The sequence below is a fragment of the Hymenobacter sp. BT188 genome (assembly GCF_014333585.1).
GTDB lineage: Bacteria > Bacteroidota > Bacteroidia > Cytophagales > Hymenobacteraceae > Hymenobacter.
On record NZ_JACSCW010000007.1, the window covers coordinates 1 to 57,671 of the forward strand.

37 protein-coding genes (1 of these 37 running past the window's edge) are annotated in these 57,671 nt (G+C 57.1%); 28 read left to right on the top strand and 9 right to left on the bottom strand.

From position 1 onward, the window contains the following. The 3 genes from H8B13_RS21610 to H8B13_RS18145 form a co-directional block, all read right to left on the bottom strand. A partial coding sequence (locus H8B13_RS21610) for a malectin domain-containing carbohydrate-binding protein (RefSeq protein WP_222841472.1) occupies positions 1 to 5,381 on the bottom strand: 5,381 nt, incomplete at its 3' end. A gap of 432 nt (positions 5,382 to 5,813) precedes the next feature. Next, positions 5,814 to 6,488 (bottom strand): sugar transferase, encoded by a 675-nt coding sequence (locus H8B13_RS18140; protein ID WP_187312246.1) that lies wholly within the window; start codon positions 6,486 to 6,488, stop codon positions 5,814 to 5,816. Positions 6,489 to 7,028: 540 nt separating this feature from the next. Beyond that, complete coding sequence (locus H8B13_RS18145; RefSeq protein WP_187312247.1) at positions 7,029 to 7,439, bottom strand: replication initiation protein; 411 nt, start codon at positions 7,437 to 7,439, stop codon at positions 7,029 to 7,031. 776 nt (positions 7,440 to 8,215) lie between these two features. On the opposite strand from H8B13_RS18145, the gene H8B13_RS18150 reads away from it, so the two are divergent. The 7 genes from H8B13_RS18150 to H8B13_RS18180 all read left to right on the top strand — a co-directional run bounded on the left by H8B13_RS18150 (position 8,216) and on the right by H8B13_RS18180 (position 15,428). After that, positions 8,216 to 9,211: a glycosyltransferase family 2 protein gene (locus H8B13_RS18150; RefSeq protein WP_187312248.1), complete on the top strand. Its 996-nt coding sequence runs from the start codon at positions 8,216 to 8,218 to the stop codon at positions 9,209 to 9,211. Between the two features lie 169 nt (positions 9,212 to 9,380). After that, entirely contained in the window at positions 9,381 to 10,280 is a 900-nt protein-coding gene (locus tag H8B13_RS18155) for a glycosyltransferase family 8 protein (RefSeq protein ID WP_187312249.1), read from the top strand. Positions 10,281 to 10,693: 413 nt separating this feature from the next. Beyond that, positions 10,694 to 11,158: a DapH/DapD/GlmU-related protein gene (locus H8B13_RS21615; protein WP_315985161.1), complete on the top strand. Its 465-nt coding sequence runs from the start codon at positions 10,694 to 10,696 to the stop codon at positions 11,156 to 11,158. A gap of 113 nt (positions 11,159 to 11,271) precedes the next feature. Then, complete coding sequence (locus tag H8B13_RS18165; protein WP_187312251.1) at positions 11,272 to 12,111, top strand: glycosyltransferase family 2 protein; 840 nt, start codon at positions 11,272 to 11,274, stop codon at positions 12,109 to 12,111. A 216-nt stretch (positions 12,112 to 12,327) separates the two neighbouring features. Further along, positions 12,328 to 13,335: a phytanoyl-CoA dioxygenase family protein gene (locus H8B13_RS18170; protein WP_187312252.1), complete on the top strand. Its 1,008-nt coding sequence runs from the start codon at positions 12,328 to 12,330 to the stop codon at positions 13,333 to 13,335. A 360-nt stretch (positions 13,336 to 13,695) separates the two neighbouring features. Continuing rightward, the gene (locus tag H8B13_RS18175; RefSeq protein ID WP_187312253.1) at positions 13,696 to 14,136 is read left to right on the top strand and encodes a VanZ family protein; all 441 of its coding nucleotides are present in this window, start codon (positions 13,696 to 13,698) and stop codon (positions 14,134 to 14,136) included. 50 nt (positions 14,137 to 14,186) lie between these two features. Then, entirely contained in the window at positions 14,187 to 15,428 is a 1,242-nt protein-coding gene (locus H8B13_RS18180) for a WcaI family glycosyltransferase (protein ID WP_187312254.1), read from the top strand. Positions 15,429 to 15,785: 357 nt separating this feature from the next. On the opposite strand, the gene H8B13_RS18185 is transcribed toward H8B13_RS18180, so the two are convergent. From H8B13_RS18185 to mobV, 3 genes are all read right to left on the bottom strand, one after another. Then, positions 15,786 to 16,874 (bottom strand): acyltransferase family protein, encoded by a 1,089-nt coding sequence (locus H8B13_RS18185; protein ID WP_187312255.1) that lies wholly within the window; start codon positions 16,872 to 16,874, stop codon positions 15,786 to 15,788. Positions 16,875 to 17,321: 447 nt separating this feature from the next. Continuing rightward, a complete protein-coding gene (locus H8B13_RS18190; protein WP_187312256.1) occupies positions 17,322 to 18,065 on the bottom strand; it encodes a hypothetical protein in 744 nt (247 codons plus the stop codon). A gap of 3 nt (positions 18,066 to 18,068) precedes the next feature. Further along, positions 18,069 to 18,626: a MobV family relaxase gene (gene mobV, locus H8B13_RS18195; protein ID WP_187312257.1), complete on the bottom strand. Its 558-nt coding sequence runs from the start codon at positions 18,624 to 18,626 to the stop codon at positions 18,069 to 18,071. An 820-nt stretch (positions 18,627 to 19,446) separates the two neighbouring features. On the opposite strand from mobV, the gene H8B13_RS18200 reads away from it, so the two are divergent. Further along, positions 19,447 to 20,082 (top strand): sugar transferase, encoded by a 636-nt coding sequence (locus tag H8B13_RS18200; protein WP_187312258.1) that lies wholly within the window; start codon positions 19,447 to 19,449, stop codon positions 20,080 to 20,082. A 28-nt stretch (positions 20,083 to 20,110) separates the two neighbouring features. On the opposite strand, the gene H8B13_RS18205 is transcribed toward H8B13_RS18200, so the two are convergent. Beyond that, positions 20,111 to 20,302 carry a hypothetical protein gene (locus tag H8B13_RS18205; protein WP_187312259.1) on the bottom strand — a complete coding sequence of 64 codons (192 nt, stop codon included), beginning with the start codon at positions 20,300 to 20,302 and terminating at the stop codon, positions 20,111 to 20,113. 284 nt (positions 20,303 to 20,586) lie between these two features. On the opposite strand from H8B13_RS18205, the gene H8B13_RS18210 reads away from it, so the two are divergent. Next, positions 20,587 to 21,981 carry an undecaprenyl-phosphate glucose phosphotransferase gene (locus H8B13_RS18210; RefSeq protein ID WP_187312260.1) on the top strand — a complete coding sequence of 465 codons (1,395 nt, stop codon included), beginning with the start codon at positions 20,587 to 20,589 and terminating at the stop codon, positions 21,979 to 21,981. Between the two features lie 24 nt (positions 21,982 to 22,005). After that, the gene (locus tag H8B13_RS18215; RefSeq protein WP_187312261.1) at positions 22,006 to 22,653 is read left to right on the top strand and encodes a GAF domain-containing protein; all 648 of its coding nucleotides are present in this window, start codon (positions 22,006 to 22,008) and stop codon (positions 22,651 to 22,653) included. Between the two features lie 577 nt (positions 22,654 to 23,230). Here the strand turns inward: H8B13_RS18215 and H8B13_RS18220 are convergent. Both H8B13_RS18220 and H8B13_RS18225 read right to left on the bottom strand, forming a co-directional pair. Beyond that, positions 23,231 to 26,455, bottom strand: a complete 3,225-nt coding sequence (locus tag H8B13_RS18220; RefSeq protein WP_187312262.1) for a WD40/YVTN/BNR-like repeat-containing protein — start codon at positions 26,453 to 26,455, stop codon at positions 23,231 to 23,233. A 149-nt stretch (positions 26,456 to 26,604) separates the two neighbouring features. After that, positions 26,605 to 28,815: a TonB-dependent receptor plug domain-containing protein gene (locus tag H8B13_RS18225; protein WP_187312263.1), complete on the bottom strand. Its 2,211-nt coding sequence runs from the start codon at positions 28,813 to 28,815 to the stop codon at positions 26,605 to 26,607. A gap of 602 nt (positions 28,816 to 29,417) precedes the next feature. Between H8B13_RS18225 and H8B13_RS18230 the strand changes: the two genes are divergently transcribed. From H8B13_RS18230 to H8B13_RS18315, 18 genes are all read left to right on the top strand, one after another. Beyond that, positions 29,418 to 30,050: a DUF4255 domain-containing protein gene (locus H8B13_RS18230; RefSeq protein WP_187312264.1), complete on the top strand. Its 633-nt coding sequence runs from the start codon at positions 29,418 to 29,420 to the stop codon at positions 30,048 to 30,050. A gap of 1 nt (position 30,051) precedes the next feature. Then, positions 30,052 to 31,065 carry a hypothetical protein gene (locus H8B13_RS18235; RefSeq protein ID WP_187312265.1) on the top strand — a complete coding sequence of 338 codons (1,014 nt, stop codon included), beginning with the start codon at positions 30,052 to 30,054 and terminating at the stop codon, positions 31,063 to 31,065. Between the two features lie 36 nt (positions 31,066 to 31,101). After that, positions 31,102 to 32,535 carry a phage tail sheath family protein gene (locus H8B13_RS18240; RefSeq protein ID WP_187312266.1) on the top strand — a complete coding sequence of 478 codons (1,434 nt, stop codon included), beginning with the start codon at positions 31,102 to 31,104 and terminating at the stop codon, positions 32,533 to 32,535. 49 nt (positions 32,536 to 32,584) lie between these two features. Continuing rightward, a complete protein-coding gene (locus H8B13_RS18245) occupies positions 32,585 to 33,022 on the top strand; it encodes a phage tail protein (protein WP_187312267.1) in 438 nt (145 codons plus the stop codon). Between the two features lie 12 nt (positions 33,023 to 33,034). After that, the gene (locus tag H8B13_RS18250) at positions 33,035 to 33,472 is read left to right on the top strand and encodes a phage tail protein (RefSeq protein ID WP_187312268.1); all 438 of its coding nucleotides are present in this window, start codon (positions 33,035 to 33,037) and stop codon (positions 33,470 to 33,472) included. 48 nt (positions 33,473 to 33,520) lie between these two features. Further along, positions 33,521 to 33,709 carry a DUF5908 family protein gene (locus H8B13_RS18255; protein WP_187312269.1) on the top strand — a complete coding sequence of 63 codons (189 nt, stop codon included), beginning with the start codon at positions 33,521 to 33,523 and terminating at the stop codon, positions 33,707 to 33,709. Next, positions 33,709 to 34,428, top strand: coding sequence for a CIS tube protein (locus H8B13_RS18260; protein WP_187312270.1), 720 nt, complete (start codon positions 33,709 to 33,711; stop codon positions 34,426 to 34,428). Before H8B13_RS18255 ends, H8B13_RS18260 begins: the two co-directional genes overlap by 1 nt. A gap of 55 nt (positions 34,429 to 34,483) precedes the next feature. Then, positions 34,484 to 36,256: a type VI secretion system tip protein VgrG gene (gene vgrG, locus H8B13_RS18265; RefSeq protein ID WP_187312271.1), complete on the top strand. Its 1,773-nt coding sequence runs from the start codon at positions 34,484 to 34,486 to the stop codon at positions 36,254 to 36,256. Between the two features lie 44 nt (positions 36,257 to 36,300). Further along, complete coding sequence (locus H8B13_RS18270; protein ID WP_187312272.1) at positions 36,301 to 36,570, top strand: PAAR domain-containing protein; 270 nt, start codon at positions 36,301 to 36,303, stop codon at positions 36,568 to 36,570. 66 nt (positions 36,571 to 36,636) lie between these two features. Next, positions 36,637 to 37,077: a GPW/gp25 family protein gene (locus tag H8B13_RS18275; RefSeq protein ID WP_187312273.1), complete on the top strand. Its 441-nt coding sequence runs from the start codon at positions 36,637 to 36,639 to the stop codon at positions 37,075 to 37,077. A 15-nt stretch (positions 37,078 to 37,092) separates the two neighbouring features. Further along, the gene (locus tag H8B13_RS18280; RefSeq protein ID WP_187312274.1) at positions 37,093 to 40,713 is read left to right on the top strand and encodes a baseplate J/gp47 family protein; all 3,621 of its coding nucleotides are present in this window, start codon (positions 37,093 to 37,095) and stop codon (positions 40,711 to 40,713) included. Beyond that, entirely contained in the window at positions 40,710 to 44,420 is a 3,711-nt protein-coding gene (locus H8B13_RS18285; RefSeq protein WP_187312275.1) for a hypothetical protein, read from the top strand. Before H8B13_RS18280 ends, H8B13_RS18285 begins: the two co-directional genes overlap by 4 nt. Before the next feature lie 169 nt (positions 44,421 to 44,589). After that, entirely contained in the window at positions 44,590 to 48,981 is a 4,392-nt protein-coding gene (locus tag H8B13_RS18290) for a SprB repeat-containing protein (protein WP_187312276.1), read from the top strand. 2 nt (positions 48,982 to 48,983) lie between these two features. Continuing rightward, positions 48,984 to 50,135: a contractile injection system tape measure protein gene (locus H8B13_RS18295; protein WP_187312277.1), complete on the top strand. Its 1,152-nt coding sequence runs from the start codon at positions 48,984 to 48,986 to the stop codon at positions 50,133 to 50,135. Between the two features lie 72 nt (positions 50,136 to 50,207). Further along, positions 50,208 to 54,197 (top strand): DUF4157 domain-containing protein, encoded by a 3,990-nt coding sequence (locus tag H8B13_RS18300; protein ID WP_187312278.1) that lies wholly within the window; start codon positions 50,208 to 50,210, stop codon positions 54,195 to 54,197. A gap of 35 nt (positions 54,198 to 54,232) precedes the next feature. Continuing rightward, a complete protein-coding gene (locus H8B13_RS18305) occupies positions 54,233 to 55,552 on the top strand; it encodes an ATP-binding protein (protein ID WP_222841473.1) in 1,320 nt (439 codons plus the stop codon). Positions 55,553 to 56,077: 525 nt separating this feature from the next. Next, on the top strand, positions 56,078 to 56,437 hold the full coding sequence (locus tag H8B13_RS18310; protein ID WP_187312279.1) for a protease pro-enzyme activation domain-containing protein: 360 nt from the start codon (positions 56,078 to 56,080) through the stop codon (positions 56,435 to 56,437). A 12-nt stretch (positions 56,438 to 56,449) separates the two neighbouring features. After that, positions 56,450 to 57,671, top strand: the 5' portion of a protein-coding gene (locus H8B13_RS18315) for a S8 family serine peptidase (protein ID WP_187312280.1). Its footprint extends 350 nt past the window's final position; only the first 1,222 of its 1,572 coding nucleotides appear in the window; its start codon is at positions 56,450 to 56,452; its stop codon lies beyond the right edge, outside the window.

The window sequence follows — 57,671 nt, forward strand, 5'->3', positions numbered from 1 at the left end:
AAGACCACACTGTTGGTGGGCAGGGTGATAGCCTTATCCGCGCCCGCATTGGCCACCGGGGCCTGGTTGCCGGGGCTGGTACTGAGGCTGTAGACCTCGATGGCGCAGACCTGAGGATTATCTTTTCCGCCGTCACTGCCCAGGGCACTGAAGCTCAGGTTCAGGGTGCCGTCGGCTGCGGTCAGCGTGAAGCTCTCGCTGATGGCCGTGAACTTGCCCCCCGTTTTCTGGAAGATGTCGTAGTTGTCGAGCACCTTCGTGCCTTCCAGGCTCACGTCGAACAGGCGCTGGCCCGCACTCGTAAAGTAGAGTTCGGCGAAATGGAGCACCACGCGGTACTGCTGGCCGCTAGTTACCGGTAAGGCATAACTCATCACCGCGTTGGTGCCGTAGCGCTCATTTTGATACATGGCATCATCGCTGGTGCCGGCAATGGCGTTCACTACCCCATACGTGTTACCCGGGGTCGGCGAGAAGGCGTTGTCAGCGGCGAAGGTGCCGATCGAGTTGGTTACCTGGCCCCCGCCCGCGTTGATACGATGCAGCGCCGTGGCCCCGTCCGGGGGCGGAGTGGCGGAAATTATCACCTTAAAAGTATCTTCCACATACAAGCCGTCCGCGTCAGTAGCCCGAATCGTCAGGTCAGCAGCGCTCACAGCATCAGCAGCGTAAGTCAGAGTTAAAGTCAGACCACTGATTGCAGTAGAAATGACATTGGGGTCAGCGTTTCCTGTAACGGATAGGGTTAGATTATCTACTCCAGCATTATCGGTGAAAACAGTAGCCAGATTTAGCTGAGTTGGGGGGCTATTTTTGGGCACCGTGATATCGGCGATGGGCGTACTGATGGTAGGCGGAGAGGCCGTAGCACCATCGTTCACTCCTGACGCCCACTGCACTAGTCGCTGGGCAAACAGCTTATTATCAACCTGGCTTAACTGGGTGCCCGCGCCGGCGTTCCAAAAGGCGTTGCGGTCAAAATAGCCAAGCACCCGGCCCTGGCCAACTTTTGCTGATGCAATAGCTGCGTCGGCGGGCGTCACCGCCCCATCCAAGCTATTGAGTTTGGAGCAGCAGGATGGCATATAAGCCAGAATCGTAGCCGGCGCACTAGTACGAATGGGGCTGGCTCCTTCGGCTTTAATCGTCAGACCCGTATCTTTATTAAAGTTATTGATGTAATGATCGATAGCCCACTGGGTTAAGCTAAAGGTACTGACCCCGTTATCCCGCAAGAACTGCATGCCAAATTGTTGGGTGAGGTCGTTGTCGCTCAAAGAGCCGGCGGTGCTATTAATACCTCCGCTCTGCCACCCAAATGCAGCATCGGACCAGGCCACCAAGCCCCCACCCGCTTCTACCCAGGTAGCCACAGCGGCTTTTTCGGCGGCCGTAAACCGGCGATTATTGGAACCGAGAATCACTACTTTGTATTGGTTAAGCGTAGTAGCATCAAGGGTAATACTAGCATCCAGCGCTTCCGAAGTTATCATGCCAACTTCTTTCAGTGCCTGGTCGAACTGTGACATCCCCGTAGAGCCAGTGTCGGCCAATTTCATGTCTACCTCGCCGGGCGGGATGCTGCCGTAGAGATACAGGACCTTGGCTCCGGGCCCAGTAACCGTCAGGGACACGGATAAGCTAGCATTGGGGTAGCCCGCTGCTTGGGCCGTAACAGTTGCCGTATAGGTGCCGGCTGCCAGACCCGTTGTGTTGGCCGTGAGCTTCACTTCGCTGCCTCCCAGCAAATCTATGCTGCCCGTCGCGGGGCTGACTGTGAGCCAAGTTGGTAGGGTGTTCGTAGCAATGGTATAAGAAGCGGAGCCGCTGAGTGCCCACAGTAAAACTTCCTTACTGGTGGTAGTACCCTGGTCCGCAGATAACTGGAGCTGCGTCGGCGCAAACCCTATTTTGTAGTTTGGCGTGCGGGGGAAAAAGCGCTTGCGTGCCGTGGTTTGGGGGTCTGTGCGCTGGTTGAGCGAGCCGTTTGAGACAAATATCTCTTCCCCGATTAATTCCGCACTTGGACCAAATAGATTAACTGGCAAGGGTGTTTGCTCAGCCCAACTATCAGAGGCGGGGTCGTACGTGGTTATGGTGTTAAGAATCTGATCGGTGGGCATTACGCCGCCCACCAACGTTACTTTGCCATCGGCTACAAAGGTAGCCGCTTCGCTGTGGGAGCGGGCGTATGGCAGATCTTTCAGATTGGTCCAGGTATCGGTGGCCGGGTCATAGACGTTTGCAAATTTTACGTCCTGATTGGGTCCGTCGTGGCCCACCTGCCCACCCAAGGCATATATTTTTCCGGCTACGGTGGCGCTGGCAAAGTGGCACCGCGGCTGCGGCATGGGCGCCGCGTTGCTCCACCCAGCTGCCAGGTTGTCCAGGTTCAGAACGTAGTGGGCAGTAGAGCCCGTTTGGCGGTCGGGCATCATGCCTCCGAACGAGTGCAGCTTACGCCCGACGCGCACCAAGGCGTTGCCGCCACTTATGGCTGGTAGCTTAGGCCCACTACTCCAGGTGTTGGTGCCGACATCGTATATCTGCAGGGCGTCCGTATTCGGCTTTCCAGCTTCCAGACCAGTAAATCCACCGGCCACATACACCTTGTTGCCATCAACCGCAATGCCCGCGTGCGTTACCGGAATGGGCATATCGGCTAAATAGGTCCACGTATTGCTAGCCGGGTTATACGACTCGCACTTGGCGGTAGTCGTGGCCGATGACGTATTGAAGCCCGAAAAAACCTGCATTTTGTTTCCGACCGAAACGCTGAACCCCACCCATTTTGGCGTGCCTGACGGCGCTAGGGTTACCCAATCCTGATTTTGCGTATCGGCCGTAACGTAAATAAAATCCCAGGTGGCGGTGAAGGGGGAAGCCCCGCGGGATGTAGCCATGATACCAACGGCATAAGCTTTGCCGTTTTGCAGGGCGTTGAAAAGAGGTCCGCTAACTTGAATAGGTGCCCCAAGGTTGGTGATTGCTCCCCCGTTAGCGGCGTACTTGGGTTGCACCACTCCCGTGGTGGGATTGACGGCGAAATAGAAGTCCAGGGTAGAACTGGGTAGACCGCCTGGCAGCGCGAACTGGGTAACGGTAGGTACGCCGTCGTTTTCGTACACTACTTCCAGCCCGCCTACGCCCCCATTGGCAGTCAGCGCTATTTTCAAGTAATTATCCTGGTCGCCATTGCTGAGGTAGACCCCTTGCGACTGGAAGTTCTGAGGCGTTTGGTTGTTGAAGAAGGGTCCGAGCATGCGGCCCTGCACCGTGAATTGGGCTGCCGACGCTTTTACGCCAAACTGAAAAGCGTTTTCCTGAGTGTTAAGGCTGCCTAAAGCATCGCCGGGTGTGACGTTCACGACAGAAAAGGCCCCCACGGCGCCCCCTGCAATGAGGTTGTCTTCAAAAAACAAATCACTGTAAACGCTATCCTTATTACTCATCAGACCCGTGAAGCCAACCCCAAACAGGCCCGTACCGGGCGAGTTGTTGAATAAGTCGTATTTGATAGGCAAATTTGTTGTTAAACCATTCGTAGCGTCTAAAGGAAAGAAGTCAATGTTATCAGCAATTGCGTCGTTATCGTCGTCGATATCATTCAAATCCGACACAAAGTCACCGTCCGCATCAGGGGGAACACTAGCCGCTGAGCAAGGCTGGGAAGCGTTATCAATCTCGTCAGCGTTAGTATACCGATCTTGGTCATCATCATTGCTGTCGTATTTGCCAGTGCAAACCAGAAAGTCCTGCGGCTCAAATACCGTGATGGCATTGGCCCCATACGTGACCGCCCACACTGAGCCCGGAAAGACGTCATTATCGCCCTGCGCAATGATATCCAACGGGGTGGAGCCGAAGCCGGAGGCAAACGGTAAGTCCTGATTTAGCTTGTTTTCGGGATTGAGTGGGTTAGTTACACCAGCACCATCGGCAGTGAGCGATATTTTAAATATGTTGCCATCAAAGCTGCAGGCAAGCAGAGTGCCTTGCAGTGCCCCGCCAAAGTTGGTAGCCGTATACTCCGCGGTGCCGTTAGTTGAGGCAATAAACGTTAATAAGGCCTTGCTCTTCGCGCTCCCCGGCATTTGGTAGTCACCCTCAATAGGATTAGCCGTTGCGACGGGCGGCCAATCGGTTGGTAAGGGCTGCGGGCTGGTTTTGCTGGTACGCCATACGCCCGCGGTGCCAGTATGCGTGTAAAGCCCGGCGCCGGCAGGGTTGGCTCTGGTAGGAGTAGGATGGCCCCCATAGTAGCTGCCGGACGTATAGGTGCTGAGGTTACCGATGTAGTGGAGGTGATCCAGATTATTTACTGTTCCTTCGGTAGCGGAAGGGCTGGTGGAGCCCGGCTCACCGGTCACATAGTTATTGGTGACATTGGCCGTTCCCTCGTTCGCGGGGTAGCCGCCCCAACCTTGGTTGGCCCCGTTATCGATGGTATACATCCGCCGGTTCTTAGTAAGAACCAAGTCGTAGGGGTTACGGTAGCCGGGTGAGAATATTTGCACTGGGCCGCCGGGCACCAGTTTAGCTTGATTCAAGCCATCATTGCCGCCGAAAGGGTCGAAGGGATCCGAACCATCGGCGTTGTTTACCCGGTCCGGATCGTCTAAAGTCGGCAGATCGTATTTATAGGCCGTATTACCACTGCCCTTCGTGGGTAAGGCGTTGATGGCGCTAAGGTTAATAGACAAAATGGCGGCCGACAGCGCGTATTCAGGCGTGTAAGCAAAGTTGGTGGAGGGGCTGCCGGCATTGGTATGACCGCCCTGCGCCAGGTACAATATGCCAGTTTGGTCATCTAGCTGCATTCCGTTGGAGGCATGGTTCTCTTCCGAGCGCGGTAGCCCGCGCACCAGATCCAGCTTGGTCCAGGTGCTGCCGCTGCGCGTGAGCTGGGAAATAATCCCCGAATTCGTGTCCAGGTTTAAATCCCCATCGGGGCCGCCAATACGACTGTCGCTGGAGGTGACATAGACAATAGGAGTAGACGCAGTGCCCTTAACCAGAATGCCGGTTACTTGCCGGATATTGACGCCACTGTTTAGGCTCCCATTGTCATTGTGATTAGGAATTTGATTAATCAGACTGATTGTTTCCGTGGCCGTAACGGAATAGTCATTCGCGGCGTTTCTATTTATCGTCAGGACCTTAATTAGCCCGTTCTGCTGAGAAACGTACAGACGCCCATCTGGCCCAAACTGTAAGGAGGTTGGGTTAGTAAGAGAAATGCCTTTCAAACCGCTAGGAGAAAAGTTGTATTGGGCATTTGCCAGCATAGCGCCACTTATATCTATGGGCGGCAGTTTCGCTTTCTTTTTTCTCTTACGCTCAATAGGCTCATCATTCTTGGTTTGAGCTATAGAGGGCACAGAATCAACACTAAATATTAGTATGAGAAACGGAATCCAAATAAGGTATCTCATTGCGAGAAACCCTTTGATGTAGTAGCGTTGCCAATTCATGATAAGGAATTTGTCTATAGTGAGTGACTGAAGTAATTAAATACCTTCTACTGGGGGAATAGAAGGGGAACTAGCTGATTATAGTACCAACTAGAGAGGTCAGAGTGCGGTATTGTACATGGCACACCGATAGCAAAAAGATCATGTAGCGTATAGTTAGGGGCTTGTGTGAACGCTTTTCAGGCAGTGATACGGGCCTGTAATATATATAATATAATATATTGTATATATTACAGGCTATTTTACTCCTTTTCAAATATGCTTTAGCGCGATTAGGCGAGGCCCAGTGGTCAACGGTCAGCTAGTGAGTATTTAGCACGCTATAAGCTTAAAGCAGAATCAGTAAGCGTTGGGCTGCCGGGTCAGCCATAGGCCTAACGTGCGGCATATAATGCGTATATCCAGGGCTAAGGACCAATTTTGCAGGTACCATAAGTCAGCGTGCACTCGTCTTTGCATAGCTACTAATTCCCTAGTTGCCCCTCTGTAACCGTTAACTTGAGCCCAGCCAGTAATGCCAGGGCTCACGCAATGACGAAGCATAAAATTGTCAATGGCTTGGGCGTACACTTCCGTGTGAAGCAGCATATGGGGCCGAGGACCCACCACCGACATCTCCCCCCACAAGACGTTGATAAACTGGGGCAACTCGTCTAAGTTGTTTCGGCGCATAAACGCTCCAACCCTGGTCACACGTGAGTCATCCTGACAAGCTTGCTTGAGATCAGCCTCACTATTCGGACGCATGCTGCGGAACTTAAGGCAATAAAAAGGCTGACCATTGTAGCCTGTGCGCAATTGCCTGAACAGGATGGGCCCGCGCGACTCCAAGCGAATCAGTAGCGCTAAAAGCGGACCTAGCCAGCTCAACACTAGCACAATGGCTACCAAGGCAACTACTACATCAAAGGGCCGCTTTAAGCGGGAAGAAACGTTTACTAATACATAAGGCTTAGGATCGCTTGAGTGAACCTTGGCTGCTCGGGGGGGGGATGAAGTAAAGAGGTGTAACATAGCCTATACCTAGTTGAAAAAGTTATCTGCTTCTTAATACATCTGTTATTCAGGACTTCATATGGATTTTGCTTGGGCAATCTTTCGGTACTTCTCAAATATTATTTATAAATATACTTGTTTTAAAAATTTATCATAGCCATTTAGTTAAAAAATTTATACACATATTTATACACCAAGGCTTTATAGTAGAGCTTTATAGTAGAGCTTTTTGGCTGAAATTCACCGATTGCATTCTAGATTCTAACACCTCATATGAGATATAATAATATTAACAATAAATGGTTTTTAATCAGTAAAGTGTTGAGAGGAGATGCAGTTATACATTCAGAAATATCTATACAAAACGAGAATGCAGGATGCTGATCAGGGCACTCAGGGCCTAGAAAGCTTACTATTGTCGGGGTTTTAGTAGTAAGAGGCCTATCAATCTTCTTACCCCTACTGTACTGCAAGCGCGAGAACCACTATGCACTTTGCTACGCGATTTAAATCGCACACGGAATAAGCGAACTTGTCTGTATGAATCGTGATATGGCACTAGTGCTGCTTATTGCCGGCCTCAAAATCGCGCAGCAGCGGGTGGCTGACTTTCATGAGCTTGGCAATGCGGGCCTCGTCGTCGCCCATAAAGTCGAGCACGTGCTGAATCTGGGCCGCCGTCATTTTCAGCTTCTGCAGGCGGGTGACAATGCGCTGCTGCAGGGTGGGCAGCTCGGCCGCTAGGGCCAGACTCATCTGCTTTTCCCCGGGCCGGGCTTTGCTGCTGGTTCGCGCGGCCGGCCCGGGCCAGCCCTCCTCCCCGAGCTGAGCCAGGGGCTTGGGGATGGTAAAGCGCACGCCCTTGACCTTTTTACCTTCCTTCAGGGGCTGGTAGACCACCACCCAGCCCAGGGAGTGCAGCTCCCGCAGCGCGGGCTCGAGCACGTAGCGCTTAAAGTTTGATTTCAAACCATGCTAATAGTTGACGAGAGATCAATATATTGAATGCCAGTATGTAAGCCGCTGACCACCTTACACAGAGTCCAGCAACTCCAATGAAATGGTGTCAATTACCTCCTGAGGGAAATATACTATGGGTAGACGTGCCCACGCAGCCTACTTTCTGCGTTTTGCCATAAAATCAGCTGCCGTCAAAATGCTAGCAGCCTTAGAACAGAATACGGAATAATTGAGGCAATCTGCTGAGGCTATAGGGTAGCCTTAGCAGATTGCCTCGCTCTGCTAGTTTTCACCTTGGATCAAACAGGTAATTAGTCATTCCTTTGATTGCCTTATACACTAATGGAGGCAGAAAAATCATGACAATAACCGGCATGGCCAGGTATAGTAGCCCATACGCGCTCAGTGGTTGAAGCCTGTCGTACCCCACAGGTAGTACCATCAACCAGTAAACACGAGAAGTGAGTCCTGTAACTGATAATTGGATTTAATTTATATAGACTATTGCTTATTACCTATCTTATTATATTTTTTGATAATAAAGTTATTTATATTGCAATTAACTCTTACATTAGACCAACGTGTTTTGCCTATAAGTGTATGCGCTGAAAGATCAAATCCTCTATATGGAGTTGGTGCTAGCATCGGTGAATAGAATAGCGAAGTAGTGGTTACCTCTATTCTACTTCACTCTATTTACTTATCCACTATTAAGATTCTTCAGCTAAAAATTGTCGAATAAGACAATTCTTAAAGGTCGGACCAACATATTGTTTCTTATACTTATGCCTGCACCGTTGATATCCGTAATTCTGCCAGTTTATAATCAAGAGCCTTACTTGGCTCAAACTATTGAAAGTATTCTAGCCCAATCGTACCCAAATTTCGAGTTACTACTTCATGACGACGGATCCACAGATGGTTCAGCTCATCTAATTCGCCACTATGCCGCTTTGGACCCGCGGATCCACGCCAGCTTCGCCCCCAATGCTGGCAAGTGCGCTACTACTAATCTTTTAGTTAGTCAGGCACGCGGCTATTGGTGCGCCTTCCTAGACGCCGATGATGTGATGCTACCTGAGCGTTTAGCTCGTCAGGTAGTTTATCATCAAACTCAGCTCAATGTAGATGCAACCAGTTGCCATTGTCATTACATCGATGAACTAGGGCAATACCTAGGCACCCAGCGTTACCCAGGCTTGCGCACAGTACAGGAAGGTCGTCAAGCAATGGCTAATGGCCAACTCGTTCATTGTGCCTTTACAGGACTAATGGTTAGCAGGCACGCCTTTATGGAAAGCGGCGGCTTACGCAACCAATTTTGGCCCTGTGAAGATTTGGAGTTTTGCAACCGGTTGCTTGAGCAAGGTTTCTCGTTAGTGATCATACAAGAGGTGCTAGTACTCTATCGTATCCACGCTGCTTCTGTTACCATGCGCAAGCCCTTGCACGTGTTCGATATGGCTGAGTATAGCACCCGTTGCTTAGCGCTACGACGAGCGGGAGAGGCAGAGCTAACGGTCGATGAGTTTATGGCTGAGCGCCAACGCAGTCCATGGTGGGTGAAGGTCAACCGACAGCGCTACGGTTATTCGGTTATATTTTACCGGCAAGCTAACTTCTACTTGCATAAAAAGGACTATTTGCACTTTGGCTGGCTTTTAACAAAAGCGCTTTTACTCTCGCCAGCCTATGGGTTGGCTACTGTTCGTAAAAGGTTAGCCCAGCACTTTTCCTCTTCTACACCCCTTTCTCCTTCAAGTGGCATTCCAACAAATTAATCTACCAGGCTAGAAAGTGACCCATATAAATTAAGTGTTGAAGTTTGATCAATATTAGGAAGTTAATTATTGCTTGGCTGAAAAATGAGGTTATAATTTTCCTTTCGCCTATTCATTAGTCTGTTCAGAAAGTTAATCTAATACGAGCCAACGCAAATAATAAATAGCAATGGACATTGTATTTAATGTAAATCCGGGAGGCCTAGAAGGATTAGGTGCTACACTCACTTCTCTCATTAGGAATTGCTCAAATTCACAAGAGTTGAAAATCTGGTTTTTATGTTCTGATTTTCAGAAAAAAGATAAATTTAATATCAGTAAGTTATTAGAATCGGAGGGTTTCAGTGGAAGTACAGAGTATATTGATTTTAACGCCCGGCAATTGTTTGGGCACCTTACATCACTGCATGGTGATTGGACAACTTACGGCCGGCTGCTGATCGCAAACTATGTAAAAAGTGATGTAGCTCTGTACTTGGATGCAGACTTAATAGTTTTGCTTGACGTATTGCAATTGCGAAATTTTGATTTGCAGGATGCCATCGTAGCCGGGGTCTATGGATCAACGCTTGAGTGGACTCTGGATAGAGATTTTTTTATCAATCAGCTTAAAGCTTCTCCAGAACAAAGTTATTTTAACTGTGGAATAATTCTGTTTAATTTAAAAAAATGGAGGGAAGATAACATAGAGGAGCAATGGAAGGAGTTAGCAAACCAATATTGTGATAAGCTTATTTCACATGATCAAACAATTATAAATGCTATATGTGGAGGAGAGTTTACGCATCTTCCTTCTAGCTTTAATAATGCGTGGTATCCCGGACAAAATAGACCACAGGATGCCGATCATTCCATTCTTCACTTTGTTGGGTCTCCTAAGCCATGGGACCTTTTTGGCAGCGTTCTTCACAAAGGGCATAAAACTTGGAACACCTATACTCCTAATGCTTGGAAGAAAGCGTATGGTAACATGTCGCGGGAAAAAATAAGACGATTTTGGAAGATACGAAGATCTATAGTCAGGCACTTAAGAACTTTAGCACTCAACATGTTGACCAACCAAGAGTAACTAGTTAAAGGCTTGCCTAAAGATTTTATGCTGCTGTGAGTCTGAACACCTGTACTTAACGCGACGCTACGATCATCTATTTACTGGTCGATCAGTATGTTAGTGCGATGATACCGTGCTTGCCTAACCACCTAAGGCTCCTAGTTCATGTAGGTCAAGTAAAGTTGAGTTATTCATTCGTTTCGGCTTTGTGTTTCTTCTTTTCATTCGCTATGATTAGAATCAAGCCTTAGGTACCTTTCACCGTTAAATACCATGAGCCTCACCATTGCTGAAAATATTTCCATTAGGTTAGTATTATGTCAATAAATACGGATACCTATAACGGACCCTCCTTCTCGCTTCAAAATCGCTTTGGGCGAGTTTTGTGGGGTATAGTTTCTACGGTCTTCTTTCAGTTTTCTCCTAAGCCTATGCATGGATGGCGCGCCTTCCTGCTCCGGTGCTTCGGGGCTAAAGTAGGCCGCCGTGTCCATGTGTATCCCGGAGTAAAGATTTGGGCACCTTGGCAACTTACCCTAGGGGAGGAATGCGGTATTGCCAATGGCGCAATTCTCTACTGCCAGGGAAGAATTACGGTAGGACGTCGAGCCATCATTTCCCAGGGGGCCCACCTCGTGGCCGGTACGCACGACTACTCTGACCCTGGCTTTCCCCTGATCACGAAGCCCATCCACATTGGCGACCACGTGTGGATTGCGGCGGAAGCCTTTATCCATCCAGGCGTTACTATTGGTGAAGGCTGCGTTATTGGGGCCCGCGCCGTGGTAGCGAAAGACATGCCCGCGTGGATGGTCTGTGCGGGCCACCCCTGTCTGCCAATCAAAACAAGAAACTTCATTGCAAACCCTCAGCATTTGGAGCAAAGCGCTAAATAGCAGGTTGCGGCGTACTTTTTCCCACGGGTCCGGTTTGCTAAGGGCCACTACCTTATTCAAGGTTTCTGAGCTTTCTAAGCGGACACCTTGATGCGAAATGCATATTACCTTATATGGCCTCCGCGCTTGATTTAACAATTGCTATCCCGGTTCGAAATGAAGAAAAGAATCTCCCTGGTTGCTTAGCCGCCATTGGTAAGGATTTTGCCTTCAATGTAGTATTAATTGATTCGGGGAGTATAGATGCTACTCCGGCCATTGCCAAGGAACATGGTGTCGAACTCGTGCATTTTGAGTGGAATGGGGAATTTCCTAAAAAGCGAAATTGGTTTCTCCGAAATTACCCCATCAAGACTAAGTGGATATTGTTCTTGGATGCGGATGAGTATTTAACTCCCGCGTTCAAAAATGAGCTTCGAACAACACTAGGGCGCGACCACGACCAGAAAGCAGGGTATTGGTTGAACTACACCATTTACTTTTTAGGTAAAGAGCTAAAAGGAGGCTACCCCCTCCGTAAGCTGGCTCTTTTTCAAGTAGGCGCGGGTGAATATGAACGGATTGACGAAAAGCAATGGAGCCATTTTGATATGGAGGTGCATGAACATCCTATCCTCGCAGGAGAGGTTGGCTTTCTAAACAGTAAGATCGATCATCAGGATTTTCGAGGAGTATCCCATTACGTAAGTAAGCACAATGAATACGCTAGTTGGGAAGCTGCTCGCTATCTGAATTTATCGAGCATTGAACCCAATAGCGCAAGCTGGACCTGGAAGCAGCGCCTTAAATACAAGCTTATGAATACCATCCTTATTGGGCCAGCCTTCTTCTGTGGGAGTTATTTTTTCCACGGAGGCTTTCGAGACGGTGGCCGAGGGTTAGCATTTGCTATCTTTAAAATGGCATACTTCACCCAGATCTACTGTAAGATACGGGAGAGTAAGCCTTCCTAAGCTAGAAAATAGTTTCCCCATTCGTTAAGAAACACTTACGCCGGGCGCAGCCGCAAGCAGCACTATCGCTGGAGTCTACCCACCAAGTCGGTTTATTATACCGGCTGGCTGAAGGAGAAGGCTGCTTAATATAAATAACTGTGCATATACTATTTTTTAATACCTAGTTATTGTCTACTTTGGTGATAATGTTGCACTATAATTATGAATAATAGTATGGTCATCCTTAAAAATTTCTATCAAACGGGAATGGAGTGGATAGCGAAGTATACCGGCTTTTTGCGTAGGATACGTCTTACGTATTGGTTGTTCAACTTATCAAAGTTGACTAAGCTCAGTAAAAACAAGGAATTATATCGACAGTTTGGTATTAATAAAGCTATATGGAAAGAAGTTGCTCACGCCGACATTAAGCACAACTCGACAGATATTCCATGGATGGATAGAGAGGACATCACCAGCGATGCCATCCGGCAGCATCCGCAGTTCGCTACCTTCTCACCCCAAATTCAAGAACAGCTCCTGCAATGGCCAGAAAAAGGATTTATAATTATTCCCGGTTTAATGACCAATAAAGTTGATGAACTTAATAGCGAAATCGATGATTTAAAAAAAGAGGGCAAAATATATTTCAACTTTACAGGTAAGAAGATATTTAATGCTTGGCAGCATAGCACTGCTGCTAACCAGGCATTTAACCACCCTGTGGTTACAGCCGTAGCAAAGTTCATTTTTCAGAAAGAGGTCATTCCCTTTCAAACTGTAAATTTCATTTATGGAAGCGGAGAGAAGCCCCACAGTGACAGCATCCATTTTACTACCGAGCCCCTAGGTTACTTGACCGCTATGTGGCTAGCGCTCCAAGATATTGTCCCCGGTAGTGGGGAACTGCTTTTCTATCCCGGTAGCCATAAACTAGCTTACGTAATGAGCGAAAACTTCGATGCGGGGCATACCTCGCTGCAATTAGGTCTTAACACCCGCCAGCGTTATGAAGCAAAGATCGAGGAAATCATTCAGCAACACCATTTAACTCCTTGCGCCTTTACGGCTCAAAAGGGTGATGTGCTCATGTGGCACGCTAATCTTCTACACGCTGGTTCCCCAATTACGAATGCCCAGCTTACACGCAAAAGTTTTGTGGCACATTACTTTGCCAAGGGGGTACTACAGTACCATGAGATAACACAACGGCCGGCTATTATTTCACGCCCCGCACTATAGCTATAAGGTTGGCATATGCACGAAGCCATTACCCCTGATAACAATCGGGTTGATTTTCTGCTTGCACCTAGGTTTTTACAATGTGATAGGGATTAACTGCACGAAGGATTCGCGATAACAGCACCCGGTTGCAGCCCAGTCCTCGCATTAATCATTAAGCTTAATTTCTAGGCTTTCCCCATGCCATCCCGGCAGGGAGCAACACTCCTCAGTTCAGAGCGTAGCATGGTCTTATCAGCAATTCAACCACTCAACTTATTCCTAGGGGGTAAACTGGGCAAAGGTCTTATCTAGCCTTGCGCTAACCATCGACAAAGACGGACCGCTGCTGGCTGGCGACTCATTGATCTTTTCTCACCTATGAGGTTATTACAAATCGTTCTCTCTTTAGGTTACTCGCTTCTGCTTGGTTACATCGTATTCTTTGCTCGTCGCAGGAGATTCATTACAGACAGAACAGTCAATTTTACGCCCCTCCGCAACTCATACGATGAGTATACTAACTTCAACGTAAGTTTTACCATAGCATCTTATCACTTTTATGCCAATTTAGTGGGGAATGTACTCCTGTTTGTCCCCGTACCCTTTGTGTTATGCTGGCTATTTAAGATAAAAAGAAGTGCTACTCTTATTTACTGCTGTCTTGGGTTAAGCGTTTTTATTGAAGCTATCCAATACGCTGGCAAGTTGGGAGTAGCTGATATTGATGATGTCATTCTTAACACTAGCGGGGCTGCAATCGCCATCCTCTATTTAAGAAAAGCAGGAAAGCGCTCAGCCATTCAAGTAACAAGAAAATAGCCTTTACATTCGATGATGCCTTCCTATTTACTCGTGGATAGTACACATTAATGAAAAAAAGAATATTACTGATCGGGTATAATTTTTATCCTGAACCGACGGGAATTGGCAAGTACAGCGGAGAAATGATATATTGGCTAGCGCGCCAAGGCTATGATTGTACCGTTATTACGACGTATCCCTACTATCCTTACTGGCAAGTACAGGAACCTTATGCCCGAAATAGGTTCTGGTATACAACCGAAAATGAGCAGTTTGCTTCCGGAGGTCAGCTAAGAATTTGTCGCTGCCCCATGTACGTTCCCACTCAACCTTCCGGGCTGAAGCGCATCCTGTTGGACTTTTCGTTTCTCGTTTCCGCGGGGGGCAAACTACTTCACCTGTTGCTCGGTTCCAAGTATGACGCCGTTGTCGTGGTAGCTCCGTCGTTTCAGTTTGGCTTACTCGGTGTATTATACCAAAAGTTACGTAATGGCAGATTTTTCTATCATATCCAGGATCTGCAAATTGAGGCCGCCCGGGACTTGCAAATGATTAAATCCAAGAAGGTCATTGAGCTTCTCCTAAAAACAGAGGGTTACATATTAAAGCAGGCGGACGTTATTAGCAGTATTTCTGAGGGCATGGTTGGCCGCATCCAAGCCAAAGCACAGAAGCCGGTGGTGTTATTTCCTAACTGGACAGATTTAACCTTATTTTATCCCATTGCCGACAAAGCCCCCCTTAAGATGGAGTTCGGTTTTTCCTCCACCGACAGAATTGTTTTGTATTCCGGAGCAATGGGCGAAAAGCAGGGGCTAGACGCTATTCTATATGCCGCGCAGGAGTACCGGCAGCAGCCCCACCTGAAATTTATTATTTGTGGCTCCGGGCCTTACAAAGCCACGCTGGAAGCGCTGGCTCATAGCTTGGCGCTGACCAATGTAGTTTTTCTTCCTCTGCAAGCCCCGGAGAAGCTTAATCACTTTTTGAATATGGCCGATGTGCACCTCGTAATCCAGAAAGCGACAGCGAGCGACCTAGTTATGCCCTCGAAGCTAACGACCATACTCGCCGTAGGGGGTCTGGCCCTAATCACGGCGAATGAAGGCTCTGGTTTGCATAATTTGGTGCAACAACATGGCATTGGCTTGCTAGTTGAGGCAGAAAGTCAGTCTGCCCTAAGTCAAGGCTTACAACGTGCCCTGGCGCAGGATAATCGGGCGGTAACAACTAAGGCTAGAAAGTACGCCGATCAGTATTTATCGCTTGAATGTATCATGGCCACTTTTGAAGAAGCCCTCCTGCATTAAGGGCTGATAGCCCAGTTCGGCGCCTCGATCCAGCTAAAGGATATAAGAGGGCTAGATGTGGCAAGCGGTTTAAACCTTAATACATCGTTGCCTGTATCTTACGTAAATATAGCCCCCCCCTATACCCTTACCTTTTGCCACCTTCTATCACTGCAGCTCTTGAAGACTACCTGAGCAGAGTCTTTTAGCGTAGGTCGTAAGGACGCCGTTGACTCGCCCTGGGCAGAAAGGCAGTAAGCGTGTGGAGTGCCTTTGGACGGCGCCACTCTGCTTTTTAGCCGTAGGGAATGGATGGCGGCAGGGAACGTGCTTTACGCCCGCCCTACTCCTAACCAGCAGTTTACCAGAGCAAAAGTGCTAGGGGGCAGGAAGACACTTGTTTACCCAGACTCTAAAAACCCTACTAAATCGTTTTTCGGCTAGCACGTGAATTAGATGTGCTATAACAAGCATTACCAGTAAGGTGCTGCCTACCAGTACATATTTGTTGATCGCGCCTGCTAGGCGGTGAAAGGTGACAAATCCTATATCACTGTGAATTAAATACAAAGGATAGGTTAACGCTCCTAGCCCAGCTAGCCACGAATAGTGGCTGAGGTTGATATGTCGCGTCGTGATAAAGAAGAAGACCGCAAAGAATAGGGTGATGATGGCTACGATGACCCAAGCCACAAATTCATCGTGGTAGTGTTGCCCCATCTCAGTGGCTTTGCGCAGACTGGAGTGGATCGCCGCTAGGTAAGCAAAAGCGAGTAGGGTGTAATGTGTTAAGGCCCGGTCCGGCACTTGCTGCCGTCGGTAGAAAATAATGCCAGCGGCAAAGTATGGTGCATAGCTGGGAAAGAAAAGAGCCGCAAAGGGAGTATTCGCGTGCGGGAGCACCAGCAAAATAGCGTACAGCAGCCACCCGGCTACGAACCATTCTACGTACCGCATCAGCCGGTAGCTAAGAAGCAGGGAAACAAGAAAGTAAAACGCGATTTCTACCGTTAATGACCAATACGCACCGTCCAGAGGGGCAATGCCGAGAAACTCTTCCAGCATGGTCATATTGCACAGATATTGACCAAAGCCAGCGTGAAGCACGGCGGGCATATAGGCATCTCCAGGGGTGGTACCCCATAGCCGTTTAACTAAAAAAGTTAGGGTGCAGGCAACCCAGAACGCCGGATACAAGCGCACCAGACGTGAGACAAAGAACTGACGGACTGTTTTTCCCTTCGCGCTAAGCAGCACTACATAGACGCTAATGATGAAAAACAGCTCCACTCCCAAGTACCCATAGCGCGTATAGCGCCCTAGTTCAAGGAAAGGAAGCGAGCTATAGTGGTCCGCCGCATAACCGCGGTAAGTATAGTGAAAGACGACGACGCTAAGAGCAGCCAAGAAGCGCAGTAAATCAATCTCGTAAAGACGAAGCGGTTTGGTGAGTAATGATAACTTCATAGGGTTGCCGTTACGCCGTGAGGATTTAAACTTGTAAAACAGCCAGTCAAGCTAAGAGTCATCTTAGGGTGACGCATAATGTACTTTGCCATAACTCGCTGGTTAATATATAGCCTGCCTATTGCTAGGAACTTCGTCAGGGGCTGGCTTACACCTACTCGCGGCCCTCTTTCTAAGTTAATTCTAGTAAGCGACAATCCCCAGCAATCAATGAGGTGGTCAAGGCAAGACGGACAGCAGAAGGCCCTATATCTTTTCTCTTAGGGCAAGCAAAGCCAGCGGGGCGTCGCCTGCTAAACGATGCCAGTACGACGCAGCCTTCAAGGCGGAGGCGTTGCGCCTGGCCATTGAGAGCCGGAGCAACCAAGCCACGGCCCGGGCGTTGGGCATCAGCCCGACGTCAACATTAAAAATAAGCTGCTATCGATCAGATGTATAGGTCACCTATCACTTGCCAACTCCTCTACTATGAGTTTGCTGCTGGCTTTGGTGGTACTCCTGCGTCTGGGTGCGGGTAATGGCTGCTTCCATTTGATCCTGCATATCCTGCCCATTAGGCCGCACTTGGTCACGTGGCACCCGGGTTCCTGTTGCTTGACAAGTAATTTCCGTCCCTTTCGGGGGATCAAAGCACATCAGATAGCCCTTCGCTTGCAGCGCAGTCTTCAACTCGTCACTGCTATGCAGCGGGCCCTCCAATACCTCGGCCGCTGCTTGCTCCATGCGGCGGCGGGCCTGCTCGCGCACTTGCTCGGCCAGGGCCACTACGGGTTCTCCTGGCTTCTCGCCTTGCACCCAGTGCACCGCCAGCTGCTGAGCCACGTGGTTGAGTTTCGTATGGCTGGCTTGCGCTTCCCTTAGCCTCATCTGCGTTGCCTGAAACTGCTGCTCTGTCGCTTGCAGGGTTTGCTCGGCCGTAATTACCCGCTTTTCCAGTACCCGCGCCCGCTCCTGGGCTAATGCGTTAGCGGTGGCCACCTGCGCCACTTCCTGCAGCTTGGCATTGACCAAGGCCAATTGCTGGGTTAGGTGTTCGTTCAGGCGCGCCAGTTCCCGCTCAATGTAGGCTTGGGGATGCAGGTGCTCGTGCCACTTCATCTCCCCGAGCTTGAAGGGCGCGGGCTCCAGGGGCATAGCCACCTGAGCCAGTTGCTCTTTACTGGTTTGCTGGGCCCCGTAGTTGCGGCGCACGTCTTAGTGAATAGCCGTGCTGTAGTGGACGCCCCGCCTCACACCGTAGGCGGCCATAGCTTGTGCGTAGTCGGTCTGCAGTTGGCGTAGGCTTTTGGGGCTGAAGACATCCCGCGCGCTCAGGCGGCCATCTTCCGTAATCGGGATGACAACCGCGTGCACGTGCGGAGTCACCTCGTCCTGGTGCAGGGTGAAGCTCACCACGTTGCGCTCGCCAAGGTGCTGCTGTAAAAAGCGCAAGTTGTCGCGCGTCCACGGGGCGTCGCGCATATCCGCGGCCCGCCCCTGGGCGTCGCGCCGGAAGGCCTCGGGGCTGGCGGTGAGCAGTACTTCGACGGCCCGCACAGCATCGCTGCGCAAGCGTTTAAGGCCCAGTTCTTGGATGCGCTCCTGCGCCAGGTCCCAGTAGTTGCGCAGGACGTGATTCAGGTACTCCTGGTTGCAATGCTGCTGGTCGGGGTCAGCATTGGGCGTGAGCTGCAGGCGATAGTTGTGCTGAGCCTTGCTGGTCGCGGAACTGTGCGACTTGATTTTGCCTATGCGGAGAATCGCGTATGCCATAACCGTTCGAAAGGAAAGGCGAAGGGATAGCAGGTATGGAGCGCGTCCGGGCTTGGGTAGTGTTCAGGGCCAATGCGTAGTGAGTTACACATTAACCCAGAATCTTGCGCTCACAAAAGATACGCAGATGGTTCGGCTTTGAGAAATTCTTCCACACTCTTTTTTAGTGGCCACTCCCCGTTACTTCCATGTACCTTTGCCGCCCTACATAGCTACATAGCTACATAGCTACATAGCTACATAGCTACATAGCTACATAGCTACATGGCCGCGGGCCGTTTAATGGCGGTTCACCCCTAGGCCGAAACAGGAACGCAGCGTGATCCGCCGCGCCGTTAGCAAGAAGATCGCTTATCCCATGGGGAAGTTGGTCACGACTACCCAGGCCACCAATGCAGAGTGGTGGGGTGGGCCGATGTAGGGCTTGCTGCCGCGCCGAGAAAATCATGCGGACGGCACCGATAGCGCCTGGGCTGATGCAGTCATACTCACCTTCATCTAGCTACTTTCCAGCCAGGGATACAAACGTGAAAATGTCCAGGGTTTAATAAAGTAAGTGAAATATAGTTCCAAAACACTATATAAATTTGTAACTATTTCAATTCTAATTGTATTTTATAACAATTCTATAAATTGATTGCACTATTATTTGCAGGGTTGAAACCAGCGGGTTAAGTTTGACAAGAAACTAATAAGATTTCAGTGAATAATTATCCTAGTGCTCTGCTGCTAACTCTTAAGCATTGTTGTTAGTCCTTCTTGCTCTGCTTTCCCCGACCCGTTTGTCTGCCTGCGTTCTCCTATTGTTATCCCTTAGTTTATGCCTCGTATCTTTCCCCCCCGGCCCCTGAGCCCCGAGCAGCGCTACGCCCTGCTCAAGCGCGGGTTTGACTTTTCCTTCTCCCTGCTCGTCGTCGTGCTGATATTGAGCTGGCTGGCCCCGCTGCTGGGCCTGTTGCTCAAGCTCGAGAGTCGGGGCCCGGTCTTCTTCAAGCAGCTGCGCACGGGCAAGCACTGCCAGCCCTTCTACTGTCTGAAGTTTCGCTCTATGCGCCTGAACTCGGAGGCTGACGCCCGCCAGGCCAGTCGGGGCGACAGCCGCATTACCCGCCTCGGGGCCTTTATCCGCCAGACCAGCCTGGATGAGCTGCCCCAGTTCATCAACGTCTTGCGCGGGGACATGTCCGTGGTCGGCCCCCGGCCCCACATGCTGCTGCACACCCAAGACTATGCTCAGCGCATCGCGGGCTTCATGGAGCGTCATGCCGTCACGCCCGGCATCACGGGCTGGGCCCAGGTCAAAGGCTACCACGGCGAGACCCGGAAGCTACAGGCCATGGAAAACCGCGTGCAGGCCGACCTGTGGTACATTAAAAGAGGATCATTAGCGCTGGATGTGCGCATTGTGGGCCTGACCGTGGTGCAAGCCCTGCGTGGCCACCAAAACGCCTGCTAAGTCGTCACGAAGCGAAGGCAAGGGCAACTTAGCGCGCCTTGTACGCTCGTTGGAGTTCCTTCATAGCCGCCGAAAGGCCGTCCAGCTGCTCTACTAATGCGGCGGCTTGTTGTCCGTAGGGGGCCTGCCGGTCCGTCCACACCAAAAATTGCTTAAGTTCCTCCTTCGCGTACCGTAGCAGCGTGGCTGCGTTTTCTAAAAATTCTTCTTCGGGGTTCATATGCGGGGCACAGCGGACAGGGTTACCCGTGTAGCCGGCGGCGGAAAAAAGGCGGGTCCAGTGCTACACGTAGGGAAGATACAGGCTTTTCCGGTAATAAAATGAACCCCACGGGACGGGGCCCGTTCCTAAGGGCAGCAGCGCCCGGCCGCGATGGCTGCTCCGGGCTCCTTACCGCCCCTCTTGTTTTCCGGCCCCATAGCTACCTAGTTACCTATACTTCAAGCCGATGGACACGTGCAAGTGCTACCCTAACAATCAGTGGCCCGGCCGGGGGAAGTGGCATGGATAAAGTCTTCTTACGCTCGCTGCAGATTCCGTTGCTGATGCTGGATTTGTTCCTGCTCAATGGGCTCTTTTTGGTTACCCAGCACGCCATTCCGGATCCGGTGCAGGCACAGTGGCTTTCCCCTCGGAGCCAGTATTGGCTGCTGCTCAACGTAAGCTGGGCTTTCGCTTCCTGGCTCGGACAACTCTACTCCTACCAACATCTGCTGGTCTTTCGCCGCTTTCTGCAGGTTACCTGCCGCCTCTACCTCGCCTGGGCCTTCTTCGTGCTGGTCACCGCGTTTCTGCTCCGCACGACGCTGCCGCTCGCCCGGGAATTTATGTACTTCACCATTTTAAGCTTTGCTTTGGCCTTGCTGGGGGCCCGCGGGTTTTATCTGCTGCTTCGCGTGTGGGTGCGTACCACAGGGACCATGAAACGGCGGGTCTTAATCCTGGGCTATAACAAGGTGGCCGAAAAGTTGGCCGCGTACCTGGAAGCGGAAGAATTCAACGTCCGCGTGGAGTGCATTGTGGATGACGTTCGCCCCGCGGCCGCGCCCGCCAACCACGTCGTGGTGCCCGGTCTGGGGGAGGCGCTGAGCCTGGCGCGGGAGCTGCGGGTCACGGAGATCTACTCCACCATCATGCCCGAGAACAATGCGCTGGTGTATGACATGATGCAGCAGGCAGATCAGGACTTGATTCGCTTCCGGTTTGTGCCTGATTTCGCCACCTTCATCAACCGCCCCGTACACGTGGACTATCTCTACGAGCTGCCCATTCTCTCCATCCGCAAAGAGCCCTTGCAGCAGGTGGCCAACAAGTTCGCGAAGCGCCTGTTCGATGTAGTCATCAGCTTAGGGGCTACCCTGTTTATTCTCAGCTGGCTGGTGCCCCTGCTCGGGGTGCTTATCAAGCTGGAGTCGCCCGGACCCATCCTTTTTCGGCAACTGCGCAGTGGCCTTCATAACCAACCCTTCTATTGCCTGAAGTTTCGCAGCATGGCAGTCAACCACGAGTCGAATACCAGGCAGGCCACCCGCCAGGATGCCCGCGTCACCCGGCTCGGGCGCTTTCTGCGCAAGACCAGCCTGGATGAGTTTCCGCAGTTTCTAAACGTGCTGCTGGGGCAGATGAGTATCGTGGGTCCGCGGCCTCATATGCTCCGGCATACGCTGGAGTACTCCTCCGTAGAAGACCAGTACATGATTCGGCAGTTTCTGAAGCCCGGCATCACGGGCTGGGCGCAGGTAAACGGCTACCGGGGCGAAATCAGCACCCTGCGCCACATTCAGAAGCGGGTGGAATACGACTTGTGGTACCTCGAAAACTGGCGCTTAAGCCTGGATGTGAAAATCATGTTTAGGACGGCCTACAATGTCTTCCGGGGCGAAGAGAATGCCTATTAACCGTTATTGCTATTATTGCGCAGCATGATTCCCCCCGCCCTGCCTCCGAATGAAGCGGCCCGCCTGCACTCGCTAGCGGAACACCAGTTGCTGGATACCCTCCCCGAAGCGGTATACCAGCAGATCACCCGCCTGGCGGCTGAATTGTGCGGGACCCCCCGGGCCGCCCTGAACTTGGTGGCGGCCGACCGGCAGTGGGCCAAAGCCACGGCAGGCATGGCGGCGGGCAGCCAGCCCCGTGACCATTCCTTTTGCGCGCACACCATTTTACAGCCTACCCAGCCCCTGCTCGTGGCGGATGCGCGCTACGACGAGCGTTTTTACGATAACCCCAATACCCGGCAGGACCCCCGCCTCATCTTTTATGCCGGGGTGCCGGTCCGGGACGCGGAGGGTCGGGCCTTAGGGGCGCTGTGTGTCCTTGATAGCCGCCCCCGGGTGTTATCGGAGGCCAAGCTGGACGCGCTCACGCTCTTGGCCAACTTAGTGAGTACGCATTTTCAGGTACGCCGCACCCACCTAGCCCTCGCCGATTGCCAAGGAAAACTAGCGGCGGCCCTCCCTATCGTAGAAGACTTGGTGAGCGCGGTGGGCTCTTTACCCGCCGCCGAGGGGGCCGGCCTGCTCTCCCCGCTACGGCAGGTCCAACACCTGCTGCAGCCACTCTCCTAACAATAAGAACCCAGAGGTACTCGTGAGGTGGTCCACTAAAGTGCGACAGAAAAGGCATCCTTCTTCTTCGGTCAGGATGCAAAAAATAAACCCGGGCGCGCCACGCAAGCGCGCCCCTATACGGAACCCTTTCGCGCCGAGGCGTTGCGCCTGGCGAGTGAAAGCGGTAGCCCGCACGCCGCGGCTAATGCTACGTTCACGAGCAGGCTAAGAGTTTTTGGCGCGCGTGCAAACCCAGGTGCGGCTGAATCGCGCTGCTTTCGCTTCGGTGGCCGAGTTACCAGCGGAACTAGCGACGTATTTTAATTACTACAATCACCAGCAACGGCACGCGGCGAGCAGGGCTACAAGTGCCTGCATAGTGTTGCACAACAAGCTCTTCTAACGAAGACCCAGCGCTCGCTTACTTCACCCCACCACCTCCTACCTAGTCCTGTCTACCCGAAGTTAACGTCGCCGGAGGGCTCAACCGAATCTTGCTGCGGACGGCAAAGGGGGGCTCCTGGTGCCCATAAGCGACGGGCGCAAAAAGCCCAGACCTAGGGATAGATCTGGGCTTTAAACCAACACTATGTGTCTACAGGCTACTGGGAGCGGTGGGGGCGGCCGGCGGGAGGGTAATGGCATCCACGTTCTTGTCCCGGATAAGCTTGTTCAGGGCCGGCAGGTCTTGCTCCTTGATCATTTTGAACTGACTCAGCTGCTGATTGATCTGCTCGGTTACTTCCTTCTGGAACCCTACGGCCTGCTCCGTGGGCCGGTAGTCGCCGGTGCTGGCCTGCCCGACCAGGTTCGCGAGCTTATTGTTCAGGCGGATGGGGAAGTTCAGCGGGTCCTGCCCGCTTTTGTTTTTGGTTTGGTACAGGGCCTCTTCAATCTGGGTGATTTTCTTGTCAATAGCCGCGGCCGACTCGACGATATCCTTGGCCTGCGCCTGGTCTTTCAACGGAGCCGTGATCGTGTTGAGCTGGCCGCGTAGGGTGCGGATATCGCGGATGGCCTCGTGGGTTTCGGTGAGCTTGCGCTGCACTTCCTGCAGAAAGTCAAACTGGGCCTGCAGGTCCTGGGCGGTGGCTTTGCTGCGTGGGTCGGGCAGGACGGTAAAGTTCGTTTCCTGGGTTTCCTGGTTGAGCGTGAGGCGCGCCTTGTAGGTGCCCGGCACGGCCCGGGGGCCCTGGGTGCCGCCGCCCCACAGAATCAGGCCTTCGAACTGGCGGGCATCGGGGTAGCTCAAATCCCAGACGAAGCGGTTCAGACCGCGCCGGGTGGGCAGCAGCTCGCGCTTGATCTTGGCTTTTTCCGCTTTCGTCAGATTTTTGCCCCCCAGGTCCTTATCCGTGTTGGCGAAGGTGCGAATAACCTGGCCTCGCGCATCCAAGATGTCGAGCTTCACGGTGCTGGTCGAATCGTGCTTTTGGGTGAAGGAGTAGTAGAGCAGCACTCCGCCCGGATGATTCTGGCCCGCTGTAGGGGAAATCGTGGCAGAGCCGCGGCCCTCCATCCGGTAGCTCGGGGCGGGCGTGTACAAGTGAAACGGGCGGGCGGCCACAGCCGCGCTCAGCTGGTGCAGGGGCGTCAGGTCGTCGAGCAGCCAGAACCCCCGCCCTTGGGTAGCGGCAATGAGGTTGTCGTTTTTGATCGTGAGGTCCGTAATGGGTGTCGGTGGCAGGTTGAGCTGCAACGGCTGCCACTGCTGCCCATCGTTGAAGGAAACGTACAGGCCATATTCAGTGCCGGCGTAGAGCAGCCCGGCGCGCTTGGGGTCGGCGCGGACCACCCGGGTAAAGTGCGTGTCGGGAATGCCCGTGGTGATTTTTGCCCACGTCTTGCCGTAGTCCGTCGTCTTGTACAGGTAGGGCCGAAAGTCCCCGGACTTATACATGGTGGCCGCCACGTAGGCGGCCCCCTTCGCCGTGGGGTGGGCGTCAAGGCTGTTGATTTGAATCCAGTCGGGCAGGCCCTTGGGCTGCACCTTGGTCCAGGTCTTGCCCTGGTCGCGGGTGAGGTGCAGCAGGCCGTCGTCGGAGCCCGTCCAGATCACGCCGGCCTCTACCGGCGACTCGGCGATGGCGAAGATGGTGCCATAGTACTCCACGGCCGTGTTGTCCTTGGTGATGGGGCCGCCGGAGGGGCCCAGGGTTTTCGGGTCATTGCGGGTCAGGTCGGGGCTGATCACCTGCCAGGACTGGCCTTCGTTGGTCGTGACGTGCAGGTGGTTGGAGCCCGCGTACAGCCGTTTGGGGTCGTGGGGGGAAAACAGCAGGGGGAAGTTCCACTGGAACCGGTACTTCATGCCCTCGGCGCCGTGCCCCATCGGGTTGTCGGGCCACACGTCGATGGCGCGCTCCTGCTGGGTGCTATGATCGATGCGGGAGAGATAGCCATCGTAGCTGCCCCCGTACACAATGTCGGGGTTGAGCGGATCCACGGCGATATGGGCACTTTCGCCACCGGCCGTCGGCTCCCAGTCGCGCTCCTCAATGCTGCGGCCCGCCGTGCGGTGCGGAATGCGTACGGTCGAGTTGTCCTGCTGGGCTCCGTAGATGCGGTAGGGGAAATGATTGTCGGTGACCACCCGGTAAAACTGCCCGGTGGGCTGGTTGTGGTAGGTGGTCCAGTTCAGGCCCCCATCGGTGCTGACCTGGGCGCCGCCGTCGTCGGCCATGACCATACGGGTGGGGTTCTCGGGCGCAATCCACAGATCGTGGTGGTCGCCGTGGGGGGCATCGTAGGCTTGGAAGGTGCGGCCCCCATCCTTGCTTTTGTGGTAGGACACGTTGAGCACGTACAGCACGTCCGCGTCCTTGGGGTCGGCATAGATGCGGGTGTAGTACCAGGCCCGCTGGCGCAGGTTGCGGTCATCCGACAGCTTCTGCCAGTGCTTGCCGCCGTCGTCGGAGCGGAATAAGCCCCCCTTTTCGGCTTCCACCAGGGCCCACACCCGGCTGGAGTTTACCGGCGACACGGCCACCCCGATGATGCCCAGGGTGCCCGTGGGCAAGCCCTCGCTGCGGGAGATATCCTGCCAGGTGTCGCCGCCATCGGTGCTTTTCCACAGGCCCGAGCCCGGGCCGCCCGAGGAGAAGCTGTAGGGCGTACGGCGTACGTTCCAGGTGCTGGCGTAGAGAATGCGCGGGTTGCCGGGGTCCAGAATCAGGTCCACCGCGCCGGCGTCTTTATTGGCAAACAGCACGCGCTCCCACTTCTTGCCCCCATCTTTGGAACGGTACACGCCGCGCATCTCGCTGGGCGCGTACAGGTTGCCCATGGCCGCGACGTACACCAGATCCGGATTCTGGGGGTGGATGCGGATGCGGCCAATGTGGCGCGAATCCTTCAGGCCCACGTTGGTCCAGGTCTGGCCCGCATCCAGCGACTTCCACACCCCAAAGCCGGAGGACACGTTACCCCGCACGGTTTGCTCGCCCTCGCCGGCGTACAACACGTTGGGGTCCGACTCGCTGACGGCCACGGCCCCGATGGACCCGCCGAAGTAGCGGTCGGAGATGTTGCCCCAGGTGCCGCCCCCATCGGTGGTGCGCCACACGCCGCCCCCGGCCGTGCCCATGTAGTATAAGTTGGGGTTGCCGGGCACGCCCGTCACCGTGCCGGCCCGCCCACCCCGGTAAGGACCGATGGAGCGCCACCGCAGCCCATTGTACAAGGTCGTATCATAGACCGCGGCGGTGCTTTGGGGGGCTTTTTTTCGCTTGGCGCGCTGCTGGGCCTCGGCCGAAGTAGTGAGAAGCAGCAGCAACAGCGCGCTGAGGAAAGCCGCCTTATAGGGTAAGAAAGGTTTCATACGCAGGGGTTTGATGGGAGGGGAACGATCTTCGGCGCTCGATTGACGGTAAGGTAAGAATGATCGCCGGGTAAAGTAGCAAGAAACCGGCTAGCAACGGTCACCCGGGCGGTGAGAACCTGAAAAAGCCCCCCGAAACCGGGCGTGCGCTAGTGGGTGAAGCGCAGGGCCAGCACCACGTTGCGGCCGGGCGCACTGATGCCCGACGCGAACTGCCGGTAGCTCTGGTTTAGCAGGTTCTCGACGGCGGCCTGCGCCGTCCAGCGCGGCGTAAGACGGTACTCGGCCCGAACGTTGCCGGTATACCAGCCCAGCGCGCCCGCCGGCGTGGCCTGCTCGAGGTTGTCCTCACCCGAGGGACTAAACTCACTGGGGCGCTTGCGGCCATTAAATAACACAGATGCCTCCGCCGTGAGGGCGCGGCGGCGGTAGCCGATGCCCGCGCGCCCGTACAACGGCGGAATATGGTCGAGCGGGACGCGCCGCGTCCGGTCGCGGCCCTGGGTATAGGTTAGACTACCTTGTGCCGACCACCCTCCGCCTACCTCGGCCTGCGCGCGGGCACTCAGGCCGTAAATTCGTGCCCGGCCCGTATTAGTGCTGGCGACGGTGGCGTAAGTCGCGCCATTAAATTCCACGGTAGTAGCTCCGCTAGGGGTGGTATAGGGTTGCACCGTGAGGGCATCGCGTAGCTGGGTGTAGAAACTCGTCAGGGCGACGTGCAGTTTGTTCTCTATCCTTTGCGACAATTCCAGCTCGGCCGTCCGCACGCGCTCCGGCCGCAGGTCGGGATTGGGGAGCAGCAGGGTGCCATTGTTCTGCTCGAAGGTCTTGCCCGCATCGTCCACGTTGGGATTGCGAAAAGCGGTGCCCAGCAGCCCGGAGGCGCGAAACCCACCCGGCAGCTGTGCCACCAGCCCCAGGCTGCCATCCAGCGAGGCCGAGGATTGCCGGATCTGGCGGACGTCCGTCTGGAAGAAGCGCGGGTCAAACTCGCCGCGCAGGCACACCGTGCTCACGCGCAGCCCCGTGGAAAGGCTGAAAACGGGCGACAGGGACCAGCGGTGGGTGGCATAGAGGCCCGTGGTAGCGTAGGTGGCGCCGTTGGGGTAGCGCGTGACAATCGCCTGCCGTTGCCCGGTGCGCACGTTCCGGGCGGTGCCCGTACTGTGCACCCGGTTGTGGGTTCCCTCCGCGCCGTAGCGCAGCTCGTGGCGACCCAGCGTTTTCTGCAGGTCCAGGTTAGCCGACCAGACCCGCACCTGCTCCCGATTCTCCTGCCGCCGCTCCTGGCCAAAGTCGCGTACCAGGCGGCTTTCGGCCAGGAGTTGCAGGGCCGGGGTGAAGTGCAGCGCATCAAAAAAGCGCGTCGGGTGGTGGTACTGATATTGATAGCTGGCCAGCAGCCGGCGCTGCGGGCCGTAGTTCCACTCGGCATAGCGCGGCAAGCCGTTGGTTTGCACCACGAGGAGGCGGTCGTAGCGCGGCACAGCGGTGGTGGTGGAGTACTGTAGATTTAGCAGATGCTGCTGCTGGGGAGTAGGGCGGAACAGCAGCTTCTGCAGCACGTCGAGTTGCCCGTACCCTGAGTCGCGCTGCCGGTTAGGATCCGGGTTCACCAGGACGCTGTCGCGCTGGCCCAGGCGCCGCACGTAGAATCGTTTCTCCCCGAAGCCCGGGAAGGAGGCATAATCGCGGCGGCCCTTGCGCAAATCGTCGAAATCGGTGGCGGTAACGCTGGTCAGCCACGCCACGCGCCGCCACCCCAGGCTCAGGTCCGCGTGCAGGGTTTTCTCCCGCGCGGCCGTGGCGTAGCGCAGCAGGCCGGCGGCGCCCACCCGCGGGGCGCGGGCACTGCTGTCCGCGAGCTGGGGCTGCTTGGTATACAGGCTGATAACCCCACCCAGGGCATCGGAGCCGTAGGGCACGGCGCCCGCGCCGCTGAGTATTTCCACCCGCTCGAGCACGTTCGCGTCGATGCCCAGCACGTTTTGCAGGTGCCCCCCCCGAAAAATCGCATTATTCAGCCGCACCCCGTCAACGACCAGCAGCACCTTATTGGCTTCGAAGCCGCGCAACACGGGGCTGCCCCCGCCTAATTGCGACTTCTGCACGTATACCCACCCGCTCTGCTGCAGGGCGTCGGCCGTCGTGGGCGGGTTCAACTGCCGAATCGTGGGCGCCGACAAGACGTCTACCTGCTGGGGCACCGTCACCCGGGATTCCGCTCCCCGCCGGGCCGATATGATCACGTCCTGCAAGCGGATAGCGCGAGCAGAGTCGGGTACGGCTTGCTGGGCGCTGGCCGTCAGGCAGGCCGTTACCAATAGGCCCGTCAACGGCCTGCGTAGATTGAACACGACGCTAGTAGGGAGAGGTGGCGTTTAGACGGGTAAGGTAAATAAAAAGGCTAAATAGGCTAGACGCCCAATGCGCTGGCGCTCGTATTCCGGCGGGGAAGGGGGCGTTCAGCCTCGACCCAGCGAGGGCCAGGCAAACAGGCACCTTTGTCAACCGCTGCTTCCCCGGTAGGTCGAGGTCGAAAGGGCCAGGCTCAGAAAAGCCCCCCGGCTGGCGCTCCTGCTGCTCACCCCGGGCCGCCTCGTGGCGCGCGCTCAGACCTCACTGAGCGGGGGTGGAGTGGGAAGGCTTCGGCGGAACCTTGCTAGGCAGCAGAACAAGAAATTGCCGCTCGAACGTCACCTTGCCTGATCATCGTACCCAGCCGCGCCAGTTTCAGTGCTGGCACTGATGTAAACCCTGCGTTCCGAGCTTAGCTTGAAGCCCTACTAACCGGGCAAAGGCCACCCTACTCATCGGCTCCTGGGCTCGCGTACCCACTCGGCCGCGGCGCGCCAGTTTAGCTACCGGCTGCTTCCGGCAACGGGCCCGCCGGAAGTGGGCTGCCCGCCTACGGTCCCCCGCCCTGCTTCCTTGCAGGCGTATTTATTTCCCCAAGAGAATGATCTCGCATGCGCTCTCCATCGTGGTTAATGAGTTAAACAAGCACCTGGCGGCTTACGGCCTGGTTACGCCGCCTAACGAAGCGAAGCTGGGAAATCTGGCGGAAGGCTTGGGGGGCCAAAACGGGGGCGTGCCGCGCGACCGGCTGATCCTGTCGGTGGTCAATATTACGGAGGAAGCCACGCTGAAAAACCTCCCCCACTACGTGCGCAACGACGTCAAGCTCACGGCCACGTACGAGAACCCGCCCGTGTTTCTCAACTTCCAGATTCTGGTGGCGGCCACGCACAGCGACTACATCAATGCCTTGCTGATTCTCTCGCGCGGAATCCGGTTTTTTCAGGCCCAGCATGTTTTCACGCCGGAAAGCGTCGCGCCCGAGTCGATCAGCCAGAATGCTCCTACCAATGCGCTGGATCACCTGGACCGCTTCAAGCTCATTTTCGATTTGTACTCGCCTTCCCTGGAGGAAGTGAACCACCTCTGGGGCACGCTGGGGGGCAAACAGTACCCGTTTGTGCTGTACCGCCTGCGCATGCTCGATCTCAAGTTCAAGGCGGCCCGCAGCGAGAGCGGCCTGATTACGGACATCGCCACTGACTTTTACCATCACCAGCCAACCGAACCATAACATGGCGGAGCGCATCGTCAGTGGCTACCAGCGCCTGTTTGAGGTGAGGCTACTCCACCATTATTGGCTGGATGAGGGCCCAACCGTGTTCGACGCGTTGCCGGAAGCCGAGCGGCTCGCGCGCCTGCTCACGTATGACGTACGCTCTTTTCTTTCCTTGGAGCCGACGCCCGCCACCGCCCAAACCTTGCAGGGACTGGGCGCCGTATTTAAAAGCACGGCGCTGGGGGGCCTTGTGGCTACCCGGAAAGGCACCGTCATTCCCCACGATACCGTGCTGAAGTTTACCGTTCGGATCCAAAGTAGCCAGTTTTTCGACTACACGGCCCTGACGCTGCCTGCCCGCAAGATCTATGATTTCTACGATGAGCCGACCAAGCGGGTGGTTCGCTACAAGGAAAACGTGCCCGTTTTCTCCAACCTAACCGGCGTAGCCCGCGGCGCGGGGGCCAGCCGAGCCCTGTTTCTCTCCCAGGAAATCCCGGCCCTCACGCCTACCGACCGGGTAGAATCGCTCGTCTTGTCGGGGGCGGCGCTCGAGCAGCTTACCAGTGACCAGCCCGGCGCGGCCACCCAGCAGATAAGCGCCCAGGCCACCGACAGGCCGGTGTACGTGCACCAGGGCGACGTGCCGGCTATTGTGCCCCCGCCCGGCCTGACGGGGGTGCCCGCCCGCGGCATCCAGCTGACCGAAGGCATTCCCGACGACGTGTTTGCCCTCGTCCGGATAAGGGCGGTCAGGCCGGGCAGTGCCGAGTATAGCTGCACCAGCGGCGGACTGGCCAAATCCGCGTATCCGGTGTTTCAGGTGCGCTTCCGCAACCGCGCCACTTTCCGGCACTACTTCAACCAGTACAGCGGCGCTCCGGTCTCGGCCGAGCCCACCGCCTTACCCCTCACGCGGCGCGGCAACGCGGGCACCAAGCGCAAGCCCCTGACCGGCCTCAGCAAAGCCTCCTTCGACAGCGCCGTACCCGGCCGAACTACGGGTCTCATCTCGGAGATATTTGAATAAGTAATTGTCTTACAAAACCTTACTCAGCCTTATGCCATGCCAGCTCTCTACAAAACGCCGGGAGTTTACATAGAAGAGATTCCCAAGTTCCCCCCCTCCATTGCCCCCGTAGAAACCGCTATTCCCGCCTTCATTGGCTACACCCAAAAGGCGGAGGATCTGGTGGCCGACGACTTGGTACTCAAGCCAGTTCGCATCGCTTCCATGGTAGGCTACGAAAAGTATTTTGGCGGCCCGCAGCCCGAGGAAAAGATTAAGGTAGCGGTGGCGGAAACGCAGGTCGACAGCCAAACCCAGGAGATAAAAGCGGTGGGGAAAGTTGCGGAAGCGGACCGCTCCAAACACATCCTGTACTATGCGATGCAGCTGTTTTTTGCCAACGGCGGCGGCCCCTGCTACATCGTTTCGGCGGGCACTTATAAAGCGTTGGGAGGGGCTTTGGTAGAAGACGACCTCCATAAGGGCCTGGATGCCTTAGTCAACGTGGACGAACCCACGCTGCTGGTCATTCCGGAAGCGCAACAGCTCAGCATCGGGGACTTCAAATTGTTGCAGGATGCCGCCCTGGCGCAGTGCGAGCTGTTGAAGGACCGCTTCGTGATTATGGATGTGCACGGCGACGGGGAATCGCTGTCGGACCCGACGGCTGATCTGCTGGCGGCGGTTGGCAACTTTCGCAACCAAGGCATTGGCACCAAGAACCTGAAATACGGGGCGGCCTACGGTCCCAACCTGGATACCGTCCTCGATTTGGCCATTAATGAGACTAAGATCGACGTGGACCACAGTATCAACGGGGGCGCCGCGACTACGGCTAAGCTCGACACGTTGAAGGTTGGCAGCAACCGCCTGTATGAGCTGGCCAAAGCGGCTATCCGCGACATGATCTGCAAAATGCCCCCCAGCGCGGCCGTGGCGGGCATTTACGCCGCCGTCGATACCAGCCGGGGCGTGTGGAAGGCGCCGGCCAACCTGAGCGTGAGCGCCGTGATTCAGCCATCTATCCAGTTTTCAACCCTCGAGCAGGACCAGATGAACGTGGATGTGGCGGGGGGCAAATCCGTGAACGCCATTCGCGCTTTTACCGGCAAAGGCACGCTGGTGTGGGGCGCCCGCACCCTGGCGGGCAACGACAACGAGTGGCGCTACGTGAACGTGCGGCGCTTTTTCATTTTCGTGGAAGAATCGGTCAAGAAAGCCATCGAATCGTTCGTCTTCGAGCCCAACGACGCCAATACCTGGGTGCGCGTGCAGGCCATGATTGAAAACTTCCTGACCACGCTCTGGCGGCAGGGCGCCCTGCAAGGCATCAAGCCCGAACACGCGTTTTACGTGGCCGTAGGCCTGGGCAAAACCATGACCGCGCTCGATATTCTGGAAGGCCGTCTGAACGTGGAAGTGGGCATGGCGGTAGTGCGCCCCGCCGAGTTCATCATCCTCAAGTTCTCGCACAAGTTAGCCGAGTCCTGATCTGAATGTGTGGTACCGAAGCCTCTTCACTTTTTTTTCACAAAGCCCTATGGCACAAGAATATCCATTGCCCCGATTTCACTTTCAGGTGGACTGGGGAGGCGCTAAGATGAGCTTCACCGAAGTTACCGGCCTCTCCATGCAGGTGCAGGTCATTGAGTACCGGCACAGCGACAGCCGGGACTTCAGCACCCTCAAAATGCCGGGCCTGAGCAAGAACGAGAACGTGACCATGAAGCGCGGCAAGTTTGAGGGCGACTTCGATTTCAACCAGTGGCTCAGTGACATCACCAACGAGCGCGTAAACGGACGCCGCGACGTGGTCATTCGCCTGCTCAATGAGAAACACGAGCCCGTGGCGGCCTGGTCGGCGACGCGCTGCTTTCCCGTGAAAGTCACGGCCCCCGACCTGAAATCGGATGCCAACGAAGTGGCCGTGGAAAGCATCGAAATCGCGCACGAAGGCCTGAAGCTGATGAACATCTAACGCTCCGCAACCGTGGCCGGCTACTATCCGCCCTGGGGATTCTATTACCGCGTAGAATTCGGCATCAGCAAGAACAAGCACGACACGGGCTTTCAGTCGGTGTCGGGGCTGGCAGTGGAGTACGAGATGGAGGAATATCGCGAAGGCGGCGAAAACCGCTTTACCCACAAGCTGCCAGTGCGCACCAAGTACTCCGAGCTGGTGCTTAAGCGGGGCATGCTCACCGACTCGGACGTCATCCGGTGGTGCCTGGCCGCTTTCCGGGACCGTGACTTTCAACCTACGGACTTGAACATCATTCTCCTGAATGAAAAAAGTGAGACCCTGCGCGCCTGGATTATCGCCCAGGCCATTCCGAAAAAATGGCTGGTATCGGACCTCAATTCCACGGACAATGCCATCGTGGTTGAAACGCTCGAACTCATGTACCGCTACTTCACGGTGCGGTAACGAAGAAGTCCGGCTCTTTCGTTACCGCCCCCCTTGTCCCTCCTTCCCATGCCAATTGAAATCAAGGAACTGCACATTCGCTTCACGGTGAACACAGTGGAAAACGGCCACCACGCGGCGCCGCTGCCGGGGCTGGTGCCCGCGCGCAACGGCAGCACGGAGGCCGAGAAGCAAGCCATGGTGGCCGAGTGCGTGGAGCAGGTGTTGCAAATTCTGCAAGCGAAAAAAGAACGCTAATGGCAACCGGCGGCAAACTGGAAAAGCTGCTCATTCTGGGCTTTAAAGACTCGAAGGAAGCAGAGCGAGGTGGCATCCGGGAGGCCATCGGCAACGACGCGTACTTCGAAGCCCTCATCAACCCGGAAAGCTACACGCTGGACTACAAGCTCAAGTTCTCGGAGTTTGACCAAGGCCAGGGCACCAGTGGCAAGCAACTCAAGTACGAGTACACCGAGCCGGAGGAAATCACCTTTGAGTTTTTGTTCGACAACACCGGCATCATCGACGGCAAGCCCCGCGCGGATATTGCCGATGATTTGAAGCGGCTCAAGCAGGTACTGATCGAGTACAAAGGCGACGCCCACGAACCGCGGCACTTCAAGCTGGTGTGGGGCCGCCACTCCATTTTTAAGGGCCGCGTAACCGAGCTGAGCGTCACCTATAAGCTGTTCAATCCGGACGGCAGCCCGATTCGGGCGGTGGCGCGCGTGAAGTTTAAAAGCAGCATCGAAGAGCAGATTCGGGCGGCGAAAGAAGACAAGAAGTCCCCGGACCTGACCCACGTGCAGCAGGTGAAAGGGGGCGATACGCTACCCCTGCTCTGCTACCGCATTTACGGCGACGCCCGCTATTACCTGCACGTGGCCGCGGCCAACGGCCTCAGCAACTTCCGCCGCCTCGAGCCGGGCCAGTCCCTGGTATTTCCGCCCCTCGATAAAACGGCGGCTCCCGGCTGAGTCAAGCAGCTTTTGCACAAGGTTATGACTGATTTCATTCTCTACCGCTAGAAAAATGCCCCCCAGCGCCGCCACTATTCCTACGCCCGCCACGCCTGATGTCTGCACGGCTACTATTCTGGTGGACGGCACCGAGATTCCCGGCACCATTCACGTGCAGTCGATTGCGGTGATGCGGGAAGTAAACCGGATACCGTCCGCCACGCTGCATATCCAGGACGGCGAGGCGTCGCGCGGCACGTTCGCGGTGGGCAACACCGACTATTTCATTCCCGGCAAAAAGCTTGAAATCAAGCTGGGCTACCGCTCGCAGGAGGCCTCGGTGTTTACGGGCATCGTCATCAAGCACAGCGTCAAGATTCGCCAGAACGGCAGCTTCCTGATGGTGGAATGCCGCGATGAGGCCGTAAAAATGACGAGCGGACTGCAAAGCCACTACTACGCCGACCAAAAGGACAGCGACATCCTGGACGACATCATTGGCCGCTACCAGCTCGGCCGGGACATCGCAGCCACGCAGCCCACCTTGCGGGAAGTAGTCCAGTACGAGGCCACCGACTGGGACTTCGTGCTGTGTCGGGCCGAAGCGAATGGGCTGCTGGTGATGGTGGAGAATGGCAAGATCCGCATTGCCAAGCCCGACCTGCAGCAGGAGCCCGCCGTGACGGCCACCTTTGGCGCCACCATCCTGGAGCTCGACGCCGAGATGGACGCCCGGTTGCAGAGCCCCGGCATCAAGGCCACCAGCTGGAACGCGAGCGAGCAGCAAGTAACCCAAGCGGAAGCCACCGAGCCGACCACTACCACCAGCAACGGCAACCTCTCGCCCCAGGTGCTGTCCCAGGTACTCGGGGGCGCGGCGCACGTGCTGCGGCACGGGGGCAAGCTCTCCGCGCCCGAGCTCCAGGCCTGGGCCGATGGCAGCTTGCTGCGCGCACGCCTGGGCAAAGTGCGGGGCCGCGCTCAGTTTCAGGGCTTTGCCGGCGTGCTGCCGGGCAAGCTCATCGACGTGCAGGGCATCGGGGAGCGCCTGCAGGGCAAGATGCTCATTGTGGGGGTGCGACACCAGGTAGCCCGGGGCAACTGGCAAACCGACGTGCAGTTTGGCCTTAGTCCGGAGCCTTTTGCCGCTACCTACAACCTGCGCCCCTTGCCGGCCGCAGGCCTGCTGCCGGCCGTGAGCGGCCTGCATACGGGCGTCGTGACCAGACTAACCGGCGACCCCGACGGCGAAGACCGCATCAAGGTGCGGCTGCCGCTGATCAGTGAGCAGCAGGAAGGCACCTGGGCCCGCCTGGCCACCCTGGACGCGGGCCCGCAGCGCGGCACCTATTTCCGCCCCGAAATCGGGGATGAGGTGATTGTGGGCTTTCTGCACGACGACCCCCGCTTCCCCGTGGTGCTGGGCATGTGCCACAGCAGCAGTAAACCGGCCCCGGTCCCGCCCGCCGACCCAAACCATGAAAAGGGATACGTGTCGCGGGCAAAGCTAAAAATGACCTTCGACGACCAGAAAAAAGAGCTGGTGTTCGCCACGCCCGGGGGCAATAGCATCCGGCTTTCGGAAGCCGATAAAACGATAGAAATCAAAGACCAAAACGGCAATAAACTCATCCTCAACGAGGCCGGCATCACCATCGAAAGCAGCAAGGATATCATCCTGAAAGCCCGCAAAGACCTGAAAGCCGAAGGGCTAAATCTGAACCTCAAGGCCCAGGCGGCTTTCACGGCCCAGGGCACCAGCAGTGCCGAGCTTTCCTCGGCCAGCACCGCCGTGAAAGGCAGTGCCACCACCACCGTTCAGGGCGGCCTGGTCCGTATCAACTGAAGACCACACCCGCAAACCCATGCTACCCAAAATCATCTAAAAAAATGCTCCCTGCGGCCCGCGTTTCTGATTTGATTACCAGCCCCGCGACCAGCGGGGCACCTACCCCTATCCTCCCGCCAGGGGCGGCCACGGTGCTGATCGGCGGGTTGCCCGCGGCTCGCCTGGGCGACACGTGCGGGGCCGATGCCATCGTGAAAGGGTCGCTCACGGTGCTGATCGGGGGGCGGCCCGCGGCCCGTTTCGGCGACGTAACCGCGTCGGGCGGGGCCATCATTGGGCCGGGCATGCCCACGGTGCTCATTGGCGGCTGAATAAGTCGCTTCTGAGAAGCAGTATCCGCAGTTAAAGCAGCTTATCCAGTCAAAATACCTCATGCCATGAATCTCGTTTTCCTTGGTCGCGGCTGGTCCTTTCCCCCCACCTTCACTCCCCAGGAGCGGGGGGTAAAAATGCTGGAACAGGAAGCTGATATTGCTTCCAGCCTGGAGATTTTGCTGTCGACCACGCTGGGGGAGCGGGTGATGCTGCCGGAGTTTGGCTGCAACCTGGAGGAGCTGGTGTTTGAAAGCCTCGATACGACCACCAAAACCCTGATGACCGACAAGATTGAGTCGGCCATTCTGTACTACGAGCCGCGCATAAAGCTGGAAGAAGTACGCCTGGACAGCAGCCGCGAACTGGAAGGCGTGGTGTTCATCGAGGTTATCTACCGGGTGCGCACCACCAACTCCCGCTTCAACTTCGTCTTCCCCTTCTACAAAAAAGAAGGCACCGATATCAACCTGACTACCAGCCTGAACCAACTACCCGAACGATAACCACCCGCTACGGACATGGCCTGCACGCCGAACACGGACCCGCTCAAACTCAGCCGCGAAGGCACGAGTCAGGCGCAGCGCGCGAGCAGTGCGCTGGCGCCCGCCTCCGCCCCAGTCGACGAGCGCACGCCCGCGCACAGCATGGTGTTCGCCCAGGCTTATGCCCGCTATCTGAAGTACTACAACGAGAAGAATGTAGCCGTCGGCAATTGGCAGCAGTTCTTTGCTCAGGATGTATCACTGCAGCTGGCCACGGCAGCGGTGCAGGACGTGGAGCAGTACAAAGCCCAGGTTAGCGCCTTCTTTACATTTCTGAATACGCTGGATAACCAGGCTGATGAGCCGGGCCTGAAAAACCACCTGGGATATCTGTTCAGCAGTGCGGCCACGCTGGCCCGGCAGCTGGACATGATGGCGGCCACGCTCCCGCCCGAAATAGGGCTGAAAAGCGTGCTGCAAAACCTTATTTCAGCCCAGCTGGCCCCTAGCTTCGGACGCCTGATTGCCTACTACAAGGCGGGCATCTCGCTCGGAGTCCTCACGGATGCCGTGCCCACGCCGCCGATCAACATGTTGGGCAGCCCCATGAGCACCTTCGCCTCGGTTGTTTCCGCGGGGCTGACAACGCAGTGGATACCCAACGGCGCGCCCGATTGGGCCACGTACGAGGCGGGAATTGCGGCTGATGCTACGGGCTACGGCAGCGGTGGCAGCGTCTTTACCCAGGTCAATCACCTGGCCACGCATACGCTGTTTACCACCGTTTTTGAACAGTTCCTGAAAGTGTATGCGCGCGTAGTAGCCGAGGCGAAACTAGCACTGGAGCGCACGTTCACCGACTGGGATGATCACGCGCCGCACTACACTCTTTTTCTCGCGTTTTTGCGCCTGCGCGAATACGCTCGTCACGATGCCAACACCCTTACCCAGCGCCACCTCGACTTTTACTACCGTGATATTCTGCGGCTGCGAGAAAAGCCACCCAAGCCCGCCCACGCGCATATTTTGTTGGAACTGGCCAAGAATGTGGAGTCCCACTTGCTGTTGGGGGGCGAATTATTCAAAGCCGGCAAAGACGGCCAAGGCAAAGAGGTGTTCTTTGCCAATGACCGTGACTTTGTAGCCAACCAGGCTGCCGTAACGGCGCTAAAAACCGTCTACCGCCACGGCGCGGAAGCCGTGGGCACCGCGGCCAATGCGGCCAAGCAAACAGGGCGATTGTACGCCGCGCCGGTGGCTAATTCCGACGACGGTTTGGGGGCTGCCTTAACGTCCCCGGACGCGTCGTGGCACCCATTTTACCACAAGCAGTACGTAGATGGCAATCTGGTGCACATACCCATGCCAACGGCGGAAATAGGCTTTGCACTTGCTTCGCATTATCTGTGGCTGGCCGAGGGCACGCGCACCATTACCGTCGATTTCACGGTGACCGGCAGCTACGCGGATTTGGCCGGCCAGGTTAAGTGTTTGCTTACCACCGAGAAGGGCTGGCTGGAAAAAACGGCCACCAAATTTACCAGCGAGTCGGGCGTGTTGCGATTAGTCATACAATTGACTGGCGCAGACCCGGCCGTAACGGCTTATTCCGCCGCGGTGCACGGCTACACGTTCGCCACGCCGCTCCCCCTGTTGCTGCTTAAGCTGCGGCAGCAGGAGTCGGAGCAGTATCTCTACCCGTTGTTGCAGGACACCGTCGTGCAAAGTGTCGCCCTTAAGGTGAAAGTCACGGGGCTTAAAACGCTGGCCGTTTCCAACGACTTCGGGCCGGTAGACACGTCCAAGCCCTTTCAACCTTTCGGGCCCGCCCCCGTCGCGGGCAGCGCGCTGGTTATCGGCTCGAAAGAGGCCTTTCAAAAAACGCTAACGGCGGCCTCCGTGGAGGCCGCGTGGCTGACGCCGCCCGACGCGTACGGCAGCGCCGCGCCTACCGTCACAATCGACTTTCTGCAGGCCGGCCAGTGGCAAGCCTCGGGCAGTGCAGCCGTAGCGGTAACCGCAACCTCTTTTCCCTTCGCGCAACAGCTGAACGCCCCCGTGGTAGACGCTCCGGATGTGGCGGGCGAGGAGATTTATAATACAGCCGCCCGCCACGGCTTTGCCCGCCTTAAGCTGAGCGCTGATTTTGGCCAATCCCAGTACCAAACCGATCTGATCAAATACCTGCGCAAGGAAACAGACGCCGGCGCCCCAGGAAGCCCGCCGGCAGGCCCCTCGATGAGCGCGCTGGTGCTAAACTATGAAGCCACGCAAACCATCGCGCTACACTCGGCGGCCGATAAAGCCGCGCTGGCCGAACGCCCCGCGCACTTCTTTCAAGTGGGCCCGTTTGGGCAGGCCGAACAGCACCCGCTGCTCCAGCCCGCCAAGCCCGTGTATCTGCTGCCCCAGTTCGACTTTCAGCGCGACAACGCCAAGCATGAAAGTGAAGCCGAATTTTACCTCGGCCTTAGCGGCTTGCAGCCCCCGCAGCAGGTAGCGCTGCTGTTCCAGGTAGCGGATGGCACGGCGGCTCCGCTCACCCAAAAGCCTGATCCGCATATTCACTGGAGCTATCTGCGCCAGAATGAGTGGGTTGAGTTTGCCCCAAATGACGTGGAGGATCAAACCGGGGAGCTGCTCAACTCCGGCATCATCACGTTTGCTATGCCCCGGGAGGCGACGGCCACCAACACCTTGCTGCCCGCGGGCGCGCACTGGATTCGGGCCGCCGTGGCCAGCAAGAGCGAGGCCACGTGCCGGCTGATCCGGGTGGCCGCGCAGGCCGTGCGCGCCACGTTCACCGACCGGGCCAACGACCCCGCTTTGCTGGCGCAGGTGCTGCCAGCGGGCACCATCACCAAGCTCGACCAGCCCGTAGCCGCCATCAAGACCCTTGCGCAGCCCTTCGCCACGTTCGGCGGGCGCGGGCAGGAAGCTCCCGACGCATTCTACACCCGCGTCAGTGAGCGCCTGCGCCACAAAGACCGCGCGCTGACGCTCTGGGATTATGAGCACCTGGTGCTGGAGGCTTTCCCGCACATTTACAAGGTTAAGTGCATCAACCATTTGCACTACGAGCCCAATGACAGTGGAACGGGCATTTACCGGGAGCTGGCCCCCGGCCACGTGACGGTAGTGACCATTCCCGACCTGCAGCGGCAGAACCTGCGCGACCCGCTGCGGCCCTACACCAGCCTGGGCGTGCTAGAGGAAATTGCGGCCTTCCTGCGCCAGCGCGTGTCCTGTTTTGTCCAGCTGCACGTCCGCAATCCGCTGTTTGAGGAAGTGTCCGTCAGCTTGAAGGTGCGCCTGTACGAGGGCTATGATGAGGCTTTTTACGTCAAGCAGCTCCAGGAAGCCATTACCCGCTTCTTGTCGCCGTGGGCCTTTCCGGGCAGGGAGAGCAGTATTTCCTTTGGCGGCAAAATCTACAAATCCGTGCTGCTCAACTTCGTGGAAGAGCAGCCTTACGTGGACTACGTCACCGATTTTCAGCTTTTCCATAGCGCAACGGGTACCGCCGACCGGCCGGAAGTGGAAGGTTCTACGGCGGTTTCCATCCTGGTTTCGGTGCCCGCGGCCCAGCATCTGATCCAGATCATTGACCCCGTGGCGGAGAATGCCCCCCGCGAACATTGCCCTTGCCCAGCATGAGCCCAAAGCCCACGTCCATCCCGCAGCACCCCGTGCTGAAACCCGCTGAGGACTTTTTCCGCCTCCGCCGGGAAGGAATTGGCTTTATTGAGCAGATGGGCAGCCGCCAATGGACGGACTACAACGTGCACGACCCGGGCATCACCATGCTCGAAGCGCTCTGCTACGCCCTGACCGACTTGGCGTATCGCCTGGGCTGGGACATCCAGGATCTGCTGGCCCCCGCTTCCCCTTCTCCTGATCCGAAGCAGCCGTTCCCAGATCAGTCCTTCTTCACGGCCCGCGACATCCTGACCATCAACCCTTGCACTCCCGACGACTTCCGCCGCCTGCTCATCGATCTGGAGCCGGTACGCAATGCCTGGCTCTGGTGTAAAGAATGCGCCTGCGACGTGCCCTACTACGCGTGGTGCGAAGACGACAAGCTGCAACTCAGTTTTCACCAGCCCCTCAACCAGCGGCTTACCCCCCAAACCGTGGCGGTGCGCGGGTTGTACGAAGTGCTGCTGGAGCTGGAAGAGGACCCAGAATTGGGTGATTTGAATGATCGCAAAATCGACTACACCTACGCCGTATTCGATTCCGAGGGGCAGCGCCACCCTGTTACGGTGGAAGTGCGCTTCCCGCAGTGGAAGCTGGAAAAACGAAAAGAGTGGGATCTTTTTCTAGCCAGCCACGACGCGTTTTCCGAGCAGAATGGCGCTTCCTTCCACCTGACGTTAACCAAGTTCAACCGCAATAAAACCGACAATACGCCCCTGACCGATGCGCAGCTGCGCACGCAGTGGCGCAACGTGTTCTACACTAGCTGGGAGCTGGAGCTGCAACCCGGTGGCGAGAAAATCAGGATTGAAAATGCGGCCCTACGCTTTTTTGGGGATACCACCGCCAAAAACCAAACCGCAGTCAGTGATGTAGCGGCGCTGTTGACCGACAAAAAGGCGACGGGGTTTGTGCAGCGCTACCGCCACAAGCTGCTGAAAGTAGCGCAGGCGGTCAGCGCGGCCAAGGCCGTGCTCCACGCCCACCGCAACCTAAACGAGGATTACTGCCGCGTGCAGGGCGTGGAGATAGAAGATGTGGCCGTGTGCGCCGACGTGGAAGTAGCCCCCAACGCCGATATCGAGCGGGTGCAGGCCCAGATCTGGTTGGCCCTTACGCAGTATTTCAACCCGCCGGTGCCATTCCACCGGCTGCCGGAGCTGCTGGAGGAAGGTATTCCGGTGGAAGAAATTTTCAATGGCCCGGCCCTAAATAATGGCTTTATCAGGGCCGAAGATCTGGAAAAAGCCCAGCTCAAATCCGTGCTGCGCACCTCCGATATCATCAATCGGCTGATGGATATTGAGGGCGTGCGGGCCGTGAACAACCTACTGCTTACCAAGTACGACGCGGAAGGCAACCCGGCAAGAGGCGCCGCCGACCCGACCTGGGTGAATGGGCAGCCGGTGTTTGACCCCACGAAAATCAGTGCTTCGTGGCTGCTGTATATAAGCGCCCTGCACCAGCCCCGGCTGTATTTTAACTTGTCGCGGTTTCTGTTTTACAAAAGTGGGCTGCCTTTTCTGCCGCGCCTGGATGAGGCCCGCGATACCCTGACCCAGCTGCGCGGGGAAGCCGACCGGCCCAAGCTCAAAAATGCCCTCCAGGATCTACCGGTGCCGGCGGGCACCTTCCGCCACCCCGAGGACTACTTCCCCATTCAGCATACCTTTCCGCTGACGTATGGCATTGGCCCCGCTGGCCTGCCCTCCCACGTGGGGCCGCCGCGGCGGGCGCAGGCCAAACAGCTGAAAGCCTACCTGCTCGTGTTTGAGCAGCTGCTGGGCAATGCGCTGGCCCAGGTGGCCCACACAGCCGACTTGTTTTCGCTGAACCCCGCCGTGCAGCGCACCTATTTTGTGCGCCAGTTCACCGATTCGGTGCTGGCTGGCTATTCCGAGCTCATCGACGGGCTCGATCAGGCGGCGCTGGAGGACATGACGGAAACGCGGGCGGAGTTTCTGGCCCGCCGCAACCGATTTCTGGATCATCTGCTGGCCCGGTTTGGCGAGCAATTCAGCGAATACACCCTCCTGCTCACCAGCCTGCAAGGCCAGGAAGTAGGCCGGGCGCGCCTGATTGACGATAAACTAGCTTTCCTGAAAGCCTATCCGCTTATCAGTCACGATCGGGGCAAAGCGTTTTCGTACCGGCAAGCGCCCTGCGCCCCGGATAACATTGCGGGCCTCCAACGCCGCATCAATCTGCTTCTAGGCTACCCCGATCTAGCGTTTTCGGGCACGCTGACGGGGGCCGCCCCGGGGCCATTTACGCTCACTGATTTTCACCTGCAAGATCCGCATAACCAGCTGTGGCTGACCGGCACAATCAACCATAGCGGCCCCACCGCAGAAGGCGCGACCCAGGGGGCATTTCGGGAAATTTTGAAGCAGATGATTCAGCCCAATGCCTATGACATAATTGCTGAAGCCGAGCAGTTCCGGCTTACGCTGCAGGATAAAAACGGCAATCCGCTGGGGCAGCACCCGGACTTGTTGCCAACCAAAGCGGCAGCCCAAGCGCTGCGGGACGAATTGCTGACGTGGAGCAGCCACGCGCGGGCTCTGGTGGTGGAGCACGTGCTGCTGCGGCCCAAGTTTCCCGGCGATGCGCTCTACCCAGCCTGCTCCGACGGCGCTTGCACTACCTGCGGCGAGGAAGACCCCTACTCCTTTCGGCTTACCTTGGTGCTGCCGGGCTGGACCGCTCCCTTCAGTACCAATCTGGAGCTGCGCCAGTTTGCCAACCGCACCATTCAGCAGGAAACCCCCGCTCATTTGCTGGGAAAAACCTGCTGGGTCGGCAATGATGGGTTTATAGAAGACCCATGCGACGCGGTGGTCAATGAATTAACCAACTTATTAATTAACAAAGGCTTGACCGCGGAGGGCGCTCGGCCGTCGGAGGCGGAGGCCTGTGCTTGCGCGCTGGCGCTGTACGCAGCTTTCAGCGACGTATTCCGGCGCTGGTACGCCGACAAAACCCTGACCTACTGGCAGCGCGACGCGCTGGCGGCCCAGTTAAAAGCCGAGTTCTCGGCCAATCTTTCCCCTGCTGACTTTACCTGCACCACCGTTTTAACGGATGCTTTGTGGGGTGAAGTTCAGGCGGTTCTGGGGGGCTATTTTGAGCAAACGGCGCTCACCGGTTGGCAGTTTGAGCGGTTTGAGGACGCCTGGTGCGCGTGGCTGACGGCGAATGCTGCTTTCGACTGGACGGAGGAACGCCTACAGGAGCGCGTCGAGGCCATCTTGCGGGCGGGAGTAGCTTCTTATCCCACGTCGGCGCCCTCGCCCGGGGAGGCGCTGTGCGCTTGTGCGGCCACTATCGTCGCGCAGTACGGGGGGGCTTTTTCGGACTGGATGGAAGCCAACATAACGGCGGGCCGAGCTTTCAGTGACTTCTCCGCCTTCACTCCCGAACCGGTAACGCTCTGCTCCGGCTTCACCTTCCATGCGGCCAGCGACACGGCGGCCGCGCTCGAAGCGCTGCTGCAGGAGCGCTACGGGGCGTACCGGGAGGTGTCGTACCGCCTGCGGGTGGTGGTGAACCTGCTCAGCCAGCTGCGCAACACCTACCCCAGCGCCACCCTCCACGACTGCGACGACGGCAGCGACCAAAACCCGGTGCGGCTGGGCAGCACCGCCCTCGGCAACTCCCCATAGTGCCAGCCCTGCAGGCCGACGCCTCCGGAGAGGATAGCCACCCGCGGCGGCCCTAAGCTCCACTGACAACGCCGCACTTGGGAATAGTAGTTAGCCCCAAAATGCCCCCCAGCGCCCCGCACACCACCCGAGCGAATCTCTTTTAAATGGTTAACAACCGCCCTTCGCCATGCGACCGACACAAGCAACTTACCCGGTCTTCGAGGCCAATCAGGTGCTCACCAATGCGCATCTAAATCAGGTCTTTACCTATTTAGACGAGCAGGAGCGGCTGACGCGCGCCAACCTCATTGGCATTGGCATCGTCTGCGGGCTGGAAATTCAACTCACGTCGACGGCGGGCGCGGCCGCTATTCACCTTACCAAAGGTTGCGGCATAACCTCGGAGGGCTACCTGATGGTGGAGCCCGACGAGGTACACCTGGTGGCCTACCGCGCGGAGTATACCCTACCCACGGAGCTGGAATACCGACCCTTTATTGATCCGGCTGCCAAGGCGCAATACCCGTTGTGGGAGCTGTTTCCGGCCGGTGAGCCCAACACTACGTTGCTGGGCACGCCCGCTGATTTTCTGGCCGACAAAGCCGTATTGCTGTTTTTAGAGCTCAAGAAAGAAGGGCTGCGCAACTGTAGCCCCAATAACTGCGACGACCGGGGCGCCGAGGTAAAGGCCACGGTGCGGCGCTTGCTGATTCGGGTAGCGGACCTGACCAACATCATTGCGGCGGCCAATAAGCTCGGCACGGGCCTTACCCCCACCGACGTACACAGTGTCCTGCAAGCCCGCCTCGCGCTGCCCGACCTGCGCCTGCCCCGCTACGACGTCCCCAATACGGGCCTAGCGACGACCCAGCAGGTGCTGGGGGGCTTTTTGGAAGTGTTCCGGCGCGAGAAGCTGGCGCAAACCCTGGGCGCGGCTTTAACGGCGGCGTACACCGCGTTTCGGCCCTTAGTTGAAGACCAGTATTCATCTAATCCGTTTGCTGGTTTCGGCGCGGCGTTCGGCTTTCTGGATACGACCCCGGCCACGACCGGCCAGGTGCGTTTTTTGCCGTATTACTACGATTTTTTCGACGACCTGCTGGCGGCCTACGAGGAGTTCCGCTGGAAGGGCGCCGAGCTGCTCTGCGCGTGCTGCCCGCCGTCGGAGCTGTTTCCGCGCCACCTGATGCTGGGCGCTGTGCAGCCGGCCTCGGTGCCGAATGCGGCCTTGTACCGCCAATCATTCTTGTCCTCCGCGGCCCTCAGCGGCTGCGAGCAGCAGAGCCAGGAAGTAAGCGGGTTATTTCAGCGCCTGGTGGAAATGGTGGCCCAGTTCACCATCAATCCGCCCCTGCCCAAAGCGGCAACAAATTCACGCGGGGATGGGCACATTCGCCTGACGCCCAGCCAGCTGGGGGCGGGGCCTATTTCCGACAAAGCCATTCCCTATTATTACCAGCAAACGGGGACGCCGCCCCTCTACCAGGTGTGGAACTCCCAAAAGACCCGGCGCGGCCGGGCCAACCAGAACCTGAGCTACCGCGCCGAGGAGTACACGCCCGCGCCCCCGGCGTTTGTGTTGCAGCCCCTGCGCTACGACCTGGAGCCGCACAATTTTCTGCGCATTGAGGGGCACTTGGGCAAGAACTATCAGTCGGTCCTGACTACTCTGCTGGGGCTGAAAACCCGCCACCGCCTGCCCATTGACATCATTGCCCTGCGCACGGGCGCGTTCGACGCCACCATGCCCGTAGACATCCGTGACGCCGACTGCCGGTTTCACGACCTGGAAACGCTCTACGGCACGCTAAGAGCGGAGCTGACCTGCTTTCTCTGCAAGCAAACGCAGTATTTCTATGACCTGCCCTTCGAGCGACGCACCAAAATAACGGCGCCCGCCAAACCCAAGCTGCCCTTGCTGGCGCAGTGCGCACCCGACTTTTTGGTGCAGCCTCAAACCCTGGGGCGGTTTTTCGAAGACTGGTATAGCAATCTGCCCGCGGGCGCCCTGCCGGAGCTGGACCCCAGCGTGATTATTAATTTTCTAAACACGCAGAATGTCGCGCAGTCGAACGCCATAATTTTCTATATCCTGGTTTACATTACCAAGTTCTACGAGCAGCTCACGCCCGACCTCCGGCAGCTAGATCTCGGGCGCCTGGAAAAACGACATCAGGACCTGGCCAGCGTTACCGAAGCCATCGAGCGGGAGCGCGAAGAGGCGACGGCTAACTTGGAGGGCAACGTGGCGCTCCTGCGCTGGGAAGAGCTCGACGATCGGCTGGAAGACATCCTCTATAACTGCCGCCTGGAGGCCTTTCGCGCCTTGCTGGCTGAATACCAACGGCGCCTGACCGAGCTTAAGCAGAAGCAGTTCCTCAGTTACTTTCTGCGGCAACACCCCGGTATTCAGCACAAAGCCGGCGTGCCCTTGGGCGGCACCTTCATCGTGGTGTACCACGACGACCCGGACCAGCGGCGGCCTGGCCTGGGGCTGCGGCGGTTTAATCTGACCAACCTGCCGGCCACAGCTTTCACCAGAGCGGTTACCAGCCTTTCTGAATCGGGCAGCCTCAATACGCAGGCGGTAGCGGAAGCGCTGGGGCGCATCAGCGCCAACAAGGAGTTGGTAGTGGATGAGGACGTGCGCTTTATCATCGGCACGCTCACCGGGATGGCGCCCACCCGGAGCGCCGTAGCCCCGCCCGCGCCCCAGGATGAAGCCGAAAAAGTGATTGCCGCGGCCGTAAATGAGTTGGCGGACGGGACCGTTATTGCCGACTTTTTCCTGCCTTACCTCTGCTGCTCCGATTGCGCGCCGGTGCAGTTTGTGCTGCCCAAAGCCCCGCCCACTTTTACGGTCCAAGTTGCTTGCACGAATCCGAACGACGAGGCGGAGGTGCAAGTGACGCCCGAGGGCGGTTTGCCGCCCTACAGCATCCAGCTGGACGCCCAGGAGTACCGGCCGCTCAGCGGGGCCATTCTGGTAAGTGGCGGCTCGCACACGCTGACCCTGCGCGATGCGGAAGCGGTGGAGTCGGCGCCGCAGACGCTCGTAATTGCCCCCCAGCTGCGCCTGCTGGAGCCGGTTTTTGACTGCGTGGGCGACCACAACGAATACGTGGTCGGCTTGCAGATCAGCGGAGGAACCCCACCGTACTCGGCCAATCGGGGAACGGTTGATGGCCCCGCCTACCTCAGCGACGCCTTGCCCGGCGACACGGAAACCGAGATTATCATTACCGACAGCCGCCACTGCACAGCTTCCCAGCGCGTGCAGCACTCCTGCCGCCAGCCGCTGGCCTTCACCACCCAGGCTGGCTGCACGACGGCCAATAATGGCGCGGCCGTGGCAATAACCCCCACCGGCGGCACCGCGCCCTACCAGGTCCAAGTGAACGACGGCGAGTTCGCGCCCCTCACTGGGCCCGTTACGCTGCCGGTCGGGGCGCACAGCTTGGTGCTGCGCGACGCGGACGACACGACGACGGCAGCGCAGCGCGTAGAAATTGCCCCCCAGCTGCTGCTCCAGGAAACCGACTTCACCTGCGAGGGCTCAGCTGCTTACCGTTCCTTTATTCGCATTGCGGGCGGCACGCCACCCTACTTATTAAACGGGGCGCCCGTCACGGGAGATAGCCTTGTAACGGAGCCTATTGCCAGTGGCACTTCCGCCGTCATTGAGGTGGAAGACCAGCAGGGATGCAAGGCTTCGGTGGAGGTTAAGCACAGCTGTGAGCAGCCCTGCGATTTGCCCTGCGGCGGGCAGTCGCGGCGGGGCGCTTACCGGTTGTGGCTGCAACCGCCGGTGGAGGGCGCGCCCTACGAAGCGTACCGGCAGGATGCGGAAGTGAAGTTGCGCTTCAACGACCAGGACTTCCCGCTGGAAGGGGCCGCCACCTTAATTCAGATCCCCAATGGTCAACTCAATGGCAACTTCCGCAACGCCATTGGCGGGGCCATCAAGAAGCTGAATGAGCGTATCCAGCAAGCGCTGGTAGCTGAGTTTGGGCCCCAGCTGGGCGCCAACCGCCTGGTGCTGAGCTACGAACCAGCCGCCACCGACCCCTTCGGCATTGTCTGGATCGAGCACTTGGTGTGTGAGCGGTTTAGCCTGGAGCTGCCCTTTTCCGTCGCCAAGCCCACGCCCACCTTCAGCCTACTGATGCGCTACACCAACGAGCCCGATGCCACGGGCGCGCCCTTCAACGGAGCCATTCTACTTAACCGCCGGCTCAACAACAAAGAAACCCGGGTGCCCACTTTCGACATTCAGGAGCGCAATCAATGCACCGGCAGCGAGTATCAAAAGCTCTGCGCAGGCCCGAATCCGAAATCCGTTATCAGCATCGACCGGCAAGCCAACAACAACGGGTTTGTGTTCACGGGCAACGTCGAAAATGTCCCCCAGGAGTCGATTACGGCCTGGGTCTGGGAGGCCTTTATCGCCCAGCCCACGGAGCCTTTTTACCAGGGCCAGAAAGTGGAAGCGCAGTTGCAAAAACCCGGCGGCGCGGCGCGGCTCACGGCCATCACGGATCAGGGCTGCTATGGTCAAATCGAACAGCCTATACCCTAGTCATGCACCTCATTCGGCAGCAATACGTGCACGTAGAAATGAACGGCACGGAGGCGGAAGGGCTGGCGGTGCAGCGGCAGCTTGCCGCGCTGTGCCAGCACTGGTTGCCGGCCGTGCTGGAGCGCACCTTGGAGCGGTGCGCGCCCGCGCAGGCCCACCTGTATGTTGAGTACTTGGACGTACAGTTGGGCGCGCTGGACTTGCAGCGGCTCGAGCAGGCCTTGCCGGGGGCATTGGAGCAGGCGCTGGCAACGGCACTCCGGGAAAAAGCCGCCACGGCCGCTACCACCGGGAATGCGGAAGCCCAGCTAAAAACCACGGCCCAGGCTACCTGGGGGGCTTTTTTGCACTTCTTAGAGACTGGTCAGCTGCCCTGGTTTTTTCGGCTGGCCCCGGGGGAAACGCTGGAACAAGCCGTGCAGAAAGCCGTGCTAACGGCCGCAGTATCGGCCGCTTACAAGGCAGAAATTGAGCGGCTGCTAACATCGAAAAACGCTCAACAGCGCTTCAGCGAGCAGTTCTCACCAAGTTTCCAGGCCCAATTGCTGAGGCTAGTAGCGCCAGTCAACCTCCCGCTTAACGAACCTAAGCAGCCGGCCGATTTGGAAGAGCCTTTTGGCACCCCGTCTACGCAGCCTGACCAAGCTGAACCGGCGGCCGAGGCTATCTACGTGGACGATGCGGGGCTGGTCTTGCTGCATCCCTTCCTGCCCCGATTTTTCGAGAAGCTGGGCGTGGTGGAGAACGAGCGCCTGGTACAGCCAGCGCGCGCATTGGCCTTGCTGCATTATCTGGCGACGGGCGCCGTGACAGCGCCCGAGTATGAGCTGGGGCTGCCCAAAATTCTCTGCGGACTGGCGCTCGAAACGCCGATTGGTGGGGCAGTGGAGCTGAGTGCAACGGACCAAGCCGAAAGCATGGCCCTGCTGGAAGCCGTGGTCCAGCACTGGCAAGCCCTCAAACACACCTCCCCTGCCGGGTTGCGCGCCACCTTTATGCAGCGCCCCGGCAAGCTTTCCCGCCACCCCCCCGATGATTGGCGGCTGCAGGTGGAGCAGCGAGGTCCCGATATTCTGCTTGCATCGCTGCCCTGGAATAGGGCCGTGTTACAGCTACCCTGGATGCCCGGCTTGCTCTGGGTGGAGTGGACGTAAACAATTTATAATGCGACAATAATCACGTGCTGCCTTTCGACTTATAGTTGTTTAATAAAGGCCGAAATAGAGATGAAAATCAAGGCGGCAAAATCGGTCCATGTCACTCCCCCGTTGGCGGCCACGCGGACGGCTCAGCCGTTCTTTGAGCAAGCCGGCCGGAGCGATTTTTTCCGGCCCGCCAAGCCCGCCACCCACACGCATCCTCCGCACAAAGTGCTGCGCCCGGCCGCTGATCGGCCCGATGTAGTCGTGCAGGGGCGGGCCAGTACAGCCCCGCTCCCGGGGAGCGGGACGCCCTTGCCCGAGGCCTTTCGGCGGGAGGCCGAGCGGCACCTGTCGGCGGACTTCAGCGCGATTCGATTGCACCGGGATAAGGAATCCACCGAGCTAAATAAGCAGCTGCAAGCGCAGGCGGTGGTTTTTCAGGAGCACATCTTTCTGGGCCAGGGCGAATTTCAACCGACTGCGGGCCCCGGGAAAAGCTTGCTGGCCCAAGGACTTTTACACGCCTGGCAGGAAGGCGCGGTAAGGTTAAAACCCCAGGAGCTATCCGCCCCAACGCCCCTGGTTACGCCCACCGAACCCGCTGATCGTTCACCTGCCCAACCCCAGCCGGCTACCCCTGCAACGCCGACGCTGGGGGGCAAATCAAGTGAGACCAAGCCGCAGGTGCCGGGCGCTGCTGGGCCCGAAACTATCCCGCAGCCAGGCCCCAAAACCGACGAAGCGCAGGAGGCGGAAGCACCAGTTCAGATGGCGCCCAAAACGCCGCAGGAAGACCCGGAGTTCGGGAAGGTAATTACCCAAACCCAGCAAGTAAAAAAGGCCCAGCAAGGACACAAGGCGCCCGAGGTGAAAAACACGGCGGTGGCTGCGTCGGCGCACCTGCCGGTGGCGGAGCAGAAGGCTTACAACGACCGCAAAAAGCACCTGGACGTCATCAATCAAACGGCCGCTACGAATAAGGACGCCAACAAAAAATTCACGGCCGCGCAGTTTAAAAAGCTATTGCAGGCCCAGCTGAGCGAGCTGGAAAAAAAGCTACCCCACAGTAAGAGCGACGCGCAGCGGTTCAAGCACGAAAAGCCGCTGGAAGGCATCAAAAACAACGTCAAAAAACAAGTTCAGGAAGAAAACAAAAACGTCGCGGCGCCCATCACCGCCGAAACGCACAAGCCCACGCCGCCCGACAGCCAGCAGCCAACCCACCAGCCCAAACCCCTGGTGGAAGAAAAAGCCGGCGCCAAGCCCCCACCCATCGACCCGGCTGCGGCCGCGCCCAAGCCCCGAACGGACGCTGAAATCTCGCTGGCGAAGGACAGCCAGTCGCTGGATGCGTTGATGGCCAAAAACAACAACACCGAAGAGCAGTTTGCCGCTTCCAATGAGCCCAAGTTTCAGCAGGCCCTCGCCACCAAAAAAGGTGCGCAAGCCCAGGCCGCGGCGGCGCCCCAAACGTATCGGGCCGATGAGCAACAGGTAATCGGCGGCGCCCAGCAACAGGCCCTCAAAGATGCCAAGGCCGATTTTGGGATGATGTACGCCTTGCGCAGGCAAGGATTCAAGACCGTTTTTACCAAGCAAAGTGAGCACGACAAAGCCGACAAGGACGAGCAAAAGCGCATTAAAGGCGAGCTGGAAACGATTTATAACGGCACCAAAAACGAGGTGGAAGCCATCTTTACCGCCCTGGGCAAGTACGTGGAAGACACGTTTGAAAAGGACTCCCGGGATGCCAAAGATGCCTTTGAGAAGCGGGTGGAAGAGCAGCTGGATGCCATTCACGGCTGGGGGGTGAAGGCCTTTTTCTTCGGTGAGGATACCGAAGCGATTGAGAAGGTATTTGAGGCCGAGAAGCGCAAGTTTATCGATGCCATGGACCTCACGATCGGGGCCATTGCCCAGCGCATTGCCGACGATCTGAACAAGGCCGTGGAGGCTATTCAGCGGGGTAAAACGAAAGCCGAGAGCTTTTACAACGGCCTGAGCACCAAGCAGCAGACGTTGGTCGGCGACGCCGTGGAAACCTACCGCGTGCAGTTCGCCAACCTGGAGTCGGGCGTGGCTGAAAAGCAGACCGAGCTGGCCCGCAGCCTGGCCGAGTCGTACAAGAAAGACGTGGACTCGCTGCGCCAAGTCTTCGATAAAATCTACGAGGACGTGCGCAAAACCTGGATTCAGCGGGCGGCGGAGTTCATCGAGGAAGTAGCCCTGACGATCTATCGGTTGGGCGAATTGCTGGTGACCGTGCTGGTGCGCGTCGCGCACGTGGTTGGCGACATCCTCGCGCATCCTATCCGGTTTCTGGAGAATTTGGCGGCCGGTATCAAGCAAGGCTTTGCCACCTTTGTCGAGAACTTCGACACGTTCCTAATCGAGGGCTTCTTTGCCTGGCTGGGGGGCAAAGTTAGCGGGGCCGGCACCAAATTGCCCCCCAAGCTAGATACGGCCGGCCTGTTTCGCTTAGCCCTGCAAGTCATCGGGCTGACCTATGATAACTTCCGCGACATTGCCCGCCAGCGCCTCGGCGACCCCGTGTTTGCCGCCCTCGAAAAAGGGGTGGAAGGCGCCCAGGAAGTCAACAAGCTGATCCAGCTGGCCCGCGCCGACATAGGGGCGCTCTGGACGCATATCAAAGAGGTGCTGGCCAATACGGTGGAGGAGATCTTCGAGAAGATCAAGAAAACGGTGCTCTACGAGACGATCAAGAAGGTGCTGGCCTACATCGTCACGCTCTTCAACCCGGCGGGAGCTTTTATCAAAGCCGCGCAGGCCATTTATGCCGGCATCACCTTTCTGATGGATAACATCGAGCGCATTGTGGCTTTGGTCAATGCGTTTCTGGACGGCGTGGAGATGGCGGTGCAGGGCAACATCGGCGGCATTGCGTCGAAGGTGATTTTTGGGTTGAAAAACGCCATTGTGGCCGGCATCGACTTCCTCGCCAAGCTTCTGGGGCTGGGCAACTTAGCCGACAAAGTGCGCACCATCATCAAGCAGCTCAAAACCCCCGTTGATCGGGCCCTAGGCTTTGTCGTGGATAAGGTGCTGCAGCCGGCGGCCAAACTGCTGCACAAAGCGGGCAAAGCAATAGTCGGGGCGGGGGTGCCAAAGGATCCGGCGCAGCGACTGGAAGCCGGCCTGAGCGCGGCGGTAGCCGTCGTGAACGCCATTTCGGGCCGCCAGATTGGCGCAGCAGTGATTCGGCCCCTTTTGACGGCTATTCGAATTCGGTATCAGTTTCAATCCCTGGACGTGGAAGCCAGAGGCGGCCGCTGGTTTGTGGTGGGGCAGTTGAACCCGAAAGGCAGCAAGCCATCCGAAAAAGAACCGGCCGATGCTCCCGCCACTCCAGGCGCGGCTCCGGTAGCGGCGCCATTGCTAGTGGCTCCCGGTAGCTGGATTGAGAATCTGCAGGCCAATGGCTTTGAGCGCGTTAGCAGCTCAGGAAGTGTTCTAAAAAGAAGTAAAGAAGCCGGGGTCACTACCCTTTCCTTCACCACTACCACCCTGAATGGCGGCTCCAACACGCATTCGTACGCCGGGGAGGGCACCAGCTGGAGACGCCATAATTTCCGGCACTCATCCAACCTAGTTACCCTGGTGGGAAGTGGCGTCAACTTCGTGTTGATGCCCCAATTTCATCATCGGGAGTACATCCGGGAGACGCTTTACTCGGATACCGCTTCCAGTCGCGCGGGCATAAAAGCTCGTTTGCTGCCCGGCCGACTGGTGCCGGGTAGCAAGGACAAATTCTTGAGCCAGGCTTCGGCGGCGCTAGAAGCCAGCCACGGCTACACCCAGACGTTAAACGGCGAGGCGGTTATTCCCGTAGCGCACGCCTCCCCCGACCATGATCCGGCCATTGCGGAACACTGGAGCTTTGGCGGCAAAAACAACACTCCAGGAAACAACATCACCCAGCCGGCCCGCGAAAACTGGAACCGAAATTTGACTACGTTTAAGCTCATGTCATTGAAGGCTAACCTGAGCCTAGGCAGCCGGGACACGAGGTATACCAACCAGGTGGGGGCTGATTTTAGAGGCCCCGGCGAGTAGTTTAACCGATCGAGTAGTTTAACCGATGCGGCGGTATGATGAATAACCTTGCTTTGGCGCTGGAGTATTTGCGGGCGTATACCGTCTGGCGCCTGACCTCGGCACCGGGTGAGTCGTCTACCGAGCCCCCCACCCTACCGTTGTTTGATGCCGACGAAGCCACGGTTTTCACCTCGCTGGTAGCCCAGACCCAGCTTAGCGAAGTCGAACTCATATATCTAATGGTAGCGCTGGCCCCGCATCTACAGCCAGGATTTTTTGATGCACTAATCCGTGACTGTCTCCCCGATGGCGGGGAGTTTCCGGAGTTTGGGGGCGTGCGGGGCGCCAACCACCGCGGCCTGCTGCCGACGGGCGAAACGGCACTGTATATTCTGGCGGGAAATGACCTGCAAAAGCGCCTGGCGCTGTACGACTTATTGAGCCCCAAGCATTTCTTTGCCCAAGAACGCATCATTGCCTTGGAAGGTCCGAAGCCGGGCGAACCGCACCTGAGTGGCCGCCTTATCCCGCATGCGGAGGTTATGGAGCTGCTCATAACGGGTACGGTCAGCCTTCCCCCGTTTAGTATGGAGTTTCCGGCCGAGCACATCCAAACGGCGATGGAGTGGGATGATTTGGTGCTCCACCCAAATACGCTGCAGCAGATTCAGGAAATTCAGCACTGGATGACGCACAGCGAAACGCTCCTGCATAAGTGGGGTATGCGCAAGAAAGTCAAACCCGGGTTTCGCGCCCTTTTCTACGGCCCACCGGGCACCGGCAAGACGTTAACGGCCAGCCTGCTGGGAAAAAGCACGAATAAAGACGTTTTCCGCATCGATTTATCCCGAGTAGTTTCCAAATACATTGGTGAGACGGAGAAGAATCTGGCCACCCTTTTTGATAAGGCCGAAAACAAGGACTGGATCTTATTCTTCGATGAAGCCGATGCCCTCTTCGGCAAGCGCACCGACATTCGGGATGCCCATGATAAGTACGCCAATCAGGAGGTGGCCTACTTGCTGCAACGCATTGAGAGCTATAATGGCCTGGTCATATTGGCCACCAACCAACGCGCCAACATCGACGATGCGTTTGTGCGCCGGTTCCAGGCCATTATTCACTTTCCCATGCCGCGCGCCGAGGAAAGGCTCCGCATCTGGCGCAGCACCTTCCCACCCCAGCTTCAAATCGCCGATGATGTTGACTGGCTGCAGGTGGCGGCGCGCTACGAACTCACAGGTGCCGGCATTTTAAACGTGGCCCACTACTGCGCCATTGAGGCCCTAGCAGATCAAAGCTATCTTCTTACCCTCCCGCGCTTGGAGAAGGGCATTCTGCGGGAGTATGCGAAAGAGGGAAAAGTAGTTTAGGTTCTGAGTTCGTCCGCTACCTTCCGGTGGTCAGCGCGCGCAGTCCTGCGGCCCCTGCCCGCGCCATGCACAGGCACTCCCCGCGGGAGAGGAAAGCGAGACCTGCTGGGACGTTCAGGCAACACCGGGTAAACGGACTGACAAGGTTGCCGCAAAAGCAAACCCAGGGTCCAAGCCTACTGGATCCGCTAGATAAGGCCCCGGAGCAAGGCCTGCCATCTTTGCCACCCCATACTTTCAGTGTTGGCACTGATGTGCCGCAGCCGTTCCAGCCGTAGCTTGGAAGCCTACCGGAGTAATACCCCTAGATAAAGCAGGCCCCTTTCTGAGCCTGCTCCCGGACCCGGCGCAGGGTTGTTTCCCTGAGGTAAATAGCCAAACCAAACGCCGAGGCGACGCCTGCGGCGTTTGGTTATGTAAGACACTGGCCCTATAAACCGAGCAGCCACTTGATGATTAAATAGTTACCAGCCAATCACCTGAATGGAGAGAATCATTGCACCAGGCCACTAGCGAACGCCAGCTATGGAATCAACGGAACGGATATATGCTCAGGTAGTGCTGCAAGCCCCGTCCGGTCAATCGGCAGCCAGCACGACGGCCACTGCCGAGCAAGTAGACCATGTGCGGCCTATTAAGGCCGCGACAGAGCAGGCCGTAGATTTTATGAAAAAAGCTGGCTTTCGCGTTGAACAGGCTGGCATAACGCTCTCCGTATCGGGCACAAAGCAACAATTCGAATCCGTTTTTGGCATCCACCTTAGCGCCTATGAGCAGGCTGGCCAAACGTATTACCGCCCCGACCACCCGGCCCTTATTCCGGCCACGGCACCCTCCTGCCTGCAGACAATAGTATTTGCTGAACCCCGCCAATACTTTAACTAAGCATTTAGCATTATGGCAAAAGTAACGAAAAGCAAAGTTTTGTTTGCCCATGCTTCCGTGCATTCCATTGGTGGTAAATCGTTATTCAGCGCGCACCCGGCCGAAATTCGGCCCCACACCGTGCAGGCCTTTCGATCCGAGAAAGAGCTGACGGCTCAGGCCGTGCAGCAACTGCAGGCCAGTGGGTTCGAAGTGCTACAAGTCAGCAGTACCTCTATCGCTATTGCGGCGCCCCTGGAGGTATACGAAAAAGCCTTCAAAACCAAGATTACGCGCCGCGAGGAACCCGTCGTGAAGGAAGAAGGCCAGGAGACCACGGCGGAGATGTTTGACTCGCCTAGCACGGATGTGCCCGGCCTGATCGACCCGGGCGGCAGTCCTTTTGCGGACGTGCTCGAAGGAGTATCGCTGAACCGGCCGGTTTACTACTTCGCCAACAAGTTTGCGCCGCCCGTAGGCTACTGGCACCTCCGGATTCCGGGCGACGTATCGCTCGGGCTCAATGCCGACCGCGCCCACCGCGCCGGATTTACGGGCCGGGGCATCCATGCGGTAATGGTCGATTCGGGTTGGTACCAGCATCCCTACTTCGTGGCCCGGGGCTACCGGATCAACCCGGTGGTGCTCGGGCCGGGCGCATCCGCCCCGGACCGCGATGAAAACGGCCACGGCACGGGCGAGTCAGCCAACCTGTTGGCGGTCGCGCCGGACGTGGCTTTTACGATGGTCAAGATGAGCTTCGTGGATTCGGCCGGCGCCTTCAACGCGGCCGTCGCCCTGAATCCGCACATCATTTCCTGCAGTTGGGGGTCGGATATCCAAAACGGTCCGCTCCGCTCCGACGACAACGTTTTGGCCGCCGCGGTCGCCGACGCGGTGCGGCGGGGAATCACCGTCGTGTGCTCGGGCGGGAACGGCCACTTTGGGTTTCCCGGCCAGCATCCCGACGTTATTGCCGCGGGGGGCGTTTTCCTGCAGCCCGATGGCTCGCTCCGAGCCAGTGACTACGCCAGCGGATTTGCCAGCCTGATTTTTCCGGGTCGCAACGTGCCGGATGTATCCGGCTTGGTGGGCATGCAACCCCATGCCGCGTACATCATGCTGCCGGTAGAGCCCAGGAATCAGATTGATACGGGCGGCGCGGGCGGCGTCCATCCCGCCAGGGACCAGACGTTATCCTACGATGGTTGGGCCGCGTTTAGCGGCACTTCGGCCGCGGCCCCCCAGCTAGCGG

Bases quoted from the DNA above. Each gene is read 5' to 3' on its own strand.
- H8B13_RS18140 (WP_187312246.1), bottom strand. From the start codon at position 6,488: ATGTTACACCTCTTTACTTCATCCCCCCCCCGAGCAGCCAAGGTTCAC.
- H8B13_RS18150 (WP_187312248.1), top strand. From the start codon at position 8,216: ATGCCTGCACCGTTGATATCCGTAATTCTGCCAGTTTATAATCAAGAG.
- H8B13_RS18155 (WP_187312249.1), top strand. From the start codon at position 9,381: ATGGACATTGTATTTAATGTAAATCCGGGAGGCCTAGAAGGATTAGGT.
- H8B13_RS21615 (WP_315985161.1), top strand. From the start codon at position 10,694: ATGCATGGATGGCGCGCCTTCCTGCTCCGGTGCTTCGGGGCTAAAGTA.
- H8B13_RS18165 (WP_187312251.1), top strand. From the start codon at position 11,272: ATGGCCTCCGCGCTTGATTTAACAATTGCTATCCCGGTTCGAAATGAA.
- H8B13_RS18170 (WP_187312252.1), top strand. From the start codon at position 12,328: ATGGTCATCCTTAAAAATTTCTATCAAACGGGAATGGAGTGGATAGCG.
- H8B13_RS18175 (WP_187312253.1), top strand. From the start codon at position 13,696: ATGAGGTTATTACAAATCGTTCTCTCTTTAGGTTACTCGCTTCTGCTT.
- H8B13_RS18180 (WP_187312254.1), top strand. From the start codon at position 14,187: ATGAAAAAAAGAATATTACTGATCGGGTATAATTTTTATCCTGAACCG.
- H8B13_RS18185 (WP_187312255.1), bottom strand. From the start codon at position 16,874: ATGAAGTTATCATTACTCACCAAACCGCTTCGTCTTTACGAGATTGAT.
- mobV (WP_187312257.1), bottom strand. From the start codon at position 18,626: ATGGCATACGCGATTCTCCGCATAGGCAAAATCAAGTCGCACAGTTCC.
- H8B13_RS18200 (WP_187312258.1), top strand. From the start codon at position 19,447: ATGCCTCGTATCTTTCCCCCCCGGCCCCTGAGCCCCGAGCAGCGCTAC.
- H8B13_RS18205 (WP_187312259.1), bottom strand. From the start codon at position 20,302: ATGAACCCCGAAGAAGAATTTTTAGAAAACGCAGCCACGCTGCTACGG.
- H8B13_RS18210 (WP_187312260.1), top strand. From the start codon at position 20,587: ATGGATAAAGTCTTCTTACGCTCGCTGCAGATTCCGTTGCTGATGCTG.
- H8B13_RS18215 (WP_187312261.1), top strand. From the start codon at position 22,006: ATGATTCCCCCCGCCCTGCCTCCGAATGAAGCGGCCCGCCTGCACTCG.
- H8B13_RS18220 (WP_187312262.1), bottom strand. From the start codon at position 26,455: ATGAAACCTTTCTTACCCTATAAGGCGGCTTTCCTCAGCGCGCTGTTG.
- H8B13_RS18230 (WP_187312264.1), top strand. From the start codon at position 29,418: ATGATCTCGCATGCGCTCTCCATCGTGGTTAATGAGTTAAACAAGCAC.
- H8B13_RS18235 (WP_187312265.1), top strand. From the start codon at position 30,052: ATGGCGGAGCGCATCGTCAGTGGCTACCAGCGCCTGTTTGAGGTGAGG.
- H8B13_RS18240 (WP_187312266.1), top strand. From the start codon at position 31,102: ATGCCAGCTCTCTACAAAACGCCGGGAGTTTACATAGAAGAGATTCCC.
- H8B13_RS18245 (WP_187312267.1), top strand. From the start codon at position 32,585: ATGGCACAAGAATATCCATTGCCCCGATTTCACTTTCAGGTGGACTGG.
- H8B13_RS18255 (WP_187312269.1), top strand. From the start codon at position 33,521: ATGCCAATTGAAATCAAGGAACTGCACATTCGCTTCACGGTGAACACA.
- H8B13_RS18260 (WP_187312270.1), top strand. From the start codon at position 33,709: ATGGCAACCGGCGGCAAACTGGAAAAGCTGCTCATTCTGGGCTTTAAA.
- vgrG (WP_187312271.1), top strand. From the start codon at position 34,484: ATGCCCCCCAGCGCCGCCACTATTCCTACGCCCGCCACGCCTGATGTC.
- H8B13_RS18270 (WP_187312272.1), top strand. From the start codon at position 36,301: ATGCTCCCTGCGGCCCGCGTTTCTGATTTGATTACCAGCCCCGCGACC.
- H8B13_RS18275 (WP_187312273.1), top strand. From the start codon at position 36,637: ATGAATCTCGTTTTCCTTGGTCGCGGCTGGTCCTTTCCCCCCACCTTC.
- H8B13_RS18280 (WP_187312274.1), top strand. From the start codon at position 37,093: ATGGCCTGCACGCCGAACACGGACCCGCTCAAACTCAGCCGCGAAGGC.
- H8B13_RS18285 (WP_187312275.1), top strand. From the start codon at position 40,710: ATGAGCCCAAAGCCCACGTCCATCCCGCAGCACCCCGTGCTGAAACCC.
- H8B13_RS18290 (WP_187312276.1), top strand. From the start codon at position 44,590: ATGCGACCGACACAAGCAACTTACCCGGTCTTCGAGGCCAATCAGGTG.
- H8B13_RS18295 (WP_187312277.1), top strand. From the start codon at position 48,984: ATGCACCTCATTCGGCAGCAATACGTGCACGTAGAAATGAACGGCACG.
- H8B13_RS18300 (WP_187312278.1), top strand. From the start codon at position 50,208: ATGAAAATCAAGGCGGCAAAATCGGTCCATGTCACTCCCCCGTTGGCG.
- H8B13_RS18305 (WP_222841473.1), top strand. From the start codon at position 54,233: ATGATGAATAACCTTGCTTTGGCGCTGGAGTATTTGCGGGCGTATACC.
- H8B13_RS18310 (WP_187312279.1), top strand. From the start codon at position 56,078: ATGGAATCAACGGAACGGATATATGCTCAGGTAGTGCTGCAAGCCCCG.